This is a genomic window from Nostoc sp. T09 (genome assembly GCF_002154695.1).
Taxonomy (GTDB): Bacteria; Cyanobacteriota; Cyanobacteriia; order Cyanobacteriales; family Nostocaceae; genus Aulosira.
The window spans coordinates 1-57,671 of the sequence record NZ_MTAV01000115.1; the positions used below are offsets into that span (position 1 = coordinate 1).

Genomic DNA, 57,671 nt, shown 5'->3' on the forward strand with positions numbered 1-57,671 from the left:
AATATTTTATCGGTGCCGTGCCCCCACTTGTCGCATAATTTATTTCTTGGAGTTCCCTAAGCTTGATAAGCGTTGAAAATTTGTAATTGGTGATAGCTTAGTTAAACTAGCTCAAAATAGAGTCACAGGAGACGCGATCGCTATGACTCAAGTTAAATCTCAAATTACACTACAAGAATTCTTGGCACTAGCAAAAGAGGATATCACTTACGAATTAGTTGATGGCGAAGCAAAACCCAAAATGTTACCAAAAAGATTTCATTCTTGTGTAAGAGGTGCAATCTACATACTTTTATCACAGAAAATTCAAAATCGTGGTGAGGTTGGTATCGATTGGGCAGTTACTTTAAACCGTAAGGGTCGCGACTGGGTGCCCGTACCAGACTTACTCTATGTATCCTATTCTCGGCTTCCAAGTAAGCTAATCGAAGATGAACCTTGTCCCATACCTCCAGACTTAGCCATTGAAATTATCTCTCCCGACCAAAGCTTTGGCGAAATGACCGCAAAAGCCACAGATTATCTCGATGCAGGTGTGATGAGAGTTTGGGTTGTGGATGCAAGAGCTAAAACAGTCACTATTTTTTATCCTGATGCACGACCTCAAACAAAAAGTGGTGAAGATAGTTTAGAAGATTCTCTTTTTGAATGGCTACAAATTACACCGCAACAACTTTTTCAACAAGCAGGAATTCCATAAAGATTTTGAAATAAAGGCTTCGCTGCTCTTGACGTGAGTGATCGCCTAATTATTAGGCTTTGATAATATAAGCGATACATTAGTTTACGCTTTAGTAACCTAAGTTAGCTTTATCACTGTGCGATCGCCTCAAAATCAATAGTTACAGTAGCCTAAATTGCCACACTTCGAGACTTGGCAGATTCACACAAAATTACGACATATTTTTTACTAATAAACTTTATTCATACTGCTTATAAATTTTTATAATGTGCGAAAATATCCAAGCATATAATCTAAGTTTAGATAATTAGCAGGCTTTACCAATCATACACGTTTAATAGCATCTACCTTTTTATACATTTAAGAAGGGTATCAATACTGGATGGAATTTACTGAGTACTCACGTGATTTAGAAACAAGAATTGCCGAAGAAAGTTTACTACATAGAATAACAACCCGAATTAGGCAATCACTCGAACTCAAAGAGATATTAACGACTAGCGTTGCAGAAATTCGTGCATTTTTGGGCACAGATCGGGTAATGGTGTATCAATTTGACAGCGATGGCAGTGGAGAAGTCGTGGCTGAATCTATACACCAACAGCGTCTACCATCACTGATCGGGCTGCACTTCCCGGCAACTGATATTCCCCAAGAAGCGCGAGATATGTTTTTGTGGGCGCGTCAACGTTCAATAGTGAATGTTGCTAGTGGGCGGATTGGACTATCGCCATTAGACAGTCCCGAAACTGGCAAATCTCTTAGTCATGAAAATCTCTACTATCGAGCAGTAGACTCTTGCCATATTCAATACCTAACGGCAATGGGTGTGCAGTCTTCGCTAGTGGTGCCAATTTTACATCACGACCCGAAAGAGCAATCAGCAAAACCCCGGCTGTGGGGATTGTTAGTATCCCACCACAGTACACCGCGCACAGTTGAGAAACAAGAACTGCAATTAGTGCAGCAAGTAGCCGATCAAATATCAGTTGCGATCGCTCAAAGTTACCTACTCAGCCAAGCTCGTGCGGAGCAACAGCGAGAAGCTATCATCAACCGTGTTACCACCCTGTTACATGCCCTACCCACAATCCAATTTCAAACAGCACTAGAAGCAACTATTGCAGCCTTGGATGGTATCGGTGGCAGACTTTACATTGAGCAGAGTACAGAATTATACACTTGGGGCGAACAACCGACACTAACACAAGGACAAGCAAACAGTGTCATGGAACAGCATTCCCTGTGGCAAGACTGGATAGCTGAGTGTAAAACAGGTAACCTCTGGGCAATTACCGACCTCTACAAAGAACCTCATTGGGAAGAACTCGCTCCCGTTTTCCAGTCAACCCGGATTCGCGGTATGTTGCTAATTCCTCTCAATTACCGTCAAACTTTTATTGGTGTTTTAAGTATTTTTCGCTCTGAATTTGACAGCGAAATCTTGTGGGCAGGGCAACGCGATCGCAATGAACAACAAAAGCTACCCCAGCTTTCATTTACGGCTTGGCTAGAACAAAAAAAGGGTCAAGCGCCTGAGTGGAAGCCTGAAGAAATCTCAATGGGGCGAGCTCTAGCGGATCAATTTGCGATGGCAATTCAGCAACAGCAGATGTACCAACAGGTACGGGCGCTGAATGCTAATCTAGAACGTTTAGTAGAAGAGCGTACAGCTCAATTACAGCAATCTTTAGAGCTAACCAGGATAGTTAAGCAAGTTTCCGATCAAATCCGTAGCAATCTAGACTACAAGCTCACCTTGCAAACTCTCGTGCAGGAAGTGCGGAAACTGCTCAAAACAGACCGGGTGGTAATTTACAAGATTCTCGGTCAGTTAGGAGGTGAAGTAGTTGTTGAAGATGCAGACAGCAACTTGCGTCCTATTTTAGGGATGAAAACGCCATTGGAATGCTTTCCCGAAGAATCTGCCCGTCTTTACTTGCGGGGAAGAGTGCGGGCGATTAACAATACAGCTTCAGAAGATTTGACTTTCTGCCATCGAGAGTTTTTGCAAAGTCTTCAGATCAAAGCAAATTTAATTGTCCCAATTAGGATGGGTACGCAATTATGGGGATTAATCATCGCCCATGAATGTTTTGCTCCGAGAAATTGGCAGGATGCAGAAATGGATTTGTTGCAGCATCTAGCAGATGAAGCCGTGCTTGCCATTCAGCACGCACAACTATACGAAAACAGCCGTGCTGCTGAATCTGCTGCCACAGCGCAAGCTGAACAGCTAGCCCAAGCTCTCGAACAAATCAAAAACACCCAGGCACAACTTATCAAAAGTGAAAAAATGTCCAGCTTAGGGCTATGGGCACTGGGCGTAGCACACGAAATCAAAAACCCTGTTAACTTTATCTCCACCAATCTATCTGACATCAGCGATAGCATCCAACAACTGCTAGAACTTTTGCGCCTGTATCAGTTGTACTATCCTCACCCCAACGGTGAAATTAGCTATCACGCAGAAGCGATCAATTTGGATTTTTTGCTCAACAAGCTACCTAAAATCCTGTTATCAATGAAACTACAAGCTGAACGCATCAACTCAATGATGCTATCGTTACGGAATTTTTCTTACCAGGATGCAGCAGCGATGAAACTTGCTGACCAGCCTGAGACCTTTGAAATGAGAAATCTATTCAGTAGCCAAGAATAGCCGCTATCTATCCTCTAGATAACAAAATGTAAAAGCCCCTCTCATTATTGCAGTGGGGCTTTGTAAACTTTATTTGCTAAAATTTGCTGTTATTTTCTTAAAACGCGCTCATGATGGTGATGATCCCAGCGCTTGTCAACATTATGAGCGCGCCCATAAATATAGATACACCCAAAGAACCTGAAGTTTTTGAATTATTCATTTTATTAGAATCCCCCAAAGTTAAGGATTCATTAAGAATATCAATATCAGTATTGTATATCCATATAAATACGGTAAAAATTAAAATTCCGTAATCTTTCTTAGTAAACGCTGTGGTATTTACTTATAGATGAGCTTGCTGAACTACTTAAATTTTATAATCTGTCAGGATTCATTAACTCTTTCTATGCAGCTTTGATCGCGTCAACCATATATACACGTATTTATGTATCAATCGTTACAGTAAATAAATTTATAAATCCCTCATACCCTAGCGAGTTGTGTGCCTTTGGATGTGCATATATGAGGTAAAATGAATTTTGTTGAAGTTAAAGAACCATTTAGCTAGAAAATTATCATGACAGTCTCCACGGTCTCTAAAAACCAAACAAGCAATTTTGATTTAGAAGAGTTAAATCAACAGTTTGAAACTGCTACTCCTAAAGAGATACTGGCCTGGTCTATAGAAAATATCCCCACGGGACTGGTGCAAACCAGCGCCTTTAACGTGGATGACATGATAATTACTCATATTCTTTATAGTGAACTGAAGCATCCAGTTCCGGTTATCTTTCTTGATACTCTGTACCACTTCCCCCAAAGCCTAGAACTAGTTGCTAAGACTAAAGAAATTTATAACTTGGATTTAAAAACCTACAAGACTCCAGACGTAGATAGCCGCGAAGCGTTTACTGCCAAATACGGCGAAGCACTCTGGGATAGAGATATTACCAAATTCCACCACATTACCAAAATTGAACCTTTGCAACGGGGTTTAGACGAACTCAACACCATCGCTTGGATTACCGGTCGTCGCCGTGACCAAGCCGTTACCCGTGCTAATATGCCTATCTTTGAATTGGATGGCAAGGAGCGCTTGAAAGTTAATCCCTTAGCTAACTGGACACGTCAAAAAAGCTGGGTTTATGTGGCTGAACATGGAGTAATTTACAACCCCTTGCACGACCAAGGCTATCCCAGCATTGGCGATGAACCCATCACCACCAAAGTCGGTGAAGGTGAAGACGAACGCGCTGGACGCTGGCGGGGAACTGGCAAAACTGAATGTGGAATTCATATTTAATAATTTGTCATTTGTCCTCTGTTACAAAGTCTCAGCTGAGGAAACCTCAGCTGAGACTTTGCTCTTTGTCATTTGTCATTAATATTTAGACAAAGGACAAATGATTAAGAACAAAGGATCAATATGATTAAAATCCTTCATCTTTCTGATATCCATATGGGGAGCGGCTTCTCCCACGGACGTATTAATCCAGCAACAGGATTAAACACACGATTGGAGGATTTTGTCAGTACATTATCAAGATGTATTGACCGAGCGATCGCAGATAATGTGGATTTAGTCATATTTGGTGGTGATGCCTTTCCAGATGCGACTCCACCACCTTATGTGCAAGAAGCTTTTGCTAGCCAATTTCGCCGTCTTGTAGATGGCAATATTCCCACAGTCTTGTTGGTAGGAAATCATGACCAACATTCCCAAGGATTGGGGGGAGCGAGTTTATGTATTTACCGCACCTTAGGAGTGCGGGGGTTTCTTGTAGGGGATACGGTAACTACTCACCGCATTCAAACTCGCAATGGTAAAGTTCAAGTTATTACCCTTCCTTGGCTGACCCGTTCGACGTTGATGACTCGCCAAGAAACTGAAAGTTTGTCGCTAGCAGAAGTCAACCAACTGTTAACTGAACGTCTACAAGTTGTCTTGGAAGGCGAAATTCGCCGTCTTGACCCCGATGTACCAACTGTGCTGTTGGCTCATTTGATGGCTGATAATGCTGCTTTGGGAGCCGAACGCTTTTTAGCAGTAGGTAAAGGTTTTACTCTACCCCTATCTTTGTTGACACGTCCTTGTTTTGATTATGTAGCTCTGGGACATGTCCACCGCCACCAAAATCTGAATAAATCTAACGACCCACCAGTGATTTATCCAGGAAGCATTGAGCGGGTGGATTTTAGCGAAGAAAAGGAAGATAAAGGTTATGTGATGATTGAACTGGAGAGGGGTAAGGCTAGTTGGGAGTTTTGTCCTTTACCTGTGCGGACTTTCCGGACAATTGAGGTAGATTTATCAAAAGCAGAAGATCCGCAAGCCGCATTAATTAAAGCGATCGCTAAACATGATATTCAAAATACTGTAGTCCGGTTAATCTATAAACTCCGCTCCGAACAGTTAGATTTAATTGATAATTCCTCGCTGCATAGTGCGTTAAGTTCCGCTCACACCTACACCATTCAACCAGAATTACTGAGTCAATTGGCTAGACCCCGGATTCCCGAATTAACGGCCAGTAGTAGCATTGACCCACTAGAAGCATTAAAAACTTACTTAAGTAATCGCGAAGACCTGAAAGACATCGCCGGAACAATGTTAGAAGCTGCACAGAGGCTACTTGCAGACGATGTAGAAGTCTGGCTGGAAGGAGCAACTCATGAGTAGCATTCTCCGAATTATTTGTTAATTATAAGAGTTAGACACGGGCAATATAAAATCAGTTGTTTTGGCGAAGAGTGTAGCCAAAATGGTAGAAGTCCCCAAGCCCTCAGTTAGCTATAGAGCAAAATTTAAGGTTAAGGGGTTAGGAATCTGCCAAAATTGCTATATTCCTTGCTCAGTATTTTAGTAGTCCTCTTGCAAAAGGTACTTTTGTCAAAGCTGGAGATAGGGTAAAGGTTAAAAAGAAAAGGAAAATTCTCTCCCTTTCACCCTTCCCGCTTTCTCTTAAGCCAACTTCTGCAAGAAGTTCCAGGATGTATTCAATTGAGCGGGAGTACAAACCTTTTTCAGGTGGACTTAGTATGTCCCTCTACCCACAGATAAAACAATTTTTACTCGGTAAATCATTACCAACCAGCGCTCATAGTGAAGAGCGATTGAGTAACGCTGCTGCTTTAGCAGTGCTATCCTCAGATGCGCTCTCCTCAGTTGCTTATGCTACAGAAGAAATTCTGCTGATTCTAGTAGCAGCGGGAAGTGGTGCTTTGGGTTTGTCTCTACCTATTGCTATAGCGATTATCATCCTGCTGGGCATAGTTGTGCTTTCCTATCGACAAACTATTCGCGCTTATCCCAAAGGCGGTGGTTCCTACATTGTTGCTAGAGAAAACCTTGGTATTTATCCAGGTCTAGTGGCAGGTGGTTCGCTGATGATTGACTATATTTTGACAGTTACAGTCAGTATATCTGCGGGTACAGCAGCTCTGACATCAGCAGTTCCAGCACTCCGACCTTTCACAGTCAGCCTGTGCTTAATTTTCATTTTCTTGTTAATGCTGGCAAATCTCAGAGGCGTTAAGGAATCAGGCAGAATATTTATGATTCCTACCTATGCGTTTATTGCCAGTATTTTTGTACTGATTGCTATTGGTTTGTTCAAACACGCTACCGGGGAAGTAGTAGCAGACTATCCCCCCATTCCTGTCAAGGAAGGACTGAGTTTGTTTTTCATTTTGCGAGCCTTTTCAGCTGGCTGTACAGCACTTACCGGAGTGGAAGCTATATCTGATGGTGTCTTGGCATTTAAGGAACCAGAGTGGAAAAATGCCCGCCTCACATTGCTTTACTTGGGCGTTATTCTGGGGCTGATGTTTATTGGCATCACTTATCTATCCAATATGTATCATCTTGTGCCAGAAGAGGGACAAACAGTAGTTTCTCTTTTAGGTAGAGAGATTTTGGGGAATGGACCATTGTACTATTTTGTCCAAATTGTCACCCTGTTAGTTTTGCTGTTAGCAGCAAACACCAGCTATGCAGATTTCCCCAGACTTTGCTACTTTTTGGCGCGAGATGGCTTTTTGCCGCGACAATTATCGCTATTAGGCGATCGCTTAGTCTACTCCAACGGTATTATTCTCCTAAGTATCTGTGCTGGGATTTTAGTAATTATCTTTAAAGGGCAAGTGAACGCCGTTATTCCCCTGTATGCAGTCGGTGTATTTACTTCCTTTACCCTCTCTCAAGCTGGGATGGTGCGTCACTGGTTTCAATCACGAGAATCAAATTGGCGCGCTAGCGCGCTCATGAATGGGTTGGGAGCCATTGCTACAGCTGTTGTACTGGGAGTAATTATTTCAACTAAGTTTCTCTTAGGCGCTTGGTTAGTGGTAGTAGCCATACCTTTAGTAGTGGCTTTATTCTTAACGATTCGCCGTCACTATGAATACGTAGCCGAACGTCTGAGTATTCAGGGTATAGCGCCTCGCAGTTATATTCCTCGACCTAAACCAGCAATGGTTACCCATCCAGCGGTAGTAGTAGTAGGACAACTTAACCGAGGAACAGTAGAAGCTTTGGACTATGCACGCACCATCGCCGATGAAATTGTAGCAGTACATGTAGATATAAATAGTTCTACAGATAGAGAGAAACTGCAAGAAAAATGGCGTAATTTAGAATCAGATATTCCTCTAGAAATTATCGATTCACCCTACCGTTCTGTAATAGAACCACTTGTGGATTTTGTCAGTCAGTTTGAAGAGCATCATCCAGATGTTTTTACAACTATCATTATTCCTGCTTTTGTAACTCGCAACTGGTGGGAAGGTCTTTTGCACAACCAAACAACCTTATTCTTAAAGACAGCTTTAAGGGCTAAAAAAAGTCGAGTTGTCTCTACTGTTAGGTATTACCTATAACAGAATTTTTCATAAAATTGTGAATGAATGCAACCGAGTTTCTCTGCTTTATAGCAGTAAAAACTCGGTTTTTTTTAATAACTTCGTAATTTTAGGATTCGTAGCAATTGCTGAATCATCGATTGTTCACTTAAGTAAACAAAAATGAAGCCAGATGAGAACTTTTGTTCTATATATCGTATAATTTTTTTTAATTACGGTATTTGGCTCAAAATACCGTAGATTAAGGGGTGATTGCACATGAGTAAATCGCAACATCCGACACAATTAAGTACGGATCTAATTGAGCGAATGCGAGTTTATGTCGTGGAAATTTGGCAAGCTATGCAATTTTATTACCAACAAAAAATTAGAAGTTGGTTAAATGGACGCTCTCTACAAAGCTTTGTGTGTCTGTTTCTAGTAGCTACTCTTTTAAGTATAGTAGTTGCTGCGTGTTCTGGAAGCAGTACAGCTAGTAAATCTGATATAAAGCTGAGGCTGGTTTCCTTTTCAGTTACCAAAGCCGCCCATGACCAAATAATTCCCAAATTTGTGCAAAAGTGGCAGCAAGAACATAACCAAAATGTCACTTTTGAGCAAAGCTATGGAGGTTCCGGCGCGCAAGCAAATGCTGTGATTGCTGGTTCTCAAGAGGCAGATATAGTACACCTCGCACTGCCTCTGGATGTCAACAAAATTCAGCAAGCAGGTTTGATTAAATCAGGTTGGGAAATTAAATCTCCCAGAAGTGGTATTGTTAGTAGATCGGTTGCTGCAATTGTTACCCGCGAAGGCAATCCCAAAAACATTAATAATTGGCAAGACTTGGCAAAAGATGGCGTGAAATTGATTGCGGCTAACCCAAAAACTTCCGGTATTGCTATTTGGGAATTTTTAGCTTTTTGGGGTTCGGTAAGTCTAACTGGAGGTGACGAAGCGACAGCATTAGATTATCTCACCAAAGTATATCAAAATGCCCCTGTGCTAACAAAAGACGCTCGTGAAGCTAGCGATTTGTTTTTCCAACAAAATCAGGGAGATGTTTTAATTAACTACGAAAACGAGATGATTTTGGCAGAAAAAAATGGCTCAAAACTGCCTTACGTTATACCGCAAATAAACATTTCCATCGATAATCCTGTAGCCATCGTTGATAAAAACGTCGATAAACATGGTACAAGAGAAGTTGCAGAAGCGTTTGTGGATTTTCTTTACTCAACAGAAGCCCAGCAAGAATTTGCTAAATTAGGATATCGTCCAGTCAACCCTACTGTTACCCAAGAAGTAGCATCGCAATATCCCTCAGTCCAAACTTTATTTACGTCTCAAGATTTAGGTGGCTGGGATAATATTCAGAAAAAGTTTTTTGGAGATGGGGCAATTTTTGACAAGATTCAAGCTGCTAAAAAAGCATAAACTCTCACTTTTTCGCCCGATCTAATCTAATTGCAATCACTTTATCTCCATTGATAAGTTATGAGCTTTCGTAGCCAATTTAAGGGTAGCTTTTTTCTAACCTTTTTAATGCTCATTGCCAGCAATATTACTGGCTGTAATAGCGGACAACAACTGAAAAGTCAGGTGAGTATTGACGGTGCAGCGGTAGGGTTTCCGATTTCTCTAGCAGTTGCAGAAGAATACGAAAAGTCAAAACCTGAAGCACAAGTTAGTGTCGCCTCAAGTGGTACTGGTGGAGGAATCAGTAAGTTTTGTGCTGGCGATATCGATATTGTTGGCGCTTCTCGTACCATTCGAGATGAAGAGATCAAAAAATGTAAAACTAAGAAGATTGAATTTGTCGAGTTACCTATAGCTTTAGATGGAATTGCTGTCATCGCCAACCGTCAAAATAACTTTGCTAAATGCCTAACTATTGATGAACTCAAAAAGATTTGGAGTGCTAAATCAGACGGCAAAATACTAAATTGGAATCAAGTTAATCCCAACTTTCCTAAACAAAAAATGAAGCTGTATGCTCCGGCTTCTGATACAGGAACGTTTGATTATATGACTCAAGCTGTTACTGGCAAAGCTAAGAATGGCCGTACAGACTACACTCCTAGTCATAATCAAAACCTGTTGGTGCAAGGGGTAGCAGGTGATGCATCAGCCTTGGGTTATGTAGGGATATCTTACTACATTCAAAACCAAGACAAACTCAATTTAGTTGCTGTAGAAAGTCCCAAAGGAAAGTGTGAAAAACCAGTTCCTGTGGATAATGTAATCAAAAATATCTACACACCTTTGTCTCGTCCACTGTTCATCTATGTCAGTAAAAAATCCTTAGATAGCAAGCCAGCAGTTAAAGAGTTTGTAGATTTTTATCTAGAAAATTCTTGGAAGTGGGTAGATAGCGTTGGTTATGTAGCACTACCTGATGAAGCTTATGTCAAGGTAAAACGAAAATTCGCTACTGGTGAAACTGGCACAAAGTTCAAAAAAGCTAAACCAGGTGAGCCGATTACAAACTTTATTTAAAAGGCAGAGAGCAGAAGGAAGGTATAAGAAAAGTGTTAACTATCAAGCTTTCATACTTTCTCTACAAAGTTACAAGTCCTTGAATTTATAAACTGCGATAAGCGCTACATCAAAACTCTCTTCTTCTCACTTTCTGCCATCTATATCCTGCCTTTTTTTACTAGTCAAAACTGAACTGTATTATGCAAAATTCAAATTTTTCAAACGATTCTTTTCAAATACCCAGGCAGTCACTAGAGAAAAATGCATCTGAAGATATCCAAGAAAATATTGTTGCGGGAATTTTATTTGCTTGTGCTTTGGTGTCTGTATTTACTACCTTTGGTATCGTTGTCATTATCTTTAAGGAGACATTCGCCTTTTTCAAAGAAGTTTCCTTTGCACAATTTTTTCTAGATACTAAATGGACACCTTTATTTGCAGAGAAACATTTTGGCATATGGCCCTTAATTAATGGGACTTTCTTAACTACAGCGATTGCGATGGCAGTTGCTATTCCTTTAGGTTTATCTTCTGCTATTTATCTAGGTGAGTATGCTCAACCTAAAGTAGCAGCAATTTTACGCCCAGCGGTGGAACTTTTGGCAGGGATACCAACGGTAGTCTATGGTTATTTTGCACTGTTATTTGTCACACCTTTATTACGAAATTTTTTCCCGCTGGAAATTTTCAATGCCTTAAGTGCAGGGTTAATGATGGGAGTAATGATTACTCCAACTGTTGGTTCTATCAGCTTAGATGCGATTCGCGCAGTTCCACGTTCATTACGTGAGGGAGCTTCCGCTTTAGGTATTACTAAACTGGAAACGATTTTTAAAGTAGTTCTCCCAGCAGCACTGTCTGGAATTATCGCCTCGATTATTTTGGGTACTTCTCGCGCTGTGGGTGAAACAATGACTGTGATTATCGCCGCCGGACAACAGCCAAAACTAACTATTAATTTTGCAGAATCAGTTGAAACGATGACAGCTTACATGGCGCAAATTTCTGGGGGAGATAGCCCGCGTGGTAGCATTAATTTCCAAACCTTATATGCTGTAGGCGCTGTTTTGTTTCTACTCACCTTAGTTCTAAATATTGTTAGTTACTGGATTTCTAATCGCTTTAAAGAAAAGTACGAGTAATAAACATGGCTACAGCTTATCGACAAGATGATTCTTTGAATCCGGCAACAGAATTTACTGATAATGTTGAGAGTAGAGAGAAGTTAGGAAAAGTATTTGAAGTACTTTTTTTGTTAGGGTTACTGATTGGTGTATTTGTCCTAGCGTTGCTACTCTTTGATATTTTAAGAGACGGACTAGGGAGATTTTTGACACCCGGATTTTTAACAGAAACTCCTTCTCGTTTCCCTGAAGATGGTGGTATTCGTCCAGCTATTATCAGTAGCATTCTTTTAGGACTTGTTGTCATTTGTGTTACTGTACCAATTGGTGTTGGCGCAGCTTTATATCTGGAAGAATATGCACCTAGAGCTTGGTGGACAGCAATTATTGAGATAAATATCAGCAATTTGGCGGGAGTACCTTCTATTGTCTACGGATTGCTGGGTTTAGGAGTTTTTAATTATTTGTTAGGTTTTGGTCCGGCATTAATTTCTGGAGCATTGACTTTATCTTTGCTATCTTTACCAGTAATTATTGTGACATCTAGAGAAGCAATTCGCGCAGTTCCTGATTCTATTAGAAATGCTTCTTACGGCTTAGGTGTTACCAAATGGCGAACTATTAGTAATCATGTCGTACCCTATGCTGTTCCTGGTATTCTAACTGGAGTAATTATTTCTGTATCCCGTGCCATTGGTGATGCAGCGTCTTTAATTGTTGTCGGCGCTGTCGGTTTTCTGACCTTTAATCCTGGTTTGTTCCAGAGATTTATGGCTTTGCCTATTCAAATTTACAGTTACATAACTCGTCCAGAACCTGGTTTTGCTAATGCAGCAGCAGCAACAATTATTGCATTGCTGATCTTGATTTTAGTTCTCAACGGTGTAGCAATTTATATTCGGCAACGCTTCTATCGTTAGATAACAGAGCAAATTCAATAGTTAATAGATTTTCCCGGCATTTAAATGATATCTAGGAGCTAGGTAAGATGACTTTCAATAATCGTAGAAGTCAACTGAATAATCAAGGCACACTTAACCAAGAGAATAATGCGGTATTTGATGTTGAAGGTGTTAAGGTTTACTATGGTGGATTTTTAGCACTTTTAGATGTGTACTTGAAAATTCCTGAAAAACAAATTACAGCTTTTATTGGCCCTTCAGGATGTGGTAAAAGTACTTTGCTACGTTGCTTCAACCGCATGAATGATTTAATTACTGGAGCGAAGGTAGAGGGTAGGCTAAATTACCGCGATCGCAATATTTACGACCCCAAAGTTAATTCAGTAAAATTACGACGGCAAGTCGGAATGGTTTTTCAAAGACCAAACCCATTTCCGAAGTCAATATACGAAAATATTGCCTTTGGCCCGCGTTCTAACGGTTATAAAGGTAACCTAGATGAATTAGTCGAAGATTCCTTAAGACGCGCCGCTATTTGGGATGAAGTCAAAGATAAACTCAAAGAGAAGGGTACGGCATTATCTGGCGGACAACAGCAACGGCTTTGCATTGCCAGAGCGATCGCCATGAAGCCAGATGTATTATTAATGGATGAACCATGCTCGGCTCTTGACCCGATTTCTACTCGTCAAGTCGAAGAACTCTGCTTAGAACTCAAGCAACAATACACCATTATTACGGTGACTCATAATATGCAGCAAGCTTCGCGGATTGCAGATTGGACAGCTTTTTTCAATACCGAAATTGACGAACATGGCAAACGTCGCGGTAAATTGGTTGAATTTAGTCCAACAAGGGAAATGTTCTCTTCTCCTCAGACTCAAGAAGCTGAGGAATATATTAGTGGACGCTTCGGTTAAGTATACTTACTCATGAGAGTTGTCCAGAGTCAACAGTCAAGTTTTACTCTGGACTCTGAACTACCAAACACGAAAATACACAATTTTATTTGGGCATTTAAAGCGTTGATTAGCTGTGATGCAAAGGTTTTGTCGGAATTTCAATCACAAACTCTGTTCCCTCCCCTAATTTGGAGGAACATCGAATTTGACCGTGATGTTTTTCGACTATTATTTGATAGCTGATAGATAAACCTAATCCTGTACCTTTACCTAGCTCTTTGGTGGTAAAGAAGGGTTCAAAAATGTGCGATCGCACTTCTTCTGGAATTCCAAGACCATTATCAGCTATTCTAATGACAATTTGATGATTAACTATCTGCGTATTAATCCAGATAGTTAAGGGAATTTCTGGGCGAGTTTTTGATGATTTCAAATACTTTTCTTGTACAGTTTTATACTTTTCTTCTAAAGCATCAACGCTGTTACTTAGGATATTCATCACTACTTGATTTAGTTGTGCAGGATAGCATTCAACTAAAGGTAAGGCAGCATATTCTTTAACAATTTCAATAGCTGGGCGCTCTCGATTATTTTTAAATCTATGTCCTAAAATCAGTAAAGTACTATCTAATCCTTCATGAATGTCTACTGCCTTTAATTCAGCCTCATCTGTACGAGAAAAGTTTCGCAATGATAGTACAATCTGATGAATCCGCTCTGTTCCCACATTCATCGATTCAATAGTTTTGGGTAAATCTTTGATAATAAAGTCCAACTCAGTTTTATTAATTTGTTTTTGAATATCTGGAAATAAAGCGTCATTTTGACGGTAAAGTTTTACTACCTTCAGCAGTTCTTGAGTATATTCATTTAAATGTATAAGATTACCAAAAATAAAACTGACAGGATTGTTGATTTCATGAGCAACTCCGGCAATTAGTTGCCCTAAGCCAGCCATTTTTTCGCCCTGAATTAACCGCGACTGAGTTTGTTTTAATTCTTGTAAAGCTTGCGTAAGTTCTAAGGTTTGACGTTTAGTTCGTTCGAGTAATTCTCCTTGCTGAATAGCAATTCCTAATTGCACACCAACTTGAGCCAATAAATTGATTTCTTCATCTTTCCAATAGCGCGGTTGCGAATTTTGATAAGCAACTAATAATCCCCATAATTGTTCACCTTGTCGGATGGGAACAAATGTTTCATTGCGCGGCAGTTCGTTATCGTCATCTGTACCTTCAAAATTTTCTATCAGCATTGGTTGGACTTGTGCCACTGGTTTCCAACCATCTTTGAAGGAATCTGCCACAAATTTACCACTCCAATCTGGGTTAAAACGGTAGATAGCTACGCGCTCAACTTCAAGCAACTCTCGCACAGCTTGAGTAGTAGTTTTAAAAATAGTTTTAATATCAAGTGATTGGCGAATTTTATCAATAGTTGCAGCTAGCAGTTCTTGGCGTTCCATTGCTTTTTCTCGCTCGGTAGCTTCTGCTAACTGGACAGCCTGCATTTGAAATTGTTTTAAATAAGAATCCTGTTTTAATGCAACTCCTAACTGCTCGGCTATTTGGCTGAGAAATTCAATTTCAGAAGGTTGCCAGTGACGGGGTGCATCACATTGATGAATACAAAGTAATCCCCAAAGTTCGCCGTTTTTTAACAGAGGTGCGACCATATTTGCACGCACTTGAAATCTTTCTAGTATTTGGATATAACAGCCTTGAAACTTTCTTTGATAAATATCAGCGATCGCATTTACTCGACCTTGCGCGTAAAAGTGTGCAAAGCTTTCACTAAAGCAGTGGTCATAAACTTTTTCTGCTATTGCAGACTTCCAGTCGGGAGCGACATCTTCATAGACAAATTCTCCTTCCCAGTCTGTTTGCGGGTCAAAGCGAAAGACCGCCACTCGGTTTGCTTTAAGTAGTTGCCTAACTTCGGTGACAGATGTTTGAAAAATTGTGTCTAAATCTAAAGACTCACGAATTCGCGCAATGACACCAGTTAATGTCTTTTGTTGCTCTGTCTGGTAACGTGCTTCTGCTAAAAGTTTGTTGTGTTGGAGGACAACTCCCAAGTTCTCTGCTATTTGGCTAATAAATTCAATTTCATTAGCTTGCCAAATTCGAGGATTGCTGCATTGATGCACACACAAAAAGCCCCATAAATTCCCTCGTTTTAGCAAAGAGACTACCAGATGTGCCCGCACTTGAAATTTTTCCCAAATCGCAGCATAAGATTCATTTAATTCAGCATCAGAGATATCTGCAACTACTTGTACTCTTCCTTGTTGGTCATCACCTGCAAACTGTTCCTTAAAATATTGGTCGGAGACTTTTGCTCCTATTACCGAGTCCCAGCTAGGTACAACATCCTCGGAAATAAATTCTCCTTCCCAGTCTTTTTGACGGTCGAATTGGAAGACTGCAACCCGGTCAGCTTGCAGCATTTGTCGCACTTCTGTGACTGTAGTTTGGAAGATTTTATCTAAATCCAGAGACTCGTGAATGCGAGTAATTACGCCAGTTAATGTTTTTTGTTGCTCTGCTTGGTACTTAGCTTTTGCTAACAACTGATGATGTCGCAATGCTACACCAATTTGTGTACCGATTTTGGTTAGTGATTCAATTTCATAGGATTGCCACTGTCTGGGTGAAGAATTTTGGTAGGCTGCAATGATTCCCCACAGTTTGTCTCCTTGAAGAATGGGAGCCGTGGCAAAAGCTTTTGCTTGAAATTGCTCCAACAGATTCACGTGACAGTCTGTTAATCCAGCTTGATAAATGTCATTGGCTGTAAATGTCTGATTATTAACGTAGCGTCCCCCTTGATTTTGCTGTAAATAAGTATCTGCGATCGCAGGCTGAACATTAACTAAGGGAGTCCAACCTTCAGCAAGTGATTCAGCGACAAAGTTACCAGTCCAATCGCCATTGAAGCGAAAGATTGCAACTCGGTCGGCTTGCAGCAGGTTGCGTATTTCTTGAGTCGTTGTTGCAAAGATACTTTCAATATCCAGGGGGGAACGAATTTTATCAACAATCTGAGCAATTACGCGATCGCGCTGGGCTGCTTGTGCTAATTTTGCAGCTTGTAATCGAGCTTCATGGAAAAGCTTCGCTTGTTGAATGGCAACTGTGAGATGGTTAGCAATTTGGCGAATAAACTCAATTTCCGATTCTTTCCAGTTGCGAGCCTCACGGCACTGATGAATGCAAAGCAATCCCCACAGTTCCTTCTCCCTTAACAAAGGCACAACGAGGTTGGCGCATACCTGCATTTTACGCAAAATTTCTACATGAGAATCGCTTAGTTCTGCCTCATAAATATTGCCAACAGCCTGCACTAGACCTTGTTGATACTCAGCAGCAAATTGTTCTGCAAAGCAGTGATCGTGGATTTTCAGTGCCATTACCGAGTCCCAACCAAGGACAACATCCTCACAAACAAATTCTCCTTCCCAGTCTTTGTCCTGCTTAAACTGAAAGACTGCTACTCGGTCAGCATTCAGCAATTGCAGCACAGCTGTAACGGTAGTTTGAAAAATCGTTTCTAAGTCAAGAGACTCCCGAATTCGCACAATTACATTCGCCAGGGCTTTTTGTTGCTCTAGTTGTTCTTGCAGTTGAGCGCTTGACAATAAAAGTTGATTTTCCGTAGAAGTCGAATTGAGTTCCATTGCTCTTATTTATGGGAATTTTCTTAAAAAGATGCTTTCCGCCAAACTTCTCTAGGGTGATAGATGAAACACTGCAAAATTTTTCCAGTGTCCTACTATTTTTGAGAAGATGGTTATTTCTATATTTCCCGTTTATTTATTTATCCTCGCAATGGAAGATAAATAACGAAACTATACAAAGATTTTGCAGCTTATAAAATGACTCAAGCAAAGAAACTTTAATCACTTAAAGTCGGCATAGTACGTCTTTTACGGTATGGTAATACTCGCTATCATACAGATAACAGCATATGCCTACTGCCGAACAGGCTCTTGCGTGCGTCAGAGTATGCCAGATGCTCTCAAATGGATATCAGCCTATCCATGTATTTCGGTACAACCAGAATACCAAGACAGTTTTTATACTGGCTGGTATGTCTGAAAACCTGGAAATCCTGATTTTTCCCGATGGTCAATGGAGGTTTAACGATGACGAAACCGGATTTTAGCAGAATGACTCGTCAAGAGATGAGAGCTTATATTTTGGTTCATCGGGATGATGATGAGGCCATCGAGGCTCTGATCAAACGGGGAGATCCCAACAGCCCAAAATATCGCTTTCCTCAAACTGACGAGGATTTGAGGGAAATGGAAGAGATTCTGAAAAGAAAACTGGAGAGCAAGGGAGAAGCGATCTAATCAATCGCGTTGTAACTAGAAAAAGAAATTTAATCTATTTGAAATATACGTAGGGAAGCCAATGCCTACAATACGCTTAGTAAGTCATTTTTTCAAAAATTAAACTGGATTTTTATAGAATTGCCAATCCAAGGTTCAAAATTCAAATCTAATTCCGGAAAATCTGCTGAGGCTTGATCGTACTTTCCTGGAGTAGGATTTTAATCAAGTACTTATACTGGGTGTTATGTCTAAACTACTGCCAGTTGTCTTAGCCACCGTTACCATTCTTATAACATCAACTAATCATCCTAGTGCCACACTGGCAGGAACTTGCGCCTCTAAGTGTGGTCCACGTCCAATTCAATTTACTCCCGGTCAATCTATCCGCTTGGAAGTAATAAATAGAACATTAGGTTTGGTAAAATTAGAGAAAGTCCAAGGAACTGACCCCATTCCCCTACGACCAGGACAGGAATTACAATTTGTGCAAGGTGATGAGACACAGCCAAATATTTCTCTTGTGTTCTGGGATGAAATGGGATTGCCGCTACAAGCAATTATTTCCAAACCCAACTTTGGGACTTTACACGTAGAACTTCGTCCTGGTAAACGCAACCCAGGCGATCGCTCTCTGCATATGCTGACTGACGGTCATGTAAATGTGTATTAAAAGTTAGCAAAAGTTAGCGTCAAAGCGATCGCTTTGACGCTATTAGTTATGAGTTAGGCAAAAACTTTGCATTCATAATTTCTAACTCATAACTTTTATTGTGCTAGATGTCGTTCGCCCTGAAACCGCAAAACCTCGTAGGCGCTTACCTAATCAGCGTTGGCAAATTTACCCACAAAGAGCAGAATTTGCCCAAAAGCTGGCTGTAGCGAGTAATATCTCACCTATTGTTAGTCAACTGCTAATTAACCGGGGTATCGAAACCCTAGAAGCAGCACAAACATTTTTAGAACCAGAATCTTTAATCTTACCTGCGCCATTAGAAGAATTTCCTGATTTGGCAATCAGCGTGGAGTTACTGCAAAATGCGATCGCCTCTGAAGAAAAAATTGCTATTTGCGGTGACTACGATGCTGATGGAATGACTAGCACCGCTTTACTGTTGCGCAGTCTGCGCGCTTTAGGGGCTAAAGTTGATTATGCTATCCCTAGCCGGATGCATGATGGTTATGGCATTAATAAACGGATTGTAGAAGAATTCCACAGCGAAGGCGTTGGGTTAATTCTGACTGTCGATAATGGTATCTCCGCAGTTGAACCAATTGCCAGAGCCAGAGAACTAGGTTTAAAGGTAATTGTCACCGACCACCACGACATTCCTCAAGTATTACCAGAAGCTAATGCTATTCTCAACCCCAAACTGATCGCTGAATCTTCGCCTTACCGAGGTGTTGCGGGTGTGGGTGTGGCTTATATTTTGGCGGTGTCTCTAGCACAACAACTAGGGGAGACTAGAGGCTTAATCCAGCCGATGCTAGCACTATTTACATTAGGAACGATCGCAGATTTAGCTCCCCTAACTGGGGTGAACCGCCGTTGGGTAAAACGTGGTTTACAGCATTTACCTAAGTCTCATTTACCTGGGATACAGGCGTTGATTCAGATAGCTGGAGTACAAGCAAGGGATGGGGATCTGGGGAGCAATCCAAAATCCAAAATCCAAAATCCAAAATCCCTAAAGCCAGAGGATATTGGGTTTCGGCTGGGGCCAAGAATTAATGCGATTGGTCGGATTGGCGATCCTCAGATTGTGATTGATCTGCTAACTACAGATGATATGGGGATAGCGCTGGAGAGAGCAATGCAGTGCGAAGGTGTGAACCAGCAACGCCAGGAAATGTGTGAGCAAATTGAACAAGAAGCGATCGCTTATGTTGAAACTGAATTTGTCGCCTCACTCCAGCAAGACCGGGTATTAGTTGTTGTCCAACCAAACTGGCATCATGGTGTAATTGGAATTGTCGCTTCCCGTTTGGTAGAACGCTACGGTGTGCCTGTGTTTATTGGCACTTATGAGGATGAAGCACATATTCGCGGTTCAGCAAGAGGAATTCCAGAGTTTAATGTGTTTGAAGGTTTGCAGGCTTGTCACGAGTTGTTAGGTAAATATGGTGGACACAAAGCAGCCGGGGGATATTCTTTACCAGCGCAGAATTTATCGGCATTGCGATCGCGTTTGATTGAGTTTGCCAATCAATGTCTCGAACCCCAGCACCTCAAGCCACTACTCAAAATTGATACCCAGGTAAATTTTAGTGAAATTAATCACCAGCTTTATCAGCAGCTAAATACTTTGCATCCCTGCGGTATCGACAACCCCGATCCGGTCTTCTGGACACCTAATGTTCAAGTAGTTGAGCAACAAATAGTTGGCAAAGGTCACATCAAACTCACACTTGCCCAAACTATCGATCGTCAACAGTATAAAATTAAGGCGATCGCTTGGCGTTGGCGCGACTACTATCCCCTACCATTGCGAGTCGATGTTGCTTATAAACTGCGAGAAAATAATTTTAATGGTAATACCAACATTGAGATGGAATTAATAGGCGTGAGACTTACAACACAATCTCATCTATTTTTTACCTCGCCACCTCGTCCTTTAAGAACCACTTTTGAGTACAAGCAGCGTCAATATAGTTGTGGTATCTTTCAACAGGGTTCGTTACCAGAATTAAGAATTAAAAATCCTGAAGGCAAAGTCTTAGTTATGCAACCAGGACAAACAATTGGCTTACTAGGCAATAGTCGTGAAGACGCCAAAGAGGTTGATGTTTGTCAACCACAATACGACAGCATTATCCAAGCTGCGCTTCAAGCATTATCAGTGCTGAGTTCTGAGTCCTGAGTTTTCAATTACTAAGTTGGAGTTGGGAATCTTAATAATGTTCTACAACTCAGCACTTTTCACTTAATACTCAGTACTTTTCACTCAGCACTCAGCACTGTTACAGGTTGCCGTTGCGAAATGCCAGCACAAAAATTACAGCAGGACCAGCAAGGATAATCAGCCCAACGAAGAGTAGTTGAAAAATAACTTCCCAATTGATATTGGCTATAGCTTCAAACATTGTTTCCTCCCAATTGTCTTAAAAAATTCAATAACTTCAATTGCAAAACCCGCAATCGATCATATCCGGCGATGGACTGCTAGATTTAATTTACTTAACAAAATTATAAGAAAAAACATAAAAATGTAAGATGAGGTGACTAGGCTTCGACTTCGCTCAGCCTACAGAAAACAAGGGTAGTAATGCCCAATGCCCAATGCCCTATGCCCCATGCCCAATACCCAATAACAAATCATGGCAACTTGGCAATGTATAAAGCAATGTGGAGCCTGCTGTAATCTTGACCCAGCAGAGCGCCCAGACATAGAAGAGTATCTCTCACCGACAGAACTGGAACTTTACCTCAGTATGGTAGGTGAAGGCGGATGGTGCGTTAATTTCGACCATAAAACGCGAGAATGTCGCATCTACCCAAATCGCCCTCGTTTCTGCCGCGTAGAAACAGAAATATTTCAGGATATGTATGGAATTGAGCCAGAAGAGTTAAACGATTTTGCCATTGACTGCTGTCGCCAACAAATAGAAGGAGTCTATGGCGATCGCAGCTTGGAAATTATCCGCTTCAACAAAGCTGTTGGTCTATAAATTAAGACTCAAGGAACTGACAACTAATAACTGGAACTAGTTGCAATTTATTACAACAATCTGAGAAAATGAGAAGAATATGAAAACAAACTAGGAACAAGATTACTGCCTGTGAAACTTGACTCTGCACCCTTGAGCCTTTCTGGCATATCTCAGACTGAAAGCCAGCCAGAACTTGAAGACAGTACCGATATTACGTTAACGACTGCAATCATTGAGCCGCTTCAGTCTGTAGTTGCCGATAGCCCAAAAAAGCAAGAATCAGTAGCAGTGATTTTTGGTACAACCTTCATCACCATTTTTCTAGCAGAAATTGGCGATAAAACTCAGCTATCTACCTTGTTAATGAGCGCAGAATCTCATGCACCGTGGATAGTTTTTATGGGATCTGGGGCTGCACTGATAACTACCAGTTTATTAGGCGTACTTTTAGGAAGTTGGATAGCCAACCGACTTAGCCCTAAAACCGTAGAGAAATCAGCAGGTGTGATGTTATTGCTAATTTCCCTCATGCTGTTTTGGGATGTAATTATTGGTCATTAGTCAAGAGTCAAGGGTCAAAGGTCATTAGTAATTTCCTCCTTGTCCTCTCCGTCTTCCTTATCCCCCTCATCCCCTTAAATCACATGGATTGGCATCTTTTAGGACTGAGCTTTATTACAGTTTTTTTATCAGAATTAGGTGACAAGAGCCAGCTAGCGGCGATCGCGCTTTCTGGTCGCAGTCAATCTCCGCGGGCTGTATTTTTTGGTACTGCGGTTGCCCTACTATTAACTAGCTTGTTGGGAGCATTAGCAGGGGGAGCCGTTGCAGAATTTTTACCTACACGCTTGTTAAAAGCGATCGCGGCTGTAGGATTTGCGATACTCGCCGCACGGCTGCTGTTTTTTAACGATTCAGAATCAACACAGTAATCAATATAGATACATTTCACAAAAAAGACGCCAAGAATTTCTTAGCGTCTTTTTTGTGTGAGATTGAAATCTTAACCTTGCTGTCTCCAGCAATAGCTTAAAAGCGCACCACCTGCTATCAGCTTGGTAGCTTCCAATATCCAATAACTACCGTGGAGTAAATTCATCGTTGCTGGAATGGTAGTCTCTACATCAAATGCATTGAGATGAACTCCGATTGCACTCATCTGCGGAGTTAAAAGATAAGTATCAAGCAAAGCTATAACTAGCAGCAACACAGATAAAACAATACCGTTACGCCGCCAGTTGATTTGAGTTTTGCTCAAAGCTAGTACGCCAGTTAGCACTACAGCAGCAGACAATAATTCCACACGATTGAAATTCCAAAAAATCACATAGCCAACTGTAGAAAAACTAGCTTGGGTCATCATGCCAGAAATGTAAAGACTAGGCATAATTACCCAATCTAAGAGAAGGCTAGCGCTAAGCCAAAAGCCTAAAGTTAATAAAACAGCAGGTTGCCAAAACGACTGCTTGAATTGAACGTTAGAAATAGTATGCATAAGAATAATTGCTGTGTTGTATTCTTAGTTTCGATCTCTAGGCATTACTTTGACAACACTTATCAATTATCCTTTACAAAGCAATTGTGCTTATCACGAGTCAATAGAAAGATTGTGTAGTTTTATTAATAAAGTAATCGTTGCAATAATTTTATTTAAAGTTTAGTTGTGTTGTTGAGCGATCGCTTCAATAGCTATAGATGAACAATATGATGAGGCTTATATTTCAACTGCTCATAATTTTTTGATTACCAGAGTCAACGCTCAAGGCTTATTAGTTATTTCTCCCCGATCCTGCTTGTCCCCTTGTTCCCATTCCTCAGTCAAACCCTCATCTAGAAGACGGCGGACATGAATGAATTCATGTGCTACGGAGATCTGAAGCACATCTTCTACTTTTTCTCGAACTCTGCTCTTGATAGGTTGGGCTGGGTTACCTGCATAAATTGTCATTGGCTCTAATGAGCGCCCAGTTACTCCCCCTAATGTCAGCACTGCTCCCCGTCCAACTGTAACTCCAGGGCCAATTACCGACTTGGCTGCAATCCAACTACTCTCGTGAATGTGAATTGGTGCAGGAATCAGTTTAAAATCGGGATGATACCAATCATGATTGCCAGTGCAGAGATAAACTCCTTGCGATAAACACACATGACTTTCAAGTATCACAGGCGCAAGGTTATCAATCCAAGTACTTTCCCCAATCCAAACACAATCACCAACAGTCAAACGCCAAGGAAACTTTACCCGCACTCCTGGTTTAATGCGAACTTGTTGACCAATGCTAGCTCCGAAACTGCGAAGTACCCAAACCTTTAAAGTTGAGATGGGTAGCCAATTACTCTCAACTAAAGGCGATCCGAAGAAGTGCCACAAAAGCTGCTTCCAGTAGGGTACGCCAGGGGTATAACTGCCAAGAGAGTAGTTATCTAAATGCATAAAGTGAGTTACTTAATATTAGGATTGAGGCTAGCTCCGGTACGTCCTGAGACAATCCAGAAAAGAGAGCGTCCAATATCACGCAGGATGTGAGCAATCGATTCTCTAGGCCTATCAGAGGGGATAGAGACACAGGTAAAGATAATACCTTGACTGCCCAGAACGAAGATTGCTATAAATTTTGCTCTAGGCATGTGAAAATCTGAGGTAACTAAGTAGACATGCTGAATATGACTTTGCTTAAAGTCGGAAACGAGGCTAGTGAAGTTGGTAACTGTGTCAACAGCACGGTAATCAAGATGAAGACGGCTGTTGGGGATATCTGCATTGTGGAAGATGGTACTGGCTGTATCTGGAGGTGAGCCACTGGAAACCCAGATATCTAGGGTGGGATGTATTTGAGCAAATTGAGCAGTGAATTCTTCTCGATCTGGACCGCCACCAAGGGTAAAGATAGCTTGAGGGAAGGGAGCTTGGTAGGATGCGATCGCTATTCGTAAGGGAATTATGCTCAGTAACACTAGAATAAAACTAGCTATACCCAAAAAACAAAACTTTCTGAATTGCAGATGCAACCGTTGCATGAGTGGAATCAATAGGTTTTATATGCTTATTTTTATATGTAGTACAAGAGTTATTAGAAAAGTGCGGTAACTGGTAATTGAGAAACTCTAGTTAGTAGTGGAATATATGTAATTTCCAAATCAAGAGTTTAATTACCGAAAAGTAAAGTACGAATTATTGTATACTTTCTTAAGTGAGAAACAAATAACCAACTTAAAAAGAAGCTAATTGTAGCACAGCTTGAAACTGTAATCAAAGTGATAGCACCAGGATAAATTTTATATATAATTGGTCTAATAAACTCGATTAACAGATGATGTATTAAGTATATTCCAAAAGAACATAGACCTAAATTTGTGATCCAGTATTTCTCTGATATCTTGTTTGATAATAGAATACTAAAAAGTAAATAAAAATAAGTAATAACTGTTTCATTGATAAACGGAGGAAATATTAAGTAACGAAATGCCGAAGATAAATGGAGAGAAAAAGCTATACTAAAAAATATAAAAATATATTTATTATCGAGTTTAATAATATTTTTATTAAAACCAGGATGATTCAAAATCATGGCGATAAAAATATTGGGCAAACATCTTAAAAACCATGACAACTCTACTAAGATTAACCTAATTAGTGGATTATTATTTAAATTTGATGAAAATGTTGAGTTAATGAGGTTGCTAAAAGCAACATTAGTACCAAGATTAAAGGAATTTCCAGAATCTAAAATTATTTCATAAGTTAAAATACTTGTAATGGTTAGTAATAATAAGATATTTAAGTTGTAGAATATTTTATTAGATAAAAAATTTCTAATAATTTCAAAAGAAATAATTCCAGAAATTAAAAGTGGAATAAAATATAATTGAACTGCCGCTCCTCCTAACAAAAAAATGGCAACAGGGTCGCTAAATAAAGAAATAATTTTTGGAGTTTCACCTTGAATTAAATATTTACTAATCCTAAATGTTAGATAAATTAAAGTCCAAATTATGTAAGGTAAAACAAGAAATTTTAATCTTGCAATAAATGAATAAGGGCTAGTGCTAGAATATATTTTTTTAACTAATAAATAAAAAGATATAGCTAAAAAGAATGGCACAGCAAATATATTAAAAAAAACACCTATTTTGGCAGCCCAGTAGCTCGTATCTCCATAATTACCACCTTGTGAATGTATATAAACCACAGCATAAGCTGAAATAATTTTTAATAGGTCTACGCCTACAAATCTTGGCTTATTATTCATTTTATCAATTTCTAATTTTTACACTAAATCACATTTTTAGAAAAAATTATGAACTAAAAATATTATGTCTTCTGCTGAGTTGAGTATGGCAAAATTAAGTTTTAAATTTCTCTGCCTCAATTAGATGAATTGCCAGCAGAATTTCAGCTAATACACGCTGAAATGCATAATAAAAGCCACGCCATCCGTCGAGAATACCTCCTTTGAGAATAAGGCAATATATCAAGATAATGATAGGCGCAAGTATTTTTTGTTTACGGATACGATCGCCTAAGCTGAGTTCACTTGCAGGAGTCTCTAGTAACTTTTTGGCTTCTATTCCCATATAACGATCCTGCGCCCATAGCCAACGACTTAAAGGTTTGCGATCGTCATGATAAATGTAACCAGATAGTAATCTAGAGCTTCCTTCTACGCTGACACGATGAGCATGACCATCATTTTGATAAATTGCTTTTTTTCTTTTGTAGAGAACCTTACGCGGTGGAAGTAGAGTACCACGTAGAGGCTGACCAAAGACGCAGTACTTGAATCTAACCTGGTAACTCTCTACACCAAACTCCAATGGCAGTGTTTTAACTTCATCAATTAGCTCATCACTTAAGACATAATCAGCATCTAATGATAATATCCATTCAGTCGTAATTTTTTCTAACCCATAGTTACACTGAGCAGCGAAAGAATCAAACTTTCTTTGAAAAATTTCGACTTGAGGATAGGAGTACAAAATATCTAAAGTTTCATCTGTACTGTAGCTATCAATGATGACAATTCTCTTAGCCCAAGTCAGACTCTGAAGAGTGCGATGAATGTTAAGAGATTCGTTGTAAGTAAGAATAAGAGGAGTAATTTCCTCTAAGATTGCAGAGCTATTCACTTGAATTATTTGGAATAATTTGGCGCACTAGAACACAACATTGATTTCCATAAAAAAGGAAATCTACCTGCAAATTTAAAGTTAATATCTGTGTAATTTTCTGCTTCGAGCAGATTAGTCATTGTTGCTTGAGAAAAAAACTTTATGTGCCCACAATCCCACAGAGGATTGAAGTGCTTATCTATCTTGCCGGAAACAGCAAGTACCAGATTTTTAAAATAGCCATGATAAGGAGTAGTAAGAATTAAACTACCATTTGGTTTGAGACATTTTTTGGCATTTCTAACTAACTCTCGTGGAGAAAACAGATGCTCAATTACTTCAGCGGCAATAACAATATCAAACTTACCGCCTAGTTCTAGATATGGGAGATTATAGATGCTACCCAGAATAAATTGGCAGTTTGGAAAGCTGCGGCTAGCAAATTCAAATCCTGACTCAGATTCTTCAATGCCAACAACTTCATAGCCTTGCTGTGCAATTAAGTTACTTAAGCTTCCATTACCACAACCAATATCTAAGATACGGAGCTTTTCTTTATTTTGAATTCCTTCATAGGCAGTGATCATCTCCATTAGAGGCTTAATTAGATAGGTATGATGATGATTAGGCTGACTATCTTGATATGAGTACTCATATTTCTGAGATGTAGAAATCATAGGGTTGAATGTTTAGATAGTTGTGATTTTTATTAACTAAAGCGCAGGAATAACCTGTCCCTCAATGATTGCTGTATAGACACTAATCATTTTTGCAGCAATATGCTCCCAAATATATTTTTCAAAAATCAATTGACGAGCGCGATCGCCCATGATTTTTGCTTGTTCTGGATTAGTTAGGCAATGAATTAAAGAATCCGCGATCGCATCATAGTTAGTGTCAACAACATGAGCAGCTTTAGCAGCAGCAGCTTCAGGAAAATTACACTCCGTTGTAATCACGCAGGGTAATCCCGTAGCCATACCTTCTAGCACAGATATACTAAAGCCTTCAGAATAGGAAGGAGCGACATAGATGCTAGCAGCCGCTAAAGCTGCATATTTCATAGAACCTGTAAGCATCCCAGTAAAACTGACAGCATTTATGCAGTCTGCTTCCATAAAATAGCTTTTGACAGTAGGCAAAAATCCGATATTATCTGGACCTGCAACAATCAGGTGTGTTTCAGGAAATTGTTTATGTACCTTAGCAAAAGCAGTAGCTAACAAATCAAGTCCTTTTTTAGGATCAATGCGACCTAAAAATATAATTAATTTTTTATTTTTAGTATCAGGAAACTTCTCATGGAAAAGTTCTGGAGAGAGGATATCCTCAAAATCTTTGCCATATATGCCATTGGGAACAATAACTAATGGAGTGGTAAGTTGGAGGTTTTTAATACGTTCAGCTTCTGTGGAAGCTAGCATTTGGATAGCGCTAGCATTCCGCAAACCAGGTTTTTCCAGAACAGCAAAATAAAATTTTTTTTTCCAAGACTTGTAAGCCAAAGCCCAAGGTTCTAGCATTCCATGAGGGGTGACAATATATGGAATTCTATAAAGTTGACAAGCCCAGTAGGTAGGTAAAGCAGGATAGGAAAATATAGCATTAGTATGCACTAAGTTATAATCAGACACATGCTGAAATAACCATCTAGTCAATGACCAAGTAAACTTGTAATCTAGTAAATCCCAGTAAGGAAAGTATTGGACACGATAATACTTTTCTGTAATCCATATATGTAAAGGAACATCTAGAGTTTTGGAACCATTAGCATTGGTGGTTACAATGTCAATACTAACTCCTAGGCTAGCAATTGCCTCAGCCAACTCAACAATACATTTTGATGGACCTCCGTATACGTTTCCTATAGCAGGAGCAACAATTAAAATTTTCATACTTACTTATAAGTTCAAAATTAGATTTCTGAAATAAAAACATAATTTTTACCGTGAAATTGATTGTGGGCTACTAGCCTAAATCTCAACTAGTAAAATTAGTAATAATATGCAGATAGATTCTACACAATTATTGGAAATAAGCTTAGCATATACCCAATTTAAGTCCACTTTTTATGGACTATTTACAGGCGATTGCATATTCAATTGCCTGTATTAAACCTTGAGCAAAGTAGTCAGGTGAAAATTTTTGAATATGTTCTTGAGCTGCTTGGCCCATTGCTTTCAAGTCAATCTCTCTAGAACTGATTTTTAGCATCAACTCAGTTAGCTGTTGAGAATTATCAGGGTCAAAGCCAAAACCATTGACACCCTCAAGTATTAAATCTTCAAAACAGCCACAGCGATTGGAAACAAGTACTGGTAGACTTGCCGCCATTGCTTCATTAACTACTAATCCCCACTGCTCATGAGTACTACTATGAACAAAACAATTGGCGTGAGCAAAGTAAGGCAATAGTTCATCTTGTTGAAGGAAACCAGGAAGATGAACGGTATCTTCTAAATTTAGTTCTGCAATTTGTTGTTCAATTTGTGGGCGCAATTGACCATTACCACATAGAACTAAATTCCAAGCAACATTACCTTTAATCTTGTAATACTCTGCATATGATGAGAGAAGTAAAGCAAGGTTCTTTTTAGGTATAAATCGATTAATTGACAAGAAATAGGGTTTTTCTAGCAGATTGGGCAAATGCTTAATCTTATCAGTATGAAATGTGTCATTACCTACTACGTCATAGCCTAAGAAGATTGCTTCATTAAGTAACCCTAACTTTAACAAATACCGCTTTTGGGGTTGACCTCCTACTAAAGCAGACTTATATTTTCTTACAAACCAACTTTTCAATATTTCTCGCCACCAAGAACGATGGCAATCATTTTCAGTGGTTTCGGATAAAAGAATAGCTGGTTTACTATGCCACATACTCCACAATAATACCGCCAGCATTCCGAAGTGAAAATAGCCTGCGATCGCAAAAACATTAATTTTAAGTTCAACCAATACAGAATAGAGCCTTGAGATAAAATGATGTATTTTTACGTCTTCTAATGGACATTCTTCAATAATAGTAATCAATTTAAAAGGTAGTTCTTGAATATTAGTTTTCCAAGTATAAGCATTCTCATGCCTTGCTAACTCTATACCTATAACCTCCCATCCTATTTTGCTACATTGCTTATGCAAAGCACTGACACGAGAAATGTGATATGGTCCATAATTAGTAAAAATAACAGCAATTTTAACCACTAGCTTTTTTCCAATTATCCAATATTTATTTTGTGCAACCTTGGCAATACTTCCCCCAAAAAACTCAGATTATATTTTTTCCATCTTCTATTGTTACGATGCTATACATAGTATGCTTCTCCTTATAAGTAATCTCAATAGAGTAGCTATTAGAGCCTCGGAATAATCATTATTAAAATTAATTAAATTTAGAAATAGGCTGATATAAAGAATTAAGTTTCCGTAATCTTTTGCGCTCAATTCCTTCAATATATAGAATTAAGATATAACCAAAAATCATTGGCCATAAAACTAATATGGTAAAATCTCGCCCTAGGTTCGGTGTAATTCCCAATCCTACAAGAAATAAAGCAAACCTTAAAATAGAATAACGTTGGCTCCAGAAGCGAGCTATGATACCAGACCATATTGCCATAAGAAATGCAGGAGCAACAGGCCCAAAGATAAACCCAAAATTCATTACTCCTCCACCAATTAACCCACGAGAAACTGTGGCTGTAATTCCAAGTCCTTCCTTACCTGGAGCTCTAAGTTGCGCATAGTCAAGGCCAATAAAAGGTTTGTCTGGCCAAAGGAAACGCGGAACCCAATTTAGTGCTTCAACTAGGTAATCATAACCATAATGAAGTGAGAGTGAACCTTGCTGCAAGAAACTATTGATATAAAAAAGTTCCTGAGCCATATTTAGCCCTTCATGTTTAGTTTCTGGAACTACCACCTCACCTGTTTGCCAAATTTGAGAAAGGTAATTTTCAAAGCCAACATTACGGAACGCAATTATCACTGTGAGTATATAATTAATACTTATAAAACCCAATAAACTTAGGAATAGCTTAAGCCACCACTTTTGTTTTGAAACGATTAAATATGATAAAAAAGTTGGTACTACCATAGCCAAGAAACTATTTCGTGTCCCTGAAAATATGAACATTGGCCAAGAAATAATAATTAGGCTGAGATTTATGACTTTAACAACCCATTGTTTTTGAAATAACAGTAAAACCCCAAAAAATGAACATATCAATGTGTAGGAGTAACTCAGAGATGACATGATAAAGTCAATCGACGAACTACCCACTGCTGCTCGTGTGAAAAGGAACGTACTATGTGAACGTCCCCTAAGAGGTAATAGTGCGTCTATCACATTCCAGTTAACTTGGCTTAATCCTAAAAGTAAAATTAATAACCAGATTGATGCCAAGATAGATAGCAAATGCTCGGGGCGCATTGTAATTAAGCTGAACTGGGGCAAGGTATTGAACGTCTTTGGCGTCAATTGTTTTGTAAAGTAAGGAACTAACAAGCGAAAAGCAATCAGAAAAATAATAATTTCAGAGAACCCAAGTTCTACAATATCAGTCGAAAAAGAGAGATAGTTGTCTGGCGTGTAAATGATTTCAACAAAATACCAGAGGCCTACTGTGCCGTAAACAAGCATTGCAGGAATAGCCCAGTTTTTCCTCCAGTTTAAGCATGTTTCTATAATGAGGCTTACTAGCAAAAGCACTGCCAAAATATAGACATCAGGTATCTCTTGAGTAATAAAATTTTCGTGATTCATATAATTTAAATTGGTTGCTAAGTCTGAGTTTACTGAAAAACAGTCAATATTTTATGTTTAATTAGATTTTTGATTACGTAATAATTGTCTAAGTTTGGCTTCTAAATATAACGGAAATAATCTAAGATTTAACAATAAACTTGTGGATAAATTTCTTAATCATCAAAGTATTTTTTTCTGTTATAAGTGCGAAGAAAAATGCAAAGCTATATGTAACAGTCAGTAACAGAAATAAAGTTAAGAATGTTGATAGTTCAGGCTGCATTTGAAGATTGATAATTTCAAAATTGGATAATACAGCAATTGCAAATATAGATAGAGGCAGATGGGTTAAATATAAAGAAAAAGAAAATGATGCTATTTCCTTATTAATTGTTTGCATATTTATAAACAATTTGTGAGATTCATTAATAGATTTAATTGTTACTGAAAATAAAATTCCTAAAATGAAATCTTGTTGAAATGGAGTAAAAAAATTAATTGCTTGAATTCTTAAAAAGATTAGATATAAAATCATTAAAGTAATAGCAGCATAAAAATTGAGAGTTTTTCTAGTTTTAAAAAGCCATACTGCTGCTCCTGTCATCCAGACAGAAAAGAAAATTAGCATATTTCCATGTATATTGGAGTTGTACATCATAACAGATAAAGCAGCAACGCCAATCAAACATAGCACTTTCTTATAAATTGATTTATAGTTAAACGTTAAAATAATTAAAGGAAAGTAAAAATAGTACCACCACTCATTTGCTAGGCTCCATAGAGGTCCATTACTACCTAAAGATGGACTTGTTATGGTTTGAAGCATAACAAGATTAGATAAAAAAACATCGATTCCTAGCCTTTCCGAAATATTAAATCCGACTGTTGCCAGGTTAATCTGGTTAGTGTACAAACCGCTGCCATTAAAATAAGAGCAACCCAGTAAGTCAAATATTAATCCTGTTATAAGACTCAAGGGAAAAACTATATAAATTCTCGAGAAGCGATCGATAAAATATCTAAGTAAAGAGAATTTATTAGCTTTCAGATGACTAAAAATACTACCCGCTATCAAGAAACCGCTCAATACAAAGAATATAATAACTGCTTGATGTCCAAAACCAGTCAAAAAGTAAAAAGCCCGAATAGCAATATTTTTATTTTCAATAATCTCATAATCAGCAAATAGCAAATTTCTTAAATGACTAATGACTACTACAAATGCTGCAACCCATCTGGAAAAATCTAGAAAGCTGGACAGTGCTAAAGAGATATTCATTAACAATTAAAGTTCCAAGAATTTGCTATTTATCTTATTTCGTTGTCCTAACCCAAAAATATGCTTTGCAATTGGTTAGCAAGCTGGGGTAGATTGAAACAGTTACCAGTAATTGAGTTTTGGGAAAACAGTCGCAATTGATCTGGATGCTCAAGGCAAAATTGTAGGGACTGAGCGATCGCTTCACCACTGACCTCAGACAGCACCAATCCATTGCAGCCATCCATCGCGACCTCACCGCAGCAGCGAGAAGCAATAATGGGCAATTGCCAAGCTTGAGCTTCGAGTTGAGTCAGTCCAAAGCCGTCAGACAAGCTTGGGAATAGGAAGACATCGGTATTTTGATAGTAGTTAGCTGTTTGGCTGCGGGAAATTTGACCGATCCAGCGAATTTGAGGATGAGTTTGTAACTTTGGGGAAATGTTAATCTGCTGAGAACCGACTACCCAAAACTCTATTGGATATCCTTCTAAGTCTTCAACAGCCTTTAACACAGCAGCCATTCCTTTCCGTAAAATTACTTGACCCAAAAATAAAACTCTCAGCGGTCGTTCTTGAGAGAAAGATGTGGGATAAGTTCTAACCCAGTGTTTGGCTGCATCCGGCGGAGTGTAAATCAGGGGGACAATCTCAATCTTATGGGCAGAAATTCCTGCATCCTGAAGTAACTGACGTGACCAATCAGAGTTAACCAAAATGCGATCGGCTAATGAGCACTCTTGTTGCCAGTTATTCCAGTATTTAGATGGTGCTTGTTGCCATGTAGACTGATAATTTGGATATTTAACATGTTCTTCTAAAACTAACTTTTCCTCCAGGGGGCCTGGATCAATTTGTCCTAGAACTGTGTGCCAACCTTTTGTTTTGGCGTAACGAAATAGTTCTAAAGCAGCATAACTATAGGCAAAGAGAGTAGGAGGAAATCTAAATTGATGGCTGATTCGATCTAAAAATTGCAGTGATTGTTGTTGAAACCAATCATTACGTGCGATTATGAGTTCCCACCCCGTTTTTTTTTGCAAACGTTGCGCTAGTTCAAATCTAATCAAAGAGCTAGAGAAGGCGTGAACAGATGCTTGGGCTAAATCTGCATGGTATCTTTCCCGTAACTTAGCTAAGCGATGTTTAGGTAAAAGATTTAGTGAAGATTGGGGCAAAACCCAGGCATCTGTTATTAGGTGGGCAAGTTTTCTTTGCTGATGTAAGGCTCTTGGAATAGCATAATGCTCACGTGCTCCAATTTGACAGGCTATCCAATTAGAAGATGCAGTAAGCATTTAAGTGTAAATGAATAATGAATATGATAAGTGGCTCAATTATCAAAATATATAAAAAATACCCTTGTAGAAGTATAAAACTCTTTACCTCTACAAAGGCATTCACTAATTTATTTATAGTTAAGCAAGTAAAAAACTCTTTCTTCTCATGTGCTTTGAGTGAATATCAACTTTTACTTTTCAGAACTTTATTAATAAATAAAATTCAGTGCGTAACTTAGCAGCTTACCCAGTGGATCAACAAGGATTATTAGGCGACAACTGCAAAGTTTGCTCCTCCTAATGAGGCTGGAGCACCCGTCAAGGTTGCGAAATTTCCACCGTTTATATAACCACCAGTTGTCAAGTCTGGATTGTAGAACAACAGACCATTATCTAAATTATAAACAATGTATGCATTTTGAGCGAAAACCCCCCCATTACCCGAATTATTAGACTGATAGTGTCCAGCGATAAAACCCTTACTACCCGTTAAATTAGAACCTACAAAGCTTGCCAGAGCAGTGAACGTGCTAGCACTCAGACGAATCACATCTGTTTGTGCACTACTGAAGTCTGTAATTGTATCTGTTCCCAGGGAAGTTAAAGCTAAACCTGCACCACCAAACTCAAAAACGTCAGCGCCACCTCTACCGGTAAGAACATCACTACCTGCTCTTCCATTCATGGTATCACTGCCGATCCCTGCTACAATGTCATCACGAACTGTATTTCCTCTAACAGTGGTACCAAGAGTGTTATTCAGCGTAATGCTGTTAGCACCACTAAAAGTGAGATTAACGACTTCAACTTCTGCTGTAGTAGTCCAAGAACCAAAAACGTTAACAGTGTCAAAGCCTTGACCAGGTACTTCTACTACAGTGTCACTACTGTCAATATTATAAGTATCATCACCATTATCACCAGTCAATAAGTCGGTGCCGCTTCCAGCTGTTAAGCTGTCATTTCCCTCGCCACCAAACAATCGATCGTTATTGTTACCACCATCAATTGTATCGTTACCACCAGCACCATAAATAGTATCGTTAGCATCCAATCCATTTAAGATATTGTTCTGGTTGTTGCCTTTAATAATATTATTAAGATTATTGCCTATGCCTTGCACTGCACCGGCAGTAAGAGTTAAGTTCTCAATAAAACCTTTAAGAGTAACTCCAGTTTGACTGGTTAAAGAAAAGTCTATTGTCGTAACAACAGTATCTATTCCACTACCACCGTCACTGTTTTCGTCTATGATCAAGCTCCCAACTTGAGCAACATTATAGCTATCGTCTCCAGCACCGCCTATCAAAGTACCTGTATTAGAATTAGTAATTTCTAAAGCATCATTACCAATTCCTCCCCAAACTGTTGAACCGCTTGATCCTTTCAAAGCATCAATTCCAGCTCCACCTTTGAGGATAGTGTTAGTGGCGTAACTGATAATCACATCGTTTGCGTTAGAGCCGATTATAGTGCCACCACTAGCGCGCATTGCAATAGTAACGTTTGTTGCTCCTCCACTCAATTTAGCAGACGTATCATAGCTCACAGTAGTGTCAATTACTGCTATATCAGAATCTATAATAACGTCGTTTACGTTCTCAACGGTATAGTAGTCTGTACCAGCGCCACCATTCATAGTGTCTATACCAGTACCGCCAATAAGCTGATCGTTACCGTTAAGACCAACAAGCAAATCGTTACCGTTGCCTCCCCATAGATACTCAGCCCCACTTGCACCAGTGAGAGTATCATCTCCTCCTAGACCAAATAACTGATCGCCGGCACTTGTAGCCGTCAAATTATCATTTAATGAAGTCCCTGAAATAACTGCCATACTGAATAATTTGCCTCTCGTTAGCCTTGTTAGACTTAATTAGTCTCCTTAAATTAAAGATGTAAGGATAACCCCTGATATCGCCTCAGTGTATATACTTAAAGTTTTATGTTAATGTGATGAATATAACTAAGGCTTTAGCTTGGTGTAAATCAAGCCAAAACTGCATGGGTCTGCAATGAATTTTCAATCACAGTAACTTAGCTAATTCTTTGGCAACTTTGCGTACTACTGTATAATTTCGGTTTGTCTGTTAGATAAATACGTACATCCACTTATTCGTATCTCATAAGGTCAGTTCTGGCTTCATTTCGGCTGAAAAGTTTCAAGAGTTTAAAGTTAGTATCTCGACATGAATCTTGGATGTGGATGCCGATGCCGAAATCAAGGCAGGTTTTGCTGTATTTCAATTCAACCAGCCATAATTAGCTTTGAGATAGGGTTTGCCACTGCTCGTAACATTGCATTGACATATTCTGGCGATAGTGTTTAAATTGCCCAATATCTTTAAAACCAGCATACTCTCCTTGAACTTGTCCCCAGCGTCTAACTTTGATTCCTAGAGATAACCTAGACAATAAGGTTCGTACTTGCTTAATTAACTTAAGTTGATGAGGTACAAACCAATCATTCCACAGGACATTGTTTCTAGCTCCGTAGAAGTCCATACGATGCCAATTACGCCCTGTGTTGGAAGCAGTATGATGAATCAGAAACTGAGGAAAATGATAGCAATACCAACCCTTTTGAAAGGCTCTGGCGGCAATTTCCATTTCTTCACCTTGGTGAATCAGTTCTGCACAATAACCTCCTAATTGGATAAATTTTTCGCGATGGAGAAGATGTCCACAACCTACGAAGCATCTAACTTGGTAAGGGTGATTATTAAAAGACTGGTTTTGGTAGTTTGCAAGTATAGGATTATATATTGGAAAGCTAACACATAATAAGTTAGCTACCGATTCAGCAAATGCAACGGCAGCTTCTAAGGAACCAGATACAGGATAGGAGTCATCATCTAAACTTAAGTAGTATTTCGTCTGAATCGTCTGTGCTATTTGGTTACGACGCACAATCAAACCTTTTGATTCTGTAAATCGCTGAAGTTTAATTTGCAGTGATAAATCTGAAATATCAAAAGGACAAACTTCGTCAGAAGCATCATCAAAAATTAGTATGGGTAATGCGGCTAAACCTGCTTCCTTAATTTTAGTAAGGGTAATTTTTAAATCCTGCCAGCGATTTTTAGTTGTAATCCCAATTGATACTAAGTCTGCTAAATTTTGAGTCATAGTTATTGCTCACTTCGGTATTTAATGACTCTGGCTGGGACTCCAGCTGCGATCGCTTTCTCTGGTAAATCTTTGGTCACTACACTACCTGCACCCACAACGGTATCATTGCCAATAGTTACACCTTTAAGAATCGTGACGTTTGCTCCAATCCAAACGCGATCGCCTATTCGTGTAGGTTTGGCAATCATTGGTTGCTTCAAAGGTGGCAATGTGAGGTCCAAACCATGATCGTGGTCAGTAATGTAGCAACCAGGACCAATAGCACAGTGATTGCCAATCGTTAGTGACAAAATAGCGTCGAGGAAAGTATTGCGGTTGATGTAAGTGTGAGCACCAATATAAATTTTGGGATCGGATTGAGACTCACCGCTACAGAGAATAACTACACCACGATCGAGGGCACAAGGACTCTGAATTTCAATATCTGCAAAATTGCTAGGTATTTCTATCTCCCTCATCCAGACATAACCATGCAACTTAACTCCCAATGATTGATAGTAAAAATTCCTCCAACGAGATGTTAGCCCTTGAATAGCTCTGTTGAGCAAAAAAAATCCATTACTTATCAAGTGCTTGATCACTAATATTTACCTAATATCAGTTCACTTTTGACTGCTATTTATACATTTTCTTAACTCAATCACCCTACTCTAGATTTTGAGAGTGGTAATTTTCATGATTGGCTCAACACCTTTGAAATACTCCATTTAAGTAGAAACCACTCAAAAAATGAGATGCCAGTATCCGATTAGTTTTTGTGAAAAAAGAATGGATAGAAGATATTACTTTTCCTTGATTTTCAGCTAATTCCCAACCAGCTACTAAATCTACTTTTACAGGATGCCAGCCTGTGGCTTTTGCCATATCCATAAAAGAGTAATAGTTAAAGTAGCCAATATGACCCCATGTTTCCCTTTGATTGGAGTAATTGTTATGCCGAAAAGTTGAGAAATTATCAAGTAAGGGTTGGCGTACAATTATATATTCACTGGTATCACGAGCAATCCGCAGCATTTCCCAAGGATTCTCTAAATGCTCCAGCACATCTATAAATAAAACTACATCAAACGGGCCATCTGAAGACTCAAAAAACTTCTGGCGCAAGTCAAGGTTAGGGAAAAGTTCCCGACCAGTTTTGACAGCATAGGGAGATATTTCAAAGCCTACTGCATCAACCACCAGATTTTGATAATTCTGTGTTAACTGTTTTACAGTTTCCACAACTACACCACCTACACCAGCACCGACATCAGCTATCCTCAATACATCAGTATTAATTGATGCGATCGCAGCGTCTAAAGCAGGCATAATATCTCTAACTTTATTAGTTGCATGATCGAGATGCCAATCTTGATGCTTCAGTCCATACTCTCCACTTGTATATAATTTAATTGCCTCAACCACGTCTGTTTATCCCTCAGAATGAATATTTTTATAAGATGCTAATATCAGTTCTGAAATAGCAGCCAATTTACCAAATAATAGTGCTGGCAATTTAACCCAACCTTGCACCGAAATCATAGATGCAGTAATACCAAATATTTCAATGACCAACAACTTGAAATAATCAATGGGTGTTCGCCGTCCCAAGATGCAAGTCATAACATAGTGGCGGTTGATCAACTCCATTTTGCCAAGAACACTAGGATCATTCTTATAATCTCCCGGTTGGCTATCATGAAAAATTTTGGCAGTGCGAGCATTTGCCAATTTCCAGGTTTTGCCTACCATCAAAGAAAGAGTGACATCTTCCATGAGGGAATATCCCGTAAAGTTTATGGGAAACAAAGGTTGAGGAAGTGCTTCTCGCCGATAAAGTGTGCAACCACTATTGAGCCACTCCACAGAAACAACCTCTGGTAAGCTTGGGTCATCTTCTGGTAACAAATTGAGGGCTGGACCGATGCACTTACCTGCGTAGCTGTTCTCTGAACGACCATGCAGAAAATGAAACAGTAGACGACTAATTCGACCAGGGGGTAAGTAACGCTGATTAACAATCATGGCATTAACACCACCAATGTTTGGCGCACTGTGTAGCGCCAACCAAAGTCTTGCTAAACAGTCTGTCTCCAGCAAAATGTCATCCTCCAGCAACCAGATCACGTTTTGCGAAGCGTAGGTCATGGCTTGGTTACGTTGGGTTGCGGCTCCTGTTTCTGTTGCCCGATAGTACTTTATTATAGTTGCTAGTCCGGGAATCTCCTTTTGACAAAGATTTTGTGTGCTGTCATCGGTAGAAGCATCTACTACAATCATCTCTTCTGGCTGTACAGATTGTTGGGCAAGACTTTGGAGCATACGAGCCAGAGCTACACTGCGGTTAAGGGTAGGCAAGAGAGCAGAGATAGGCAAAAGGTTGGGCATAGAATTGTTAAAGGCTCCGTTGTTGCCAGCTGATAAAAACTTCTTCAAAAATGTCATCCAATGACTTTGTTAGATGCCATTGGGGATAGTGAGTTTGCATTTTGCTTAAGTCGCTAATGTAGCAGATATGATCTCCTTCGCGATTTTTATCAAGATATTCATACTGCATTTTTTTGCCGCTTAAACTTGCAATCCGCTCAAAAGCTTCCAAAATTGAACAACTATTTTGCCGACCACCACCCAGATTATAAACCTCTGCACAGCGAGGATTTTCCCAGAAAGCATGAATAAACCGAGCAACATCAAAGGAATGAATATTATCTCTTACCTGCTTACCTTTATAACCAAAAATGCGATAAAGCTTACCCTCTAGGTTGCACTTAATTAGATAGCTAAGAAATCCATGTAGTTCGACACCAGTATGATTTGGTCCGGTTAAACATCCACCACGTAAACAACAAGTTTTTATCCCAAAGTAACGTCCATATTCTTGCACCATGACATCAGCCGCTACTTTAGAAGCACCAAATAAACTATGTTTACTTCTGTCAATTGAGAAATCTTCCGGAATACCATTTTGATAACCTGGCTCATCGTAATCCCAACGAGTTTCTAACTCTTTAAGTGGAATTGTGTTAGGTCTATCTCCATAGACTTTGTTGGTACTCATGTGAACAAAAACAGTTTCTGGAGAGTACTGCCGAGTCGCTTCTAATAAGTTGAGCGTACCTACAGCATTGACATCAAAGTCGTCAAATGGACGAGACGCTGCTAGATCATGGCTAGGTTGAGCAGCAGTATGAACTAACAAGTCTGGGCGTATTTTCTCAATGCAAGCAAGAATACCAGCGCGATCGCGAATATCTAATTCGATATGGTGAAAGTTATGGTATTTTTCTAGAAGGCGTTGCTGGTTCCAACGTGTATCACCTGCGGCACCAAAGAAATTTGCTCTTTGATTATTATCAATGCCGTAAATTTCCCATCCTTCAATGCAGAAGTATTCTACTACTTCGGAACCAATTAGTCCAGAAGAACCCGTTACTAGCAGCTTTTTCATATTATAAAATTAATAATTTTGCGGAGAGAGTAACGTAATAATGAGGTGTATCTATAGGAATCCGATTTGATTATTTGAAAAAATATCAATATCTGTAGGGTGGGCACGACCCACCCTACGTAATATTTCAAAAGTCAAGTATGAATCCTATATCTTTATTACTTTTAAAGGTACACAGGTAATACCAATTCAAATAATGCTTGCAACAGATAAATTATTCGTCAGGAACATTGCTCCCTACCCATCTGTCGCATTGTTTTTTTAAACTGATATAAATTCGCTACGTGAAAGGCATTTAATATTTACGACAATTGAGTAATGACTTGGTAAAACTGTTCAATTACTTTGGCATGGGAAAAATACTCAACGCCTTTGGTTAAAGCATTAGTAGCTAATTGAAGCCGATATTTCGGATTTTCAGATAACTTTTTTACCGAGTCTGCAAGGGCAGAAATTTCATTTTTTTCCACAATCTCAGCTACCCCAGGATTGTCTTGCGCCCAACGTATTGCTGAACAGTAAGAAGGTCCCCAAATTAGTAGGGGTAAACCAATGGCAGTATAGTCGGTTAGTTTGCTAGGAAAGCTGATTTCCATATTGGAACGATATTCTTGATCGAAGTCCATTGGTACAAACAGCACATCAGCGTCTTTTCGCAGGGTGTGAATTAGTTGTTGGGAAGGAACCATTGGGTATACAACAACATTAGGTTTATCCAGCCCTAGGTGTTGGATAGAACTCTGAGTCAGCCCTGAATAAATTACTAAGCGATGACCTGCTGCTTCTAGAATGGATGCCAAGGAAACTAGGCTTTCAGCATAACCTTTAATGTGAATTGACCCGGCGTAGGCAAATACCAGAGAGGTAGAATTTCTGCCAGTTTTTTCGGCTGGCTGGCTAAACTCAGGTACATCTACAGCCCTTGATGGATATAAAACATTACCTGTAACGCCATACTGCTTCTGGTAAGACTCCATCATGTAGGGAGAAACACAAAGTCGCGATCGCGCCTGACGATAAACTGTGCCAAAATCTTTGTCGGCTAAATTTCTTAACTGATGCATGACTACGGTGTGGGAAGGCCAATCATCATGGACGATGAAATGCAGTGGTAGTTTGTGCTGTGCTCCTAGTTCTGCTGCTGTCAACCAGGAAAAACCGTGGGCGACAGTCAAAATGGCATCAGGTTGAAATGTCTCGATCAGTTTGCTCAACTGGCGCGATCGCCATCTTGCACTTAAGTAAAGACAAGATCTATAAGGCAGTACAAAACGACTATGCAATAATCGGTTGGAGCCAACAGAAATTGTTTCGTAAGCAACTTTTGGTAATCGTTGGTCGGCTTGAGATTTGGTGATATTACCTTCAACAATACACAGCCGATCGCTGGGATAGTTTTGCAACAGGCGATAGAGTAAAGCAGATCCTCCTGTGGTAGATTCGACAGCTACGTCGCCTATATAAAGCAGACGCGGAAGATTTAGAATCGTTGCACTGCTTGCTTCTACGGTGATCATTACTACTAACCTCTGACTAGGAATTAACAGCTAAAGTCTGACGATATAAATCAACATATTGCTGAGCCTGAAGCTCTAGTGAATATTCCTTTAAAGCGATCGCTCGACATTGTTGGCTCATAAACTCTTGCAAGTTTTGATCGTCCAAGATTTGAACAATTCCATCAGCTAGATCTTTGGCATCTTCAGGTTTAGCTAAATAGCCGGTGATCTTTGGGCGTACCAAATCGGGAACACCACCAATGTCAAAAGAAACCATTGGTGTACCACATGCCATACTTTCTTGTAGAACCAGTGGCAAATTATCAGCACGAGTTGGGAAGACAAATAAATCAGCAGCAGAATAAGCAATTACTTTCAGGCGATCGCTGCTGAGGTAGCCGAGATTTAAAATATCCATCCCAAACACTTCAGAACTTTTGATGTTATCTCCACCAACAGTTAACAGTACAGTCTCAGCTTTTAAAGAGTCTGGTAATTGCTGTAGAGCCTGAAGCAACAAATCCCCCCCTTTTCGATGATCTGCAAGGCTTTGTGCGCCAAACATCAAAACTTTTTTGCCAGTCGGGATACCGAGTACAAACTTGCACAGATCCGGATCGAGCGGTTGATATATCTGGGTGTCAATGCCGTTAGGAATATGATGAATAGGAAAGCAATTGAGCATACTTTTTTGCGCCTGCTCAGTCAACCATCGGCTAAGAGTGACAATCACCAACTTTGAACGCGAGTAAACCTTGTGTTTTAACTTCCACTCCCAGTTTGTGTTATCTGTTTTAATTCCCGGGTAAGTATCTGGATAGGGGCATTTACCGCAACCAGTTTGCCAGCGATCGCAATCATAGCTGTAGATGCAATGTCCGGTGAAACTCCACATATCATGGAGCGTGTAGACAGCAGGTTTATTTTCTGTCAGGCGCGGAATCGCTAAATAGTTTAAATAGCTACCATGCAGATTGTGAAAGTTGAGGATGTCTGCTTCTTTGTAAAAGTAGTGATCGGGAATGGCAAAACTACTAGTACAGTGAAAATCGTTGAAGCCAAAACGCCAAGTAAGTTTGGCAATCAGCATTTCTAGCCACTTGTGGCGGGGAATCACAGCAGTGTCATCATCACCAAGCTGAGAAACTCCTACTAGCAATCGAGAATCCAGTCCTTTGGCAAGCAAACCTTGATGCAGGCGATATCCTGCGATCGCAGCACCACCCAAGCTGTCAGATGAATTGAGGTGAAGAACTTTCACTGAAGGTTTAAATAATTAAAAGTAGTGATATGTTGGATTCAACAATGCCATTCTGATGAGAATTTAATTAAAAATCTGGGTATCATCTACAAACTCAGGCATTTTAAGCTACTACGGTGTGTACAATGTGAGGCTGAAAACTATGAACATAAATAATACAGCATAAAGTATGCATTTGAATTTTCCTCTAACTCTATATCTTCAAAGGAGGCTTAATTCCTCAGCGAACTATTTTAAAATGATTGTAAACGTGAGTCAGGATGAGCTTGTTTGGACGTTCTAAAAAAAATGATAACAAATATATTATTAAGTAAACAATAGCAAGAATAACTATCTGTTGTAATAAAGATTGTTTATCAACGAAATTAAAACTAGATAAATAAATAATTAAAGGAACATGTAATACATAAAGGCTATAACTAAAACCTGAGAATGTTCTTATTGCATGAGTCACAACATAAGGCTTTAAAAGAATTGCTATAGTATTAGTAGCTAAATTTTGTGTTTGTAATAGATGATTCAAAAAAAATAAAAACGCTGTAAAAACAAATCCAATTAAATAATCTTTTATGTAACTGATTGATTGTGAAAGTTCAGGAGCCGTTAACAGTTGAAATTTATAAGTAATTTGAGTTATTAAATGTCCTATGGGCGATGGAAAAACTATTATCAAGAATAAAAGCCAAGCTCCAATACAACCATATAAACATAGTTGAGGAGACAATTTAATATCTTTATTAGTATTTATTTTATAAAGAGCGACACCGAATAACCAAACAGGAAACAGTAAAATTATTCTTAAAAAAAGCGAAATCCCTAAAATCAAACACCCTAAGGACAGAAATTTATTGTTATAAAATAACTTTTTATGATAGTATAGTAATCCAAAAAAAGTATAAAACCAGAACTCATAACTCAGAGACCAAAGAGGTCCATCAGAAAAATATTTAATTTTATAAAACAGGTCTGTTTCTTGGAGAAAAAAGAAGTGAATTAAAAAAAGAGTTTTAAAATCAGAGTAAGTATATCTAGCATATATTTCTGGTGCATTTGTTTGTCCAAAAAAATCTAAAATAGGTACTAAAATTAGTGCAAAAATATAAACAGGATATAGCCTGACTAACCTAGCTATAAAATAGCTAGAAAAATGACTATGCTTTGTCTCACTAGAAAAAGCTATAACATAGCCAGATAATACAAAAAATATCATTACTGCTGGGTGTCCAGCCCATAGAAAGTATTCTTTAAATTCCCCTGTGTATGTTAAATAAGATGAATGAGATAAAGTAACAGAAAATGCTGAAACTACTCTTACTAAATCAAGTAAAATCGAAAACAAATGTGTCATATTTTTTGCTTTACAAAAATATGCTTATTCTAAACTAAAATTATAATTTTCAAATCTGCTTTTTTGAAAAAGTCAATTACAGTTGACATATATTTTTAAATCAATAATTCAGAATGTAGTAAACTTTTTAACCGACTTTGCCAATGACCTGAAGCAACATCTTGTAATGAAATTAGGCGATTTAGCTTACCTCTTTCTTCTAAGAAAGCCTTAATTTTGCCGCCACCAGTGTAATCTATTGCTAAGTATGGGACACCTAATGTTTCAGCAAACAGAACAGAATGAAACCTCATGCAAAGATTAAACTCAGCATGATACATACTTTGTAGAATCTCTAGAGGAGATACGGGACCTCTGGCAAAGTTAACATTTTGCTCAAAATCTGAAATATTTTTAGCTAGACGACGATTTAGAACTCTGTCGTCTCCCCCTATATGAAATGTATGCATAGGTAAAAGATGGATATCTGCTCCCTTTAATTGAGCAATGAATTTAACCATCTCAACTAATTGAGCTTCAAATTGTTGTTTTATAGAATAAAACACTTTGTCATCCATGCTGCCGGCGTAATCTTTGCCCCATTCCCGGAAAAAACAAGAGATGTTTTTAGATCGCCCTAAAGGTGGGGTTGCATTTTGCAGATCTTCCAGCGTTGATTTCACATACTCAACATAGTCAGTAGCAGGATCGGCAACCGTTTTTGCATAGTCAATGGAAAATTCTTTCAGGCTACGTTCGCTAGAGGTGCGATCGCGTAGAGTTACATAATCTGACAGCCTTAAAATTTCCAAAACAACCTGAATATAAAGCGGTGACACCAAAGGGCCAATTCCACATCCTTCAACCCTGGTGAAAGCTCCGCGTTTGCTTGCCCTCATCAATGCATATAAGATATGATTTAGCGCTTCTATATCCATTAATGGGCCGCCGCCGACTACCACTTCATCTACTTCATCACATCGTTGCTCAAAATCTTGAGAGTAAGTTTCCACAACCCTAATATCACCAAGTCCCATCTCTTTCACAGTCCATTGAGAAATAAAAGGACAAAGACTGGAAAGATAAATTTTCTCAGGGGGATAAGGACGGGAACGCAGTCTCTGGATAACTGTCCACAAAATAGCCTTATCGCCTACCGTTTCAGTTCCATACCATCCCACAATCAGAACTGTTTTTGCAGCGATATCTAATACATTAACTTCTTGCTTTCTTGCTTTAATTATAGATTTTGATGCTTTTACAAGAGCAGCAGAATTGTATTTTATATGCTTTTGTTTACTTTCTATAAAGAAAGATACCTTTTCTCGAAAGCTAATCGGAACATGATAATCGTGGATACAGTTATCGCAATCGTTTTTAATTAAATCTCGACGTTTAGCAAGATTTGAGAAATAAATCTTGCCTGGAGAAGATTGCAAGGTATTTCCTAGTACTGGAGATTTTGGTGAACAATATAGCAAATCTCCCAGAGAAGTGAGAATTACTGTTTGCGTGTGGTAGGGACAGCCGATTTGTCTCGGCTTACCTTCAGCAAGCATTGACCTAATATTTCTATAGGTATTTTGATAAGTAGTATTTTGTTCAAATTCATGTTCTACTCTATAAAAAAACAGCCCTAGATGGTAGGCTGTCTTATCATCAAAATTTCTAATAAAGTCTGTTTTTTCGTTGTTGTATAAACGGTCAATAAACTCAGCAACTCGGAATCGACCATAAATGCCTTCACTGATTGCATAATCAAGTAATTCGTCAACATAAAGGGCGTTAGACTTAGTAATTGTACATCCAAAGGAAGTTGTAATATTCTGTTGACGAAAATAGTTGATAACGTTAATTGCTGATTGGAAATTGTTTTTCCTTCCTCTTACCTCGTCATGAATTTCTCCAAGACCATCAAGAGAAACCATGACCGAAAAATCAATACCGTGCTCTTGACAAACTGCTGCTGATTGAGAAACTCTTTGCTTAACTACATCTTCTATAATGGCATTTGTAATAATTGATGCCCCTGCAAGTTTAGGCAATTTGGAACATGCAGCTTTATATAACTCTGGCAAGTCTTTTCTTAAAGTAGGTTCGCCACCTGTAATCCCGATATGGCGGACTTCACTAAAAAAAGGATCGATAAAAATTTTCTCTAATTCATCAGGACTCAGTTCCCGATCTTTTTTTTGCTGCCAAATTGCACACATTTGGCAGCGAGAGTTACACACATCATTTGCCATCATACTAATGGCGGTAGGCTTCATCGGAAAAACCTGACCAAGCATATTCACTCTGATGTCTTCGTAAGCTAAATGACTCAGAGAACGAATTTGATGAATTACGTTCAACTGCCGCTCAGTCAGAGTTGATTTAATACCGTTCCTAATAAGGTTATACATATCAAGTTTCTTAATTGAGAGGCTTTGTAGCAGTCCAGCATAAGTTAGCAGGTGTTCGATTTTTATTGCCAAGCATCATATCTAAAATCAATCCAGCTACATTCATCAATCCCACAATCGGAGAGAGCAATAATGCCCTAGATGCAGAAAAACCTTGTGGCTTACCTTCTTTTCTAGAAGTTAGCATCCAATCCATAGCAATCATCAAAGCCGCAGCTGAATAAACCCCTCCATTACCTTCGATTTTGATATCTATAAAACCAGCATCTTTCAAAAGGCTTTCTAAGCCTAAGTCTGTATACCGTCGAAAATCATAAGGTTCAAGATGTACCGGGCTAATGTGAGGAACTGAACCAATACATAAACTACCAGGTTTTAATATCCGATACATTTCAGAAACAGCTTTGATTGGATCATTAACATGTTCCAATACCTGGTTACATAAAACTATGTCAGCAAATGAATTTTGTAGGGGAAGTTCTTCAGCGAAACCTACTATTTGTCTGATTGGTCGAGCTTCGCTTTTAGGTAAACTATCGGCTGTATCAATAGCTATATATTCCCGTACTATGTCTGAAAAGATAGGATAATATGGACTATTGCCTGAGCCAATATCTATCAAAATGTGTTCAGTGCCAAAAAAGTTCTGCCTACTAGCTTTAATAAACTTATTTATATGACTTACATTTTGATAGTTAAATGAGAATATAGTATTTTCAGGATGTTTTCCTAAAATTAAAGGGTTTACTTTAGATAATACTTTGTTATTTAAAGAAGTAAAATTTTGCAATGTCAGCATAACTATTACATAATTAATGATTTCAATATAAATTTCATTATATAGGAAATTTCGATGAAACTGACTGATATTCATAACGCACTAAATCAAGAATAAAATTATGCAGCAAGAAAGTTTTTGGATAAACTTTTTAGGGTTTTCATTAATTACTTTCTCTCTAAAAAAACTCCAGATTTTTATATCAGTTCAATCTAAATTCACTTTAATCTGAATTTTTATTGGTTGAAGTACACTACAGATCATATAAGCAGAAAAAATTTTAATGTTCATTTTTTTAGATAATTATTAAAACATTAATTCCATTGCAAAACTCCTGGAGCTAAAATTCCTTTCCAAGCATTTGCGGTGGTTCTATCTGACATTTGACCTGAAAATTCAACACGAAATTTTATGACATCCTCTAATCTTTGATAAATTGCTTGATTGCGTTTCATTAAAGCAAGCATTACATAGTAATCACCTTCAGTTAAAAGGTTTGCAGGAATGATACATTTCCTTTCATAACTTCTGTAAGAAGAGTCTGAAAACTCGTCAGAACTATGTATTAGCCAATCCCCTTCACTATTACGAATAACTATACTTACAGCAATATCATTAATAGTTTTGTTATCAAATTCACAAGCAATTTTTATTGGTAAGTGCATTTGAAAATTTGCACTATCATTTCCTTCTTGAAAAATTTCAATCCTTTTAATAAAAGGTGTATTACTTTCAATATTAGATACATATAATTGAGAAATAGACTCGCTTCTATGATTGTTATATATATTTAGTGCTTCAGTTATAAAGCCTGAATGAAGGACTTGACCATAATTTAAGACAATACCACTATTGCAAAGTGCTTTAATCGCTCCCATATTGTGGCTTACAAAAATTACCGTGCGTCCTTCTTTTCCTACTTCTTCCATTTTCCCCAAACATTTCTTTTGAAATTGCGCATCCCCTACTGCTAACACCTCATCTACTACTAAAATTTCTGGTTCTAGATGAGCAGCTACCGCAAATGCTAATCTCACATACATCCCAGAAGAATAGCGCTTGACTGGCGTATCCAAAAATTTGGCAATTTCTGCAAAATCAACAATCTCGTCAAATTTGCGTTTAATTTCTACCTTGCTCATCCCCAGAATTGCCCCATTGAGGTAGATATTTTCTCTCCCAGTTAACTCTGGGTGAAATCCTGTACCTACTTCCAACAAACTAGCAACTCGACCTTTAATACTGATACGTCCGGTTGTGGGTTCTGTAATTCGGCTAAGAACTTTTAATAGTGTGGATTTTCCTGCACCATTTCGCCCAATAATGCCTACTCTATCTCCCTGCTTAATGTCAAATGAGAGATCTTTTAGTGCCCAAAAATCCTCTTGAAAATTTGATATTCTCGATTTTCTATTGTGAAAAGGTCTAATCAGTGCCTTAGCTTTATTGGTAATTACATCCCGCAGTGTAGTGTAGCTTTCCTGCTGCTGATGCCCAATAGTATATTTTTTACTTAAGTTTTCAACTTTAATAACAGTGTCAGACATTATTTCTTTACTTTGTCACAATAGTGTTGTGCTTGATCAATAGGTCAGCAGGAATCTAAATGACATCGGCAAATGTCCGTTCCATCTTGCGAAAATACCAAATTCCAGTGACGAATATTAACAGTACTAGTCCCATAGATAGGAAAAAGCCTGGTAAATATAACTTTGATTCACCCCCTAAAATTGCCCAACGAAAACCATCAATTACCCCTACCATTGGATTTAGCGAGTAGAGCAATCGCCACTGTTCTGGCACAATGCTACTGCTAAATCCTACGGGTGAAATATACAGACCAAACTGTACAATAAACGGCACAATGTAACGAAAATCTCGATATTTGACATTCAGCGAAGCCAACCACAACCCTGCCCCCATTGAAGCAGCAAAGGCAATACCAATAAACAAGGGCAGTGTCAAAATCCGCCAACTGGGCACAAAGTTATACCATGCCATTAATGCCAATAAAATCATTCCCGAAATCAAAAAATCTACAAAGCTAACTACTACTGCACTTGTAGGCACTACTAAGCGAGGAAAATAAACTTTGGAGATTAAATTGGCATTGCTAATTAAGCTATTGCTGCATTCTGAAAGTGAATTGGCGAAGAATTGCCAAGGCAACATCGCTGAAAATACCAAAATTGGATAAGGCGCACCTTGGGAGGGTAACTTAGCCAATTGCCCAAACACAACTGTAAAAACTACCATCGTTAAAAATGGACGAATTAGTGCCCAAGCAATGCCGATCGCAGTCTGCTTGTAACGCACCAGTATGTCACGCCATGCTAAAAAGTAAAATAACTCCCGATAGCGCCATACATCTTTCCAATATTGTTGCTCGGTCCGTCCAGCTTCAATTACCAATTCTGGCTGGGAAATGGTGTCTTTCATATTATTTGCGTTGTACTAAATAAGCTGGCTTGGTTTTTACCACCATTTGCACCAAATCTAAAATTCATTAAGCACACTCCATCTTTAAAGAGTGCAATAACTGCGCCCTTGCTACAAAACATAATAGGGACACAAATTGTTGTGCCCCTATCGCGGGTTGTTGAATATTAATGATGGTTTGTAAGAGAGTCGTTGAGATCTATTCTGTTGCACTCAACCCTTCTGTGGGTATCGATACCTTTGGCTTGCGAGGACTTCGCTTGCGATCGCTTTTCCTCACACCCCCAGCCATTTCATATTCATTGCTATTTTTACCGTACTTAGAAGCTACCCCAGTTAGCATCCGTTCTGATAAATCAGCAAGTGATCGCTCTGCTTGTGAAACCAGAGTACCTGTCTGATCGGCCGCTGACACAGCTATATTATGAGCTTCTAATTTTCTGCGTGTATCTTCAATTAATTCTGAAAATATTTTGACCGTTAGCCCATTTCCCAAATCTAGTGAGGCATCAATTGTATTTAAACCAGCTATCCGACGCTGGGCTTTTTCTAAAATTACCGAAGTACGCTTTGGTCTTCCCATAGCAGTATGTCCATGTTTAAAAGGCTACACATAAATTAACTTATGCTTGACCAATACGGAACTAGTGTTAATTGGGAATCATGAGCGATCAAATTTTCTAGGGAATTGCGTAAATTTCCTAACTTAATGGTTTTTTGTTGCGATAAATTGCATATTTATTCCAAAAAATGCGACAAAACTTGTAAACACACCATTTTTTACAAAAAAAACTAATCCAAAGCTGCAAAGATTCGACTCAAACTTATAAATGCTCCACTTTTTATAATAAGAACTAATCCAAAGCTGCAAAGATTCGACTCAAACTTATGAATGCTCCACTTTTTACAATAAATGCTGATTACAAAGCTGTAAAGATTCGACTCAAACTTATAAATGCTCCATTTTTTACAATAAAGCTTTGTTTATATTGGATTTTCAGGTGTCATTTTGATCGAAGCCAATTATCTTTAAGCTTCTGCTTCGCTCAAAACGACAGATGTTTGAGTGTTTGCATTAGTACATAAACTTAAAATCTTGAATACTTCGGTGATTCATCATTCGGGAATGCCTGCTAGTGAACTCTCCGACAGAAGGGTTTCCGTGTGGATGCATTACCCCCGTTGCTTGTTGCCAAAGTTCTGGCGGTGCTATTGACAACTCATAAACAGAGTCACGCTTACAAACGTGATACCACTTGGTTTCTTGGCATTCTTCACACCAAAAGGCTTCTAACCACTCCCCTTCTAAAGGAACTGCCGTCTTGGCTGCTACTAACATCAAGGCTTCACGTCGCCTGACTCCCCGTTGTTGTAGCTGTCCTGCCTGTTCGGCAAATAAACCGTATTTTTGGCTCATACTATCTATGTAGCACCCATGTACCGGACAATATATAGCTCTTCGTTTAGAACGTTTTCGATTTCGATCACACCTTCTCTGCACTTTGGCCCTCCGCATCAGTAGACATTAAACAGATCACAAGAAGGTTGCATTGAAGGGACTGAGATCTTAAAGACCATCAAAGCCCGCTCCTAAATTAATAGTGAGTTATTGAGTTTGAGAAGAAAAATTTGTGAACCAGTGCCAGTTCTGAGGAACATGCTTCACTATCTTTTCTTGGAAAGCAGATATACGTGATTCTGCTTAGAAAGAGTCTGCGTTCGCTAAATTGCAAAGCATAACTCTAAAGAATAGCGTTCCTAAAGGGTAGACGCACTTTGTTTATATAGCCGCAAAATACAATTGTCAAGCCAGAAATGAAGGTAAATTAATACGATTTTGATAATTGTTATGCGTAATAACACCCAACACTGTCACGAAATAGCCTGTCGCAGCACTCTCAAATATTGTTTAGCGATGATTTCTGGCGTAAAATGCGACTGCAAATACTTACGAGAGGCAATGCCCATACGTTCTGCTAGTTGTTGGTTGTTACTTAGTAGGCGAATAAATTCAGCTAGTCCATAGCTGTCACCATTCTCGAAACTAGCGCCACATTGTGCATCTGTAATCAGTTGTCTTAAGTAAGAATACTCTGAACAAATGACCGCTACTGGACGCCCTGTTGCTAAGGCTGGGTAAAGCTTACTAGGCGCAACTAGACTTTCCATACCAGCTTCTACACTCACTAGAGATAGATCGCAAGCGGTTAAAGAATAGGGTAGTACTTGTTTATCTTGATACGGCAGAAACAGGAAATTATCTAGTCCTAAGTGATTGACTTCTTCGATAAAACTTTCATGTTTTGGTCCGCCACCAATACAAACGAACTGAATTGGCTCATCTTGTAGTTGTTTGGCTGCCTCTAAAATCGTGTCCATGTCATGGCAGCGACCCATGTTACCGGAGTAAAGTACAGTAAATTTGTTAACCAAGTTATATTTCTTAGCAAACCAGTTATCTTTTTTTACGATTGGCACGATTAAGTCAGGATCGCCCCAACTGTGAATTACAGAAACCTTATCCGCTACCTCTGGACAAGTTGCGACTACTCGCTGTTTCATAGCGGGACTCAGAACCACTATCCCTTGTGCTCTTTGCCAAATCTTTCTGTTGAGTGCTTGCCAAAATCTTCCTAGCCAGTGATTTTTAGGGATTACCCCAAGAGCGATCGCAATGTCTGGATAAATGTCATAAATCAAACAGACGTAAGAAAGCCCAAAACACAAGTGGGCTAGATAGCCCACAATTGGTAAAAATGGCGGAGCCGAAGTCAGTAAACAGACATCATGGCGACGGCAACATCTGACTAAATGCAGCACAGCACGCAAGGTAAATAAGATACCATTGACAGCTTTACCACGAACCCGCCGCGACCAAAGTTGAGCAGTGCGCGATCGTTGGATTCGGACTCGACCAACTTGTTCTACGGCGGGAGCACTAGAAGTCCCAAAGGCATACCCTGGTTGACCTGTAAACACCTCAATGTTGACGCCTTGTTTGCTTAACTGTCTCACCAGTTCTTCAATCAGCTGTCCTGTAGCAGCGTAATCTGGGGGGAAAAACTCAGTGATTACAGATAAATTCAGCGATCGACCATACCAAGTTTCATTCACTCCTAGAGACTGATGCGGAACTATGGAAGGAAATACAAATCTAGAAAAATTCTTTCCATGATTATGTATTCCATTCTCGAAGTTAACTTTCTCACTTGACAACAAATCTCTATCAGTTTGAATAAATTGCTGATTTTGAGAAGCTTTGTTGGTAGATTTGGTTAGCAACGATTTTTTCAGCCACTCACTGAATGTCATTGGCTATATCGTCCTTAAAAATGATTTTTAGACTTAGAAGTATACTTGACAGCGATTGAAGCTAAAATCTGCCTTTGTTGCTCAATACTTGCTGTTCAGTTCCTTTATAGTCGATGTTTAACTAAATTAGTGAAAAAGCAAGTTTTTTTTGAAAAAACAATATTATTTTTTGTTAACTGTTGTAATAATTGCTAATTTGCCTATCTTCCTTTAGGGAAGAAAATCTAGCCTAGTCTCAAGTAATTTAATTTTTATGCTATTGATTTAATAAAATAAAAAGCTAAATAATTCTATTAGCAAGATATTCTGAAATTATCGCAACTTAAGAAATAATTTTTGAATTCTTGCCATAGCAAGCATTTTCAGTATGATTTTATCAATGTATCCAGCAATGCTTTACTTATAGCTGGTTTTTAGAAGCATCTCACTGTAAAATCACGTCTATAACTCCTACGCTCAAGCAAAATAGGCATTTAACTTAGCAAAAAATATATTTGGCAGATATAGAATACGTAGTTTTGCAAGTCTTATATCATACTATAATTATTTTTATAGTCAAGAAGTAGATAAAAAATAATAAATTTTTTCAGGGTTGCATATTAGCTAAGGTATATCAGGCTTACACAAAAAACTATTGCATATAAGAAAATAGCTGCTACTAAACAAGTGGAAGTACATGGCATGTTAACCAAATCAGACTGTTGTAGCATATAAGAGAGATAATATTCTAGATTTATGCATTATTCCTACATATAAGGCTTAGCTACTTTGGCGGACATAACAGCCAAGGCGTGAAAGGCAGTCAAAATTTAAATAATTAATTAATCTAAATAATCAATAATCTAATTTTTTGAGTCACAGCTAAGATAACCTAGCGATTGGTTACGGTAGGAGCTTCCCCTTAACCCATCTGTAAGGTGCTTGTATACTATTGTTATTGCTACAAAATCATAGTTAAACAAAACTTAATATTTGCGTAATATCATTATTAGCAAAAATGCAGTAGGCTATCTACCAACCCAGTGAACATCAACGTAGCAATGAAATATTAACAGAACTAACGAATCTCAATCCCAATAAAAATCTCCAGAGAACAAAGTAAGTCTGTAGACGCTGCGGCTTCTTTCCGTGTAGGTCGGCTTCACATCTTCTAAGAGAACCTTACCCTAGGCATAATTACCACCTAAACCATTTCTAACAAATTTATTTTTGCATTGATAACATTTTTCTTAACTTTATGTAATAGTTCCCCCTTTTTAGGAATCCTACGGTGTACACGGTAGATCCAGAAATCAGTATATGTAGGGTGGGCGATGCCCACTAAAACCCTGAAGGATTTGCCAGTCGCTCCCCTAGGTATATTTCAAAAATCAAGTATGAATCCTATAGAAATCCTACGGTGTACACGGTAGGTCTAGAAATCAGGGGTAAGGAGCAGGAAGCAGAGAGAAGAATCCAATAAGAAGCTAGAAATCGTCTCAGAATGGAATTCCAAAGCTAATAGCTAAAGTCGTCTAAAGCAAACTGAGTGGATTAGATCTCTGACCAATTGGATTTTAGTGCAGGGTGGAATGTCGTCAGCATTTTGTATTGAACCGAGCTTACCGTTTAACTCTGAAACAGATTTTATACTTTAATTAATCAAATATACTCAGGCTTGCCAAGAGAAGCCAGAATATACTTGCGCAAGTATACTATTGTTTAGGTTAATACTATGTTTATTGTTAAGATACGTAAAATCCACAGTACTGCGATCGATGCAGTTAACTAAGGTATTAGAGTTCTCTGTGAAGTTATTGCCAATCACTCCCAACCGTGTTTTCTCGTGACATCTAATCAATTTTTACAAATTATACAGTAAAAATACTGCTTATTATAAAAATTTCTTAAAACATTGACTAGTTGTCGCTAAAAGTCTAAAACAGCTATATAAATCCTTAATCTTTTGGAAATACGCGAGGAAAAGCAATATAAGCAATATATTTATACTCAAAAGCTAAAAATATTAGATTTACCTAAACTAAGTATTGACTTTTCCGATTTAACCACTTAATTAGATTTACGATAATGTGTCTTGGCTTGCTGAAAGCTGTAATGAAAACCTTAACTATCTGATTCACAATAAAAAGTAATGATGGAGAATCATTTTACTAGAACCTCAAGTTACGAACGGAATGGAAGTTCTGCCTACCCAGTACTTTCATCTCAAATTCCTTCATGGTTTGAAAAGGAAAGTAATGATTGGGATTTGCGGCAATTCCTGGGTCTTTTACAGCGGCGAGCGTTAATTATTGCGGGAGTAGCCACTGTAGTGATGAGTGGTGTTACCTACTCAACACTACAGCAAAAAGCAGTCTATGAAAGCAATTTTCGCCTTTTAGTAGAACCTGTCAATGAAGAAAAATCTTTAGTACAACTCACAATAGATCCTAGCGGCTCGGAAAAGGCAGGGAATTTAGATTACGAAAGTCAAATTCAAGTTCTCAAAAGTCCTGAGCTAATGGCAGGCATTGTCAAGCAAATCCGATATTATTATCCAGACCTCAGCTATGAGTCTCTACTAAAGTCTTTAACTATTCGCCGTTTAGGCGCAACTAAAATTATAGAAGTTAGCTATCGCAGTAACGATGTTACCAAAATAAAATTAGTACTAGATGTAATTGCTAAGTCTTACTTAAACTACAGTTTAGAAAAACGCCAAACCAAGTTAAGGCAGGGAGCGCAATTTGTTGATAAGCAGCTTCCAGGCATTAAAAATAGAGTAGATCATCTGCAAAAAGAATTACAACTTTTCCGCCAAAGATATGACTTTATTAGTCCAGACGCTCAAGCATCAAAAGTTGCATCTCAAGTAAATATATTGAGCACTCAAAGACTAGAAATTGATCAAAAATTGGCAGTATATCGTGCTAACTTCGCTAGTTTGAAAGAAGAACAAGGAGAATTAGCAGCGCTAAATAGTGCATCTGTATATCAGCAATTACTTGTACAACTGCGCCAATTAGAAGCTCAAATCTCTGGTGAGTTAGCTCGGTTTCAAGAAGATAGCCCACCACTACAGGTTTTGAAACAAAAGCGAGAAAATTTATTACCATTAATACGACAAGAAGCTCAACGTATTGTAGGAGTAAAATTTGCCGAAATAGCTACTCAAATTCAAAGCTTAGAAGTTCAAAGCCAAGAACTAAAGAAAGCAGAAATTCAACTTGACCGTGAAATTAAACTCTTACCAGTTTTATCTAGAAAATATACAGAACTTCAGCGAGATTTACAAATTGCCACTGAGAGCTTAAACCGTTTTGTAATTACTCGTGAAACTCTACAAATTCAGGTTGCTCAAACAGAACTTCCTTGGGAGTTAATTCAAGAAGCATTTAAACCAGAAAGCCCGATATCACCTAATATACCGCGTAGTTTAGGTGTAGGATTTATAGCAAGTTTACTTTTAGGAGTTGGCATTAGCTTACTCATAGAAAAGGTAGATAATACTTACCATACTGTTAGCAACTTAAAAGAAAATATTAAACTACCTTTGTTAGGAATTTTACCTTTTGAAAAGAGAGTTCAAAATAACCTCTACCAAAATATAGAACGCAGAACTTTTTCAGAAAAAATCCCATTTAAATTTTCTCGAAAATTTTCTAAAATGTCTAATACTTTACACCGTAGCTCAGCAAGCGATCGCTACTACGGTCAAGGTAAATTCTGGGAAGCTCTACAGGTACTGTATTCAAACATACAATTACTTAATTCCGACCAACCTATTCACTCCTTAATTATTAGTTCAGCATTACCAGGAGATGGTAAGTCCACTGTTTCATTCCAGCTAGCGCAAATAGCAGCTGCAATGGGCAAACGAGTACTTCTTGTAGATGCTGATTTACGCAGGCCCCAAGTTCACAAGCTAGCTGATTTAAATAACCTGTGGGGATTGAGTAGTTTAATTTCGACAAACATACCAGCAGGGCAGGTGATCAGGCAAATGCCTGAGATGAACAACTTATCTGTAATTACTTCTGGACCAATACCACCCGATCCTGCGAGGCTACTCTCATCAGAAAAGATGAAGCAACTGATGGGATATTTTCATAGAACCTTTGACTTAGTAATTTATGATGTTCCCCCGATAGTTG

General features: G+C 38.7%; 46 protein-coding genes and 1 pseudogene (1 of these 47 running past the window's edge). 18 read left to right on the plus strand and 29 right to left on the minus strand.

What is annotated here, in order from left to right; translation table 11 throughout:
- Window positions 1-142 precede the first annotated feature (142 nt).
- From BV372_RS22145 to pstB, 10 genes are all read left to right on the plus strand, one after another.
- A complete protein-coding gene (locus BV372_RS22145; protein ID WP_086688657.1) occupies window positions 143-700 on the plus strand; it encodes a Uma2 family endonuclease in 558 nt (185 codons plus the stop codon).
- A gap of 364 nt (window positions 701-1,064) precedes the next feature.
- Window positions 1,065-3,344: a GAF domain-containing protein gene (locus BV372_RS22150; RefSeq protein ID WP_086688658.1), complete on the plus strand. Its 2,280-nt coding sequence runs from the start codon at window positions 1,065-1,067 to the stop codon at window positions 3,342-3,344.
- A gap of 559 nt (window positions 3,345-3,903) precedes the next feature.
- Window positions 3,904-4,629: a phosphoadenosine phosphosulfate reductase gene (gene cysH, locus BV372_RS22155; RefSeq protein ID WP_086688659.1), complete on the plus strand. Its 726-nt coding sequence runs from the start codon at window positions 3,904-3,906 to the stop codon at window positions 4,627-4,629.
- Window positions 4,630-4,752: 123 nt separating this feature from the next.
- Window positions 4,753-6,006, plus strand: coding sequence for an exonuclease subunit SbcD (gene sbcD, locus BV372_RS22160; RefSeq protein ID WP_086688660.1), 1,254 nt, complete (start codon window positions 4,753-4,755; stop codon window positions 6,004-6,006).
- Window positions 6,007-6,365: 359 nt separating this feature from the next.
- Window positions 6,366-8,204, plus strand: coding sequence for an APC family permease (locus BV372_RS22165; RefSeq protein ID WP_086688715.1), 1,839 nt, complete (start codon window positions 6,366-6,368; stop codon window positions 8,202-8,204).
- 240 nt (window positions 8,205-8,444) lie between these two features.
- Window positions 8,445-9,602 (plus strand): sulfate ABC transporter substrate-binding protein, encoded by a 1,158-nt coding sequence (locus tag BV372_RS22170; RefSeq protein ID WP_086688661.1) that lies wholly within the window; start codon window positions 8,445-8,447, stop codon window positions 9,600-9,602.
- 108 nt (window positions 9,603-9,710) lie between these two features.
- Window positions 9,711-10,664 carry a PstS family phosphate ABC transporter substrate-binding protein gene (locus BV372_RS22175; RefSeq protein ID WP_373270799.1) on the plus strand — a complete coding sequence of 318 codons (954 nt, stop codon included), beginning with the start codon at window positions 9,711-9,713 and terminating at the stop codon, window positions 10,662-10,664.
- Window positions 10,665-10,846: 182 nt separating this feature from the next.
- Window positions 10,847-11,788: a phosphate ABC transporter permease subunit PstC gene (gene pstC / locus BV372_RS22180; RefSeq protein WP_086688663.1), complete on the plus strand. Its 942-nt coding sequence runs from the start codon at window positions 10,847-10,849 to the stop codon at window positions 11,786-11,788.
- Between the two features lie 5 nt (window positions 11,789-11,793).
- Window positions 11,794-12,690 carry a phosphate ABC transporter permease PstA gene (gene pstA / locus BV372_RS22185; RefSeq protein ID WP_086688664.1) on the plus strand — a complete coding sequence of 299 codons (897 nt, stop codon included), beginning with the start codon at window positions 11,794-11,796 and terminating at the stop codon, window positions 12,688-12,690.
- Between the two features lie 68 nt (window positions 12,691-12,758).
- Window positions 12,759-13,592, plus strand: a complete 834-nt coding sequence (pstB, locus tag BV372_RS22190) for a phosphate ABC transporter ATP-binding protein PstB (protein ID WP_086688665.1) — start codon at window positions 12,759-12,761, stop codon at window positions 13,590-13,592.
- Window positions 13,593-13,701: 109 nt separating this feature from the next.
- Here the strand turns inward: pstB and BV372_RS22195 are convergent, their stop codons facing one another.
- Entirely contained in the window at window positions 13,702-17,253 is a 3,552-nt protein-coding gene (locus BV372_RS22195; RefSeq protein WP_086688666.1) for a GAF domain-containing protein, read from the minus strand.
- A gap of 335 nt (window positions 17,254-17,588) precedes the next feature.
- Here BV372_RS22195 and BV372_RS38420 point away from each other — a divergent pair, with 335 nt between their 5' ends.
- From BV372_RS38420 to recJ, 4 genes are all read left to right on the plus strand, one after another.
- Window positions 17,589-17,741 (plus strand): hypothetical protein, encoded by a 153-nt coding sequence (locus tag BV372_RS38420; protein WP_373270800.1) that lies wholly within the window; start codon window positions 17,589-17,591, stop codon window positions 17,739-17,741.
- Window positions 17,722-17,931 (plus strand): hypothetical protein, encoded by a 210-nt coding sequence (locus tag BV372_RS22205; protein WP_086688668.1) that lies wholly within the window; start codon window positions 17,722-17,724, stop codon window positions 17,929-17,931. Before BV372_RS38420 ends, BV372_RS22205 begins: the two co-directional genes overlap by 20 nt.
- A 226-nt stretch (window positions 17,932-18,157) precedes the next feature.
- The gene (locus BV372_RS22210; protein WP_086688669.1) at window positions 18,158-18,583 is read left to right on the plus strand and encodes a hypothetical protein; all 426 of its coding nucleotides are present in this window, start codon (window positions 18,158-18,160) and stop codon (window positions 18,581-18,583) included.
- A 100-nt stretch (window positions 18,584-18,683) separates the two neighbouring features.
- Window positions 18,684-20,771 carry a single-stranded-DNA-specific exonuclease RecJ gene (gene recJ, locus BV372_RS22215; protein ID WP_086688670.1) on the plus strand — a complete coding sequence of 696 codons (2,088 nt, stop codon included), beginning with the start codon at window positions 18,684-18,686 and terminating at the stop codon, window positions 20,769-20,771.
- Between the two features lie 100 nt (window positions 20,772-20,871).
- On the opposite strand, the gene psb30 is transcribed toward recJ, so the two are convergent.
- Window positions 20,872-20,994 (minus strand): photosystem II reaction center protein Ycf12/Psb30, encoded by a 123-nt coding sequence (gene psb30 / locus BV372_RS22220; protein WP_086688671.1) that lies wholly within the window; start codon window positions 20,992-20,994, stop codon window positions 20,872-20,874.
- 234 nt (window positions 20,995-21,228) lie between these two features.
- Here psb30 and BV372_RS22225 point away from each other — a divergent pair, with 234 nt between their 5' ends.
- From BV372_RS22225 to BV372_RS22235, 3 genes are all read left to right on the plus strand, one after another.
- Window positions 21,229-21,579: a YkgJ family cysteine cluster protein gene (locus BV372_RS22225; RefSeq protein WP_086688672.1), complete on the plus strand. Its 351-nt coding sequence runs from the start codon at window positions 21,229-21,231 to the stop codon at window positions 21,577-21,579.
- Between the two features lie 111 nt (window positions 21,580-21,690).
- Complete coding sequence (locus BV372_RS22230) at window positions 21,691-22,122, plus strand: TMEM165/GDT1 family protein (RefSeq protein ID WP_086688673.1); 432 nt, start codon at window positions 21,691-21,693, stop codon at window positions 22,120-22,122.
- Window positions 22,123-22,205: 83 nt separating this feature from the next.
- On the plus strand, window positions 22,206-22,493 hold the full coding sequence (locus BV372_RS22235; RefSeq protein WP_086688674.1) for a TMEM165/GDT1 family protein: 288 nt from the start codon (window positions 22,206-22,208) through the stop codon (window positions 22,491-22,493).
- A 71-nt stretch (window positions 22,494-22,564) separates the two neighbouring features.
- On the opposite strand, the gene BV372_RS22240 is transcribed toward BV372_RS22235, so the two are convergent.
- From BV372_RS22240 to BV372_RS22370, 27 genes and pseudogenes are all read right to left on the minus strand, one after another.
- On the minus strand, window positions 22,565-23,056 hold the full coding sequence (locus BV372_RS22240) for a hypothetical protein (protein ID WP_086688675.1): 492 nt from the start codon (window positions 23,054-23,056) through the stop codon (window positions 22,565-22,567).
- Between the two features lie 408 nt (window positions 23,057-23,464).
- A pseudogene (locus BV372_RS22245) lies at window positions 23,465-23,995 on the minus strand (WcaF family extracellular polysaccharide biosynthesis acetyltransferase); the annotation flags it as partial.
- 8 nt (window positions 23,996-24,003) lie between these two features.
- Complete coding sequence (locus tag BV372_RS22250; protein ID WP_086688677.1) at window positions 24,004-24,579, minus strand: YdcF family protein; 576 nt, start codon at window positions 24,577-24,579, stop codon at window positions 24,004-24,006.
- 128 nt (window positions 24,580-24,707) lie between these two features.
- Entirely contained in the window at window positions 24,708-25,811 is a 1,104-nt protein-coding gene (locus BV372_RS22255; protein ID WP_086688678.1) for an acyltransferase family protein, read from the minus strand.
- A gap of 94 nt (window positions 25,812-25,905) precedes the next feature.
- Complete coding sequence (locus tag BV372_RS22260) at window positions 25,906-26,673, minus strand: glycosyltransferase family 2 protein (RefSeq protein WP_179198191.1); 768 nt, start codon at window positions 26,671-26,673, stop codon at window positions 25,906-25,908.
- 20 nt (window positions 26,674-26,693) lie between these two features.
- Window positions 26,694-27,347 carry a bifunctional 2-polyprenyl-6-hydroxyphenol methylase/3-demethylubiquinol 3-O-methyltransferase UbiG gene (locus BV372_RS22265; protein WP_086688680.1) on the minus strand — a complete coding sequence of 218 codons (654 nt, stop codon included), beginning with the start codon at window positions 27,345-27,347 and terminating at the stop codon, window positions 26,694-26,696.
- Window positions 27,348-27,383: 36 nt separating this feature from the next.
- Window positions 27,384-28,565, minus strand: a complete 1,182-nt coding sequence (locus BV372_RS22270) for a glycosyltransferase (protein WP_086688681.1) — start codon at window positions 28,563-28,565, stop codon at window positions 27,384-27,386.
- Between the two features lie 181 nt (window positions 28,566-28,746).
- On the minus strand, window positions 28,747-29,877 hold the full coding sequence (locus BV372_RS22275; protein WP_086688682.1) for a glycosyltransferase: 1,131 nt from the start codon (window positions 29,875-29,877) through the stop codon (window positions 28,747-28,749).
- A gap of 178 nt (window positions 29,878-30,055) precedes the next feature.
- Entirely contained in the window at window positions 30,056-31,438 is a 1,383-nt protein-coding gene (locus BV372_RS22280; protein ID WP_086688683.1) for a hypothetical protein, read from the minus strand.
- Window positions 31,439-31,559: 121 nt separating this feature from the next.
- Window positions 31,560-32,699 (minus strand): acyltransferase, encoded by a 1,140-nt coding sequence (locus BV372_RS22285; protein ID WP_086688684.1) that lies wholly within the window; start codon window positions 32,697-32,699, stop codon window positions 31,560-31,562.
- 47 nt (window positions 32,700-32,746) lie between these two features.
- Window positions 32,747-33,976: a glycosyltransferase family 4 protein gene (locus tag BV372_RS22290; RefSeq protein ID WP_086688685.1), complete on the minus strand. Its 1,230-nt coding sequence runs from the start codon at window positions 33,974-33,976 to the stop codon at window positions 32,747-32,749.
- 250 nt (window positions 33,977-34,226) lie between these two features.
- Window positions 34,227-35,795: a calcium-binding protein gene (locus BV372_RS22295; protein ID WP_086688686.1), complete on the minus strand. Its 1,569-nt coding sequence runs from the start codon at window positions 35,793-35,795 to the stop codon at window positions 34,227-34,229.
- Window positions 35,796-36,220: 425 nt separating this feature from the next.
- Window positions 36,221-37,087, minus strand: a complete 867-nt coding sequence (locus tag BV372_RS22300) for a glycosyltransferase family 2 protein (RefSeq protein WP_256973389.1) — start codon at window positions 37,085-37,087, stop codon at window positions 36,221-36,223.
- Window positions 37,088-37,089: 2 nt separating this feature from the next.
- A complete protein-coding gene (locus BV372_RS22305; RefSeq protein WP_086688716.1) occupies window positions 37,090-37,638 on the minus strand; it encodes an acyltransferase in 549 nt (182 codons plus the stop codon).
- A 136-nt stretch (window positions 37,639-37,774) separates the two neighbouring features.
- The gene (locus BV372_RS22310) at window positions 37,775-38,494 is read right to left on the minus strand and encodes a methyltransferase domain-containing protein (protein WP_086688688.1); all 720 of its coding nucleotides are present in this window, start codon (window positions 38,492-38,494) and stop codon (window positions 37,775-37,777) included.
- Between the two features lie 6 nt (window positions 38,495-38,500).
- Complete coding sequence (locus tag BV372_RS22315) at window positions 38,501-39,457, minus strand: glycosyltransferase (RefSeq protein WP_086688689.1); 957 nt, start codon at window positions 39,455-39,457, stop codon at window positions 38,501-38,503.
- Window positions 39,458-39,464: 7 nt separating this feature from the next.
- Window positions 39,465-40,517, minus strand: coding sequence for an NAD-dependent epimerase/dehydratase family protein (locus BV372_RS22320; protein WP_086688690.1), 1,053 nt, complete (start codon window positions 40,515-40,517; stop codon window positions 39,465-39,467).
- A 302-nt stretch (window positions 40,518-40,819) separates the two neighbouring features.
- Window positions 40,820-42,034 (minus strand): glycosyltransferase, encoded by a 1,215-nt coding sequence (locus BV372_RS22325; protein WP_086688691.1) that lies wholly within the window; start codon window positions 42,032-42,034, stop codon window positions 40,820-40,822.
- Window positions 42,035-42,050: 16 nt separating this feature from the next.
- Complete coding sequence (locus BV372_RS22330) at window positions 42,051-43,277, minus strand: glycosyltransferase family 4 protein (RefSeq protein WP_086688692.1); 1,227 nt, start codon at window positions 43,275-43,277, stop codon at window positions 42,051-42,053.
- A gap of 220 nt (window positions 43,278-43,497) precedes the next feature.
- Entirely contained in the window at window positions 43,498-44,625 is a 1,128-nt protein-coding gene (locus BV372_RS22335; RefSeq protein ID WP_086688693.1) for an acyltransferase, read from the minus strand.
- 95 nt (window positions 44,626-44,720) lie between these two features.
- The gene (locus tag BV372_RS22340; RefSeq protein ID WP_086688694.1) at window positions 44,721-47,009 is read right to left on the minus strand and encodes a polysaccharide pyruvyl transferase family protein; all 2,289 of its coding nucleotides are present in this window, start codon (window positions 47,007-47,009) and stop codon (window positions 44,721-44,723) included.
- A 10-nt stretch (window positions 47,010-47,019) separates the two neighbouring features.
- A complete protein-coding gene (locus BV372_RS22345) occupies window positions 47,020-47,883 on the minus strand; it encodes a class I SAM-dependent methyltransferase (protein WP_256973390.1) in 864 nt (287 codons plus the stop codon).
- Between the two features lie 218 nt (window positions 47,884-48,101).
- Complete coding sequence (locus tag BV372_RS22350; protein ID WP_086688695.1) at window positions 48,102-49,334, minus strand: ABC transporter ATP-binding protein; 1,233 nt, start codon at window positions 49,332-49,334, stop codon at window positions 48,102-48,104.
- A gap of 55 nt (window positions 49,335-49,389) precedes the next feature.
- The gene (locus tag BV372_RS22355; protein WP_086688696.1) at window positions 49,390-50,226 is read right to left on the minus strand and encodes an ABC transporter permease; all 837 of its coding nucleotides are present in this window, start codon (window positions 50,224-50,226) and stop codon (window positions 49,390-49,392) included.
- 199 nt (window positions 50,227-50,425) lie between these two features.
- Window positions 50,426-50,809 (minus strand): hypothetical protein, encoded by a 384-nt coding sequence (locus BV372_RS22360; protein ID WP_086688697.1) that lies wholly within the window; start codon window positions 50,807-50,809, stop codon window positions 50,426-50,428.
- 492 nt (window positions 50,810-51,301) lie between these two features.
- The gene (locus BV372_RS22365; RefSeq protein ID WP_086688718.1) at window positions 51,302-51,727 is read right to left on the minus strand and encodes a hypothetical protein; all 426 of its coding nucleotides are present in this window, start codon (window positions 51,725-51,727) and stop codon (window positions 51,302-51,304) included.
- Between the two features lie 371 nt (window positions 51,728-52,098).
- Window positions 52,099-53,538, minus strand: coding sequence for a glycosyltransferase family 4 protein (locus BV372_RS22370; protein ID WP_179198189.1), 1,440 nt, complete (start codon window positions 53,536-53,538; stop codon window positions 52,099-52,101).
- 2,131 nt (window positions 53,539-55,669) lie between these two features.
- Between BV372_RS22370 and BV372_RS22375 the strand changes: the two genes are divergently transcribed.
- Window positions 55,670-57,671: the 5' portion of a polysaccharide biosynthesis tyrosine autokinase gene (locus tag BV372_RS22375; protein WP_306299006.1), read on the plus strand. 200 nt of this gene lie beyond the right edge of the window; 2,002 of the gene's 2,202 nt are visible here — the first part of the coding sequence; it begins with the start codon at window positions 55,670-55,672; the stop codon falls past the right edge of the window.

Coding starts and splice junctions, on each gene's coding strand:
- BV372_RS22295 (WP_086688686.1), bottom strand. CDS start 35,795: ATGGCAGTTATTTCAGGGACTTCATTAAATGATAATTTGACGGCTACA.
- BV372_RS22265 (WP_086688680.1), bottom strand. CDS start 27,347: ATGATTTCTACATCTCAGAAATATGAGTACTCATATCAAGATAGTCAG.
- BV372_RS22150 (WP_086688658.1), top strand. CDS start 1,065: ATGGAATTTACTGAGTACTCACGTGATTTAGAAACAAGAATTGCCGAA.
- BV372_RS22350 (WP_086688695.1), bottom strand. CDS start 49,334: ATGTCTGACACTGTTATTAAAGTTGAAAACTTAAGTAAAAAATATACT.
- sbcD (WP_086688660.1), top strand. CDS start 4,753: ATGATTAAAATCCTTCATCTTTCTGATATCCATATGGGGAGCGGCTTC.
- BV372_RS22370 (WP_179198189.1), bottom strand. CDS start 53,538: ATGACATTCAGTGAGTGGCTGAAAAAATCGTTGCTAACCAAATCTACC.
- BV372_RS22240 (WP_086688675.1), bottom strand. CDS start 23,056: ATGCATACTATTTCTAACGTTCAATTCAAGCAGTCGTTTTGGCAACCT.
- cysH (WP_086688659.1), top strand. CDS start 3,904: ATGACAGTCTCCACGGTCTCTAAAAACCAAACAAGCAATTTTGATTTA.
- BV372_RS22195 (WP_086688666.1), bottom strand. CDS start 17,253: ATGGAACTCAATTCGACTTCTACGGAAAATCAACTTTTATTGTCAAGC.
- pstB (WP_086688665.1), top strand. CDS start 12,759: ATGACTTTCAATAATCGTAGAAGTCAACTGAATAATCAAGGCACACTT.
- BV372_RS22175 (WP_373270799.1), top strand. CDS start 9,711: ATGCTCATTGCCAGCAATATTACTGGCTGTAATAGCGGACAACAACTG.
- BV372_RS22270 (WP_086688681.1), bottom strand. CDS start 28,565: ATGAAAATTTTAATTGTTGCTCCTGCTATAGGAAACGTATACGGAGGT.
- BV372_RS22280 (WP_086688683.1), bottom strand. CDS start 31,438: ATGAATCACGAAAATTTTATTACTCAAGAGATACCTGATGTCTATATT.
- BV372_RS22165 (WP_086688715.1), top strand. CDS start 6,366: ATGTCCCTCTACCCACAGATAAAACAATTTTTACTCGGTAAATCATTA.
- BV372_RS22285 (WP_086688684.1), bottom strand. CDS start 32,699: ATGAATATCTCTTTAGCACTGTCCAGCTTTCTAGATTTTTCCAGATGG.
- BV372_RS22355 (WP_086688696.1), bottom strand. CDS start 50,226: ATGAAAGACACCATTTCCCAGCCAGAATTGGTAATTGAAGCTGGACGG.
- BV372_RS22235 (WP_086688674.1), top strand. CDS start 22,206: ATGGATTGGCATCTTTTAGGACTGAGCTTTATTACAGTTTTTTTATCA.
- BV372_RS22345 (WP_256973390.1), bottom strand. CDS start 47,883: ATGAATATCAGTCAGTTTCATCGAAATTTCCTATATAATGAAATTTAT.
- BV372_RS22325 (WP_086688691.1), bottom strand. CDS start 42,034: ATGATCACCGTAGAAGCAAGCAGTGCAACGATTCTAAATCTTCCGCGT.
- BV372_RS22225 (WP_086688672.1), top strand. CDS start 21,229: ATGGCAACTTGGCAATGTATAAAGCAATGTGGAGCCTGCTGTAATCTT.
- pstC (WP_086688663.1), top strand. CDS start 10,847: ATGCAAAATTCAAATTTTTCAAACGATTCTTTTCAAATACCCAGGCAG.
- BV372_RS22255 (WP_086688678.1), bottom strand. CDS start 25,811: ATGAATAATAAGCCAAGATTTGTAGGCGTAGACCTATTAAAAATTATT.
- BV372_RS22320 (WP_086688690.1), bottom strand. CDS start 40,517: ATGAAAAAGCTGCTAGTAACGGGTTCTTCTGGACTAATTGGTTCCGAA.
- BV372_RS22315 (WP_086688689.1), bottom strand. CDS start 39,457: ATGCCCAACCTTTTGCCTATCTCTGCTCTCTTGCCTACCCTTAACCGC.
- pstA (WP_086688664.1), top strand. CDS start 11,794: ATGGCTACAGCTTATCGACAAGATGATTCTTTGAATCCGGCAACAGAA.
- BV372_RS22145 (WP_086688657.1), top strand. CDS start 143: ATGACTCAAGTTAAATCTCAAATTACACTACAAGAATTCTTGGCACTA.
- BV372_RS22290 (WP_086688685.1), bottom strand. CDS start 33,976: ATGCTTACTGCATCTTCTAATTGGATAGCCTGTCAAATTGGAGCACGT.
- BV372_RS38420 (WP_373270800.1), top strand. CDS start 17,589: ATGCTCTCAAATGGATATCAGCCTATCCATGTATTTCGGTACAACCAG.
- BV372_RS22360 (WP_086688697.1), bottom strand. CDS start 50,809: ATGGGAAGACCAAAGCGTACTTCGGTAATTTTAGAAAAAGCCCAGCGT.
- BV372_RS22250 (WP_086688677.1), bottom strand. CDS start 24,579: ATGCAACGGTTGCATCTGCAATTCAGAAAGTTTTGTTTTTTGGGTATA.
- BV372_RS22210 (WP_086688669.1), top strand. CDS start 18,158: ATGTCTAAACTACTGCCAGTTGTCTTAGCCACCGTTACCATTCTTATA.
- psb30 (WP_086688671.1), bottom strand. CDS start 20,994: ATGTTTGAAGCTATAGCCAATATCAATTGGGAAGTTATTTTTCAACTA.
- BV372_RS22170 (WP_086688661.1), top strand. CDS start 8,445: ATGAGTAAATCGCAACATCCGACACAATTAAGTACGGATCTAATTGAG.
- BV372_RS22340 (WP_086688694.1), bottom strand. CDS start 47,009: ATGTATAACCTTATTAGGAACGGTATTAAATCAACTCTGACTGAGCGG.
- BV372_RS22205 (WP_086688668.1), top strand. CDS start 17,722: ATGACGAAACCGGATTTTAGCAGAATGACTCGTCAAGAGATGAGAGCT.
- BV372_RS22335 (WP_086688693.1), bottom strand. CDS start 44,625: ATGACACATTTGTTTTCGATTTTACTTGATTTAGTAAGAGTAGTTTCA.
- BV372_RS22300 (WP_256973389.1), bottom strand. CDS start 37,087: ATGACTCAAAATTTAGCAGACTTAGTATCAATTGGGATTACAACTAAA.